We start from the raw sequence: 57,229 nt of genomic DNA, 5'->3' as shown, positions 1-57,229 counted from the left end.
GGCTTTGGAGCGGATGCTGAGCAGAATTTTGGTGAATACGTAGAGCAGCAGCTCTTTCATGAAATAAATGCCGGCCACCATGAATACCAGCAACAGGATTACCTCCAGGTTGCCGGAGACTTCCTCATACACAGTATGCGGGGAAACCATGCCGATCAGCACGGCCTCAATGGCGAGCAGACCGCCGGGCTGGAGCGGATAACACTTCAGCGCCATGGCGAGGGTAAAGATGAACTCCAGAATCAGCACCCATCCCGCGATGTAAGGGCTGATTAAAAAGATAACGGGGTTAATAAGCAGAAAGAGGCAAATGGCCTTCTTGTACCAGCTCGGGGCGTTTCCCAGAAAGTTACTGTAAAACGCCTGCGGCAAAGTGGTCACCATACACGGCTCCTGTTAACGAATGTGGTCGCTGAAACGACCAGTTAAAAAATTGTAAGGGTCGACCATTCTAATGAAAAACGGCAATAAATCCATGTAATTGAGTTTGTGCGGCCGCTTCAGCGAGAGCATTCAGTTATGACTCCAAATAGTAGCCAACTATTCTTGAGTTTGTTTTTGTCGGGCTCTCTCATTGGGACTAATACATGGCGAGTCTTTGTGATTCCGCAGACAGATAACAAATGAAACAGTTAGTTTCTTGTTTAACTTGAATTTTGTGTTATAAGTTAGTAATAACTCGGCGATTTTCCACTTTTTGGCAATAAACTCCCCAGTTGCTTACAAACTGAGGATTAAGGACATCGTATATGGTTGACGCGACGCTAGCCGCGAAAAAGTCTAGTTCCTTCGATCTGGTCGAAAGGGAAATCAATAATACGATTGAGCAAGCGGAGCTTAGTCTTGAGCGTTTTCAGGAAAACCGCGAGAGCGGCGAGGATTTACAGAATTGCATTGATTACCTGAATCAGCTGCGCGGTATTTTTGTTCTGATCGAATTACAGGGCGGAACCGTCCTGTGCCAGGAGTCCGTGGCGATCGCCAATGAAGTTCCAGTGGGGGCTGCGGAAGACAAGAACGGTTTGTTGTCTTCATTAAGTCAGGCGCTTTTTGTACTGCGCCGTTATACCGAATACTATCAGCGTCGTCGCGAAGATCATCCTGAGTTGCTGCTGGAGATTATCAATCTCCTGCGGTTGTCGCGTCGCGCCAAACCTTTGCCTGACAGCTACTTTTTTGATGTAGAGTTTCAACGCTCCCCACCCAAGCCTGTGCGCGACGCCAGCGTCACCACTGAGGTATTTGAACATCGCAGTCGTCGGCTTCGGCATATGTATCAAGTGGGCCTGGTCAATCTGCTGCGCAGTAAGGAAACCGACATCGGCTATCGTCTGATGAGTCGGGCCGCCGATGGCATGAGTAAAATTTGCGCCGGTTCCTCTATCGCCGAGCTGTGGTCGCTGACCGCGTATACGGTGGAGCTGATGCACTCTCAAAGCATGGAATTGACGCCAACCCGGCAGCGCTTGTTGATGAAGATTGAAAAGTACGCCAAGGAAATCGTTAAGCTTGGCAAGGTGGCCACAGCGAAAGCCATTTCTGAGACGGTGGCGAAAGACCTGCTGTATCTGGTCGCCATCAGCGGCGACAAGGGTGAGAAGACGCGAGAGCTGTTGGCTGGTTACAGCTTGTCGCCTGCGGATTTTGACCAAGCCAAAATCATTGCGCACCGCAGCCTGCTAATGGGGCCGGGCAGCGATGTGCTGGCGTCCTTGTCCAAGGCGTTGCATGAAGAGATTAGTCAGATAAAAGACAAGCTGGATATCATTGAACGTGGGATTGATGGCCAGGAAGACGGCTTGGCGCAGATCGCCGAGGGCCTGAATAAGCTGGCGGACACGCTCACCATGCTGGATCTGATCAATCTCAGCGCAGTGGCCAGAGGCGTGCACCAGACCATCGCTTCCTGGGCGATGGATAAGAAACACCCCAGTAACACCGACCTGATGCAAGTGGCGGACTCTGTGCTGAGCATAGAGCAGGCCATACTGCAATTGGAGGAAGACGGCCTGACAATTGAGACCGATAAGGTTGTCGGCGCTGATACCGAAGAAATGAGCAGCCCTTATCTGATGGAAGCGCATATCGTAGTTATCGGTGAGTCCCAGGCGGGACTCTCGCTCGCCAAGCGGGCGATTACGGCGTACCTCGAATCGGGTGGCGACAAATTGCATCTTGCTAATGTGTTGCCTACGCTGGATGGCGTGCTGGGGGCGCTGGTGATGATCGAGCAGTCCCGTGCAGCGAAAGCGTTACACGCTACGGCGCGTTGCATTGAGGAAAAGCTTATCAAGAATGAAAACAAACCCGGCGACCATGTTCTGGAAACGCTCGCCGACGCCTTGACCTCTCTTGAATATTACGTGGATAGCGTCGGCCGGTCCGGCGCCGGCAACCCCGAGCTGCTCAAGCTCGCTGAAGATAGCGTCCACTCCCTGGGCTACTAGCCGTCTCTTGTTGTTGGAGCCTGACTTTGAGTCAGGCTCTGTCTCCCTTGGCTCTTCGCCGCCCAGGCGCATCCATGCGTCTGGTTATTAACATGCGAATTTCATTGCTATGTGAATATTGTCAACTGGTTAACAGCTCTCGCCGCTTTGTCGGGTCAGGCATGTTAGTTGGCGCGTCCGGCTCCCTTTCGGCCTCCTTTATCACTGTTATTCTTGAGAAAATATGAAAACCTGCGGGGACTGTCCTAGAATTCAAAGGGCGAATAACGCAGGATGCTTTCCTTATTTTTGATCGACAGGAGCGAGTGATTTAACAGTGTCAGGTGAAGAAAAGCGGTTTCACGGCTACCGCCGAGTGCGGACAGGGGAGGGGTATGTTGTATCCCGGCATTAGTATTGCGTTGGTTGCGATTGCGATACTGACCGTTTTTATTTGCTTGCGGCTTCTGTTCAGAAAGTCTTGGTTCTTGGTCTGGCTGAAAGGCACGACGACTTTTGTCGCATTGTTGTTTGCAGTGTTCCTCTGTTTTCTTGCTTTGGATATGTATCGTTATAAGGCCTATCAGCAGGAAACCACCATCGCTACGCTTAGCATGCAAAAACTCGGAGAGCAATTATTCAGAGTGAAAGTCGTAGCCCCTCAGGATGATGAGTACAGCTTTGACGTGTCAGGAGACCTCTGGCAATTGGACGCCAGACTGGTGTCCTGGTCGGGCCCTTTCAGCGCGCTTGGCATGCAGCCTGGATATCGTCTGGAGCGTATCAGTGGGCGTTACTACTCGCTGGAGCAGGAAAACGACGGAGCGCGCACGGTGTTCGCCATTGCGCCGTCAGACATTGGGTTTGATTTCTGGGCCTGGCTGAACAGTCATGAAGGGGTGCCGTGGGTGGACGCCAAGTATGGCAGCGCTACTTATCTGCCCATGCGAGACGGCGCGATATTTACTGTGTCGATAGGGAATGACGGGCTGATTGCCCGGCCGGTTAATACGCCAGCTGTGGAAGCAGTGGAAATGTGGCAGTGACGGCGGCTAGTCAGGCTGGAGAAGAAAATCCCAGATATAAAAAAGGCGCCATCAAGGCGCCCTTAAAAAATCTCGATGCTTAGCCGATATTGAACAGTTGGCCCAGCTTCATCGCCAGCATCATGTCGCCTTCAGCGCGAAGATCGCCCGCCATGAATGCCTGCATACCGTCAGTTTCACCACTGACGATGCCTTTCAGTGTGTCGGAGTTCATGATCAGGGTAACGGAAGGATCGTCGTGGTCGCCTTGAATCAGCTCGCAGCCGCCGTTTTTAACTACCAGATGATAGTTGTCGGCGTCTTCAATGGAAAACTGAAAAACAAGATCAAGGTCGGAAGCGGCGTCGGCGTTAAAGTTGTCTTTCAGTTGTTGAAAAATTTGTGCTACAGGCATGGTGCTTTCCTTTATAAGAGTAATACACAATTATATTGTGGAGACTTTGGCGCATATGTTTTAGCTTAGAATTCAAAGAGTAGCAACTCTCTGAAGGCAAAACGTAAAGTCATTCGTAAACAGCAGATATACACCGCTAATGCCTGAATGTAGGGGCTTTGCAGTTGTCTGTCAATAAGAAATCGAACGCTTGTTTGAATTGGCGGCGCAATTCATTTTTCACTGTGGGTTGCAATTTACATAGACGCCCTTAATTTAACCGAGTTGTATCTATCAGCTGAGATTGATAGCCATTATTACGCTTTGAATAAATACCCATATTAGGAGTACGACTTTGGACTTTCTAACCGATTACGGCGCTTTTCTGGCCAAAACTGTGACCCTCGCGGCGGCGATACTGTTTGTCGTGGGGACTCTCATCGCATTAAGCCAGCGGGGCAAGAAACATGCGGACGGGGAGATCGAGGTCGTACATCTCAATGAGCGCTTGAAGAAGATGCGCGAGGCGCTTGAGCACGCTGTTTTCAGCAAAGAGTGGATGAAAAACGCCGCCAAAGAAAAGAAAAAGAGCGATAAAAAGAATAAGAAAGAAGCACATAAAGAGATGCTTCAAGAGCCGGATAAGAAAAGAGTTTATGTGCTGGACTTTGATGGCGACATCAAAGCGTCTGAAGTCTCCACGCTGCGTGAAGCGATTACCGCTGTGCTGAGTCTTGCCAAGCCGGAAGATGAGGTGGTGGTGCGTCTGGAGAGCCCAGGCGGGATGGTGCACGGCTATGGTCTGGCGGCGTCCCAGTTGGAGCGTATTCGTCAGCGCGGCGTCAATCTAACGGTCTGCGTGGATAAAGTCGCCGCCAGCGGCGGATATCTGATGGCCTGCCTGGCCAATAAGATCATTGCGGCTCCATTTTCCATCATTGGCTCAATCGGTGTGGTGGCGCAACTTCCTAATTTTAACCGGCTGTTGAAAAAGCATGATATCGATTACGAAGTGCTGACAGCTGGGGAGTATAAGCGTACGCTGACCGTATTTGGTGAAAACACTGAAAAAGGACGGGAAAAGTTCATGCAGGACCTTGAGGAAACGCATGTCCTGTTCAAAGAATTCGTCGCCACGCATCGGCCGCAAGTAGATATCGACGAGGTGGCGAAAGGCGAAGTATGGTACGGCGCTCGCGCCAAGGATATCAATCTGGTGGACGCTATTCAGACCAGTGACGATTATCTGGCTGAGCGTTGTAACGAATGCGAGGTTTACCAAGTGCGATATATCGAGAAAAAATCCTTCGCCGAAAAGGTGGGGTTATCGATGGCGGCGTCACTGGAAAGCCTTGGCCTCAGGCTCGCCAAGTCACTTAACTTTAAAAGCTAAGGACGCGAGTTGGGCGGGAATGCCAGGGTGAGAACCGGGTTGTAGCGGGCGTCGCCTGTTGGGCTCACTCGGCAATGGAAAGAGTTAACAGAGTGACGGAGTCTGCTCTATGAGCGATAGTAAATTTCGGGCGCTGCGCGTGCTGGAAAAAGGGGGATATTTTCACACTGAGATTCAAGAGCAATCTCTGGATGATTTGCCCGATAACGATGTATTGGTGAAGGTGAAGTACTCGTCCTTGAACTTCAAGGACGCGCTCTCCGCTCACGGCCACAAAGGCGTGACCCGTCAGTTTCCGCATACACCGGGTATCGACGCTGCGGGTGTCGTGGTGGAAAGCCGTTCGCCTGAGTTGAAGCCGGGGCAGGAAGTCATTGTGACCGGCTATGATCTGGGTATGAACACCCCGGGGGGCTTTGGTGAATACATTCGAGTCCCTGTGGAGTGGTGCGTGGTTAAGCCTCCCAATCATGATCTCCATTATTTCATGATGTTGGGAACCGCAGGGCTGACCGCTGGCCTTTCCGTCGACCGCCTGAGCCAGACTGTGGCGGCGGGGGATGGTGAGGTATTAGTGACTGGCTCCACTGGCGGCGTCGGTTGTTTGGCGGTGGCCCTGTTGGCCAGACTGGGGTATGACACGGTGGCGTTGACCAGCAAAGTTGATCACAGTGATTTGCTGGCCAGGCTCGGCGCTCGCAGAGTGCTGGATCGCTCCCATCTTGAGGAAATGCCGGAAAAGGCGTTGATGAAAGAAACCTGGGCGGGAGTCGTGGATACTGTCGGCGGCGCATTGTTTTCCAAAATTCTTAAAACGGTGAAACACAGCGGCGCTGCGACCACCTGTGGCATGGTGGCCGGGACTGAGCTCACCACCTCTATTTTTCCTTTTATTTTGCGTGGCGTGACGCTGTATGGCATCGACTCTGTCGAAATCGCCAGAGAGAAGAAGCGTCATATCTGGGAAAAGCTGGATAGTGATTGGGCGTTGCCGGACTTGAACTTTCTGGCGCAGGACGTGGTGCTGGAAGAGCTGCCTGGCGTCATCGAAAAGATCTACTGCGGCAAAATGCTGGGGCGCGCAGTGCTCCGACACATCGACCAGGAGTAGTCAGCCAATAGTCATTGCCTGCGGCGGGGTCAATCCCGCCGCAACTTGTCGGAAATAGCGATCGGGCTGGGGAAATTCAGCACGACAATGTAAGAAGACAGCATAAACATGATAATCGCCGTCGCCTGAATCAATACCGATGCAGACTCGCCAATCAAGGATTTGCTGGTCGCCAGAAAGGCGACCAACAATGAAAATTCACTGATTTGCCCCAACCTGAAGCCAATCTCCCAGGAAGTTTTTTTGTCTTCCTTCATCGTGCGCAACAAACCGTAGAACGTAGCTGGCTTCGCCGCCAGCAGGATTAACGACAATAGTATCGCGGGAATGGCGATATCCGGCAGCAGTCCGAGGTTGAGACTGGCGCCGAGAGTGAAGAAAAACAGCACCAGAAAGAAGTCCCGCAGGGGTTTGAGGCTTTCAGCAATGTACTGGGCGATGGGGCTGGTGGCGATAGTGACGCCAGCGATAAAAGCGCCGATTTCCAGCGACAGACCCATGGCTTTCGCCAGCTCCGCAATGCCCAGACACCAGCCGATGGCCAGCAGGAATACATACTCGTGAAAGCGGTCGAACTTGGAAAACAGCTTCAATAATACGTACTTGACCGCAAGAAACGTAACGCCAATCAGGATCGGCAGAGCCAGGAAGGTCTTGCCCAGATTCATGATGGAAATGCCATCGTCCCCCGCAGCCAGAATAAGTAGCGCTACAATGGCGATCAAATCCTGAACCAGCAACAGACCGACCACCATCTCGCCGACATGACGATGGTGTAGAACGGTGGTAGGCAATAGTTTGATGCCAATAATAGTGCTGGAGAAGGTGGCTGCAATGGCGACAATCATCGCCTCTGAAGCGGTAAACCCAAACGCGATGGCTATTACATAACCGATAGCGGCGAACACCAGAGAGCTGAGCAGGGCGACCAGAGTCGCTTTGCGTAACACATGCAGCAGCGCTTTCGGTTGCATATCCAGACCGAGCAGGAACAGCAGGAATATAATCCCGATCTCGGAAATGTCCGCGAGCAGCCCAGAGTTGTTGATCAGGCTTAGTCCGTAAGGTCCCACCAGGGCGCCAAGAACGATATAAGCGAGGATGAGAGGTTGTCGTGTAAACAAGGCGACGGAAGCCAAAACTGCAGCGCCGGAAAAGATCAGAAAGAATGAGTAGACGATATTAATTTCCATGGATGCTCCGCTATCGGCTTCTACCAAAGAGTATCGGCAGTCTCCGCCTCTGTCAAAGTACAACCCGTTGTTCTAAGTGGGAAAAGGCCATCCATACAGAAACAAAAAAGGGTGGACGACGCCACCCTTAAGAAATGCCTGCACTGATGTTAGTGTATTCTACGACGAAACAGCGGTTCCGGTTGATCCACTGAGGCCTGATAGGTCACGGAGAAGTCCGCCAGCCCCGCCAACGCTTTCTCTGCATCGCGGTCGGCTCTTACTGCGAAGGCGTCAAAGCCGCAACGTTTCATGAAGAAAAGCTGGTCCATGAGTACATCGCCGATGGCGCGCAGTTCGCCTGTGTAGTGAAGCTGCTCGCGCAGGATGCGTGCGATGGAGTAGCCGCGACCGTCAGCGAACTTGGGAAAGTTTACGGCTATAACGCTGAAGCGGCTTAAGTCTGCGCCTATGGAGTCAGGCTCTTCATCGCTATCCAGCCAAACGCCAGTTTGTTCCGGGGCTCTCGCCTGCAGCTGCTCTGTCTGCGCCAACCAGGTGCTCAGAGGAATGATTACTTTGCCTGTCGGCACAACCTGCTCCGCAGGGGCTTCAGCTTTGTCCAGAATGGTCCATTCGTCAGCGACAACTGCCGCGTTCTTAATTAGGTTTGGCATAAACGCGCTCCTTGAACGGGGTGATGCCAATGCGGCGGAATGTGTCTATAAACAGTTCGTCGTCACTGCGGCTGGAGACGTACACGTCGAGAATCTTTTCAATGACGTCCGCCATCTGCTCGCGAGCAAACGACGGCCCGAGGATTTGTCCTAAAGACGCATCCTGCCCAGAGGCTCCGCCCAGTGACACTTGATACCATTCCTCGCCTTTCTTATCCACGCCCAGTACGCCGATGGCGCCGACGTGGTGATGTCCACAGGCGTTCATGCAGCCGGAGATATTCAGGTCGATGTTGCCGAGGTCGTACAGGTAATCCAGGTTGTCGAAACGCTCCTGAATCGCCTCCGCCACTGGGATGGACTTGGCGTTTGCGAGCGAGCAGTAATCGCCGCCAGGACAGCAGATGATATCGGTCAGCGTGCCCAGGTTAGGGGTGGCGAAGCCAAGTGATTTGATGGCTTCCCACAGCTCGAACAGTTTGCCTTGTTCTACATCGGCCAGCACCACGTTTTGCTCATGGGTGATGCGCATTTCGCCGAAGCTGTATTGGTCCGCCAGCTCTGCCAGACGGTCCATCTGTTTGTCTGTAATGTTGCCGGGAGGAACGCCCAGCTTTTTCAGCGTCAGCGTGACAATGGCGTATCCAGGTTTTTTATGCTGGGCGACATTGCGGTGATGCCAGTTGTTGAAAAACTTGTTCTCCGCCAGGCGATCAGTCAACGCAACGGGTTGATCTTCCAGCGCCATATAAGCCGGCTCTGTAAAGAATGATTTAATGCGCTCGATCTCCGCCAGAGTCAGCTTGGAAGGGCTGTCTTTTATGCGCTCCCACTCCGCTTCGACTTTTTCAGCGAAAGCTTCTGGAGACATAGCTTTGACCAGAATCTTGATGCGCGCTTTGTACTTGTTGTCACGGCGGCCGTAACGGTTATATACCCGCAGGATAGCTTCCAGGTATGTCAGCAAATCCAGCTCGGGCAGGTACTCACGGATAACGGAGCCGATCATTGGAGTTCGGCCAAGCCCGCCGCCCGCCAACACTTTGTAGCCAATCTCGCCAGCGGCGTTTTTGATGATCTGAATACCGATGTCGTGAACCTGAATGGCTGCGCGATCGCTATCCGGGCAGGAGTTGACGGCGATTTTAAATTTACGCGGCAGGAAGGCGAATTCAGGGTGGAAGGTGGACCATTGACGAATGATCTCGCAATAGGGGCGAGGGTCCACGATTTCTTCCGGCGTTACGCCTGCGAATTGGTCGGTGGTAGTGTTGCGAATACAGTTGCCGCTGGTTTGCACTGCGTGCATCTCCACGTCCGCCAGCTCGGCGAGAATCTTTGGAGAGTCTTCAATAGACGGCCAGTTCAGCTGCAGGTTTTGCCGGGTAGTGAAGTGGGCGTAGCCTTTATCGTATTTGCGCGTGACTTCGCTCAGCTTGCGTAGCTGAGTGGAAGACAACATGCCATATGGAATACAAATGCGCAGCATTGGCGCCAGCCGCTGTACATATAACCCGTTTTGCAGGCGCAAGGGCAGGAACTCTTCGTTGCTGAGCTCGCCGGCGAAAAAACGGTCCGTTTGCCCTTGGAACTGCTTGACTCGTTCCTTGATGATCTGGCGATCGTAATCGTCGTATCTATACATTGACACTACCTGACAGTTTCAATTACCCATTGAATGGGCGCCAATTTAGCAGGATATACTTATAATTAAAATGATTGATTATCTATATGGTAATTCGTTTTCATTATATGAATGTGACAGGGCGCTTTTAACTGCCAGACGCTATTATATAAGCGGCGCGACCCGCCTGCCGACATGGGCGTCAGGATTATGAGCGTTGCTCTGGATAAGCGCTTGCACTTAATAAAAATGTGGTTTAAAACAAACCAGTACATACTCTATGTGCAATCCGGACATCAAAAAAGGAGCTGGACTGTGTCAGAAAACAATAATCATAACGTGACTTCAAACCCCGACAGCAAAGTGGACGCCATCGCTGCGGTGGTGCTGATACTCAGCATCGCTTCCATGATGGTGATCTGGGTGGCGGGGCACTGACTGCTGCGGAACTTCATCCCAGGTGGATTATCGAGCCGTTTTTCCTGTTTCCCTGATGTGTGATGAATTAATGAATCAAAGTGGGGACATTTGTTCTTATCCTCACTTTGTCTGGCGGGCCTGTTAATGCTTTAACTCAAAGCGCAGACAGTCTTGCCCTGCAAGATTGATGGGCTTATGTGACATTGCTCAGCACGAGCTTAACGATAAGCGCCAGCGTCAACACGAACAAAACTCCAAAAATAATCCCGCCTATGATGTAGGCCTTGGGATTCGCCTGTTTAAAGTCTCTTTCCCTGGTTTTGCTGCTCTGAACGCCGAAGGCCGCTCCCAACACGCTGACGACTAGCTGCCAAAGGGAGGGTTTTTGCTCCTTTTCCTTATGCTCGGATACGTTGTTCATAATGCTCTCCATACTCGCTCGTATTATTAATCAGGCAGACAGATAGAATCCTTCTATTTGTTTCCCCGTGGCTTGTCGCCATACAGGCGCGTCCATGTATTTAGTCCTTAGCATATTAATAACAAAACCCAGAGCACGAAAAGCTGGACTTTATATGCACTGACGCCTCATGGAAGGGGCGTCTTAATACATGTCGTGATCAGGCTGCGCTAGAGGGATCGTAGCCCAGGTTGGGCGACAACCAGCGCTCCGCCTCCTGTAAGGTCATGCCTTTTCTGGCGGCGTAATTCTCCACCTGATCCCGTTGAATTTTGCCTACGGCGAAATAACGGGCTTCCGGATGAGAGAAGTACCAGCCGCTGACAGACGCTGCGGGATACATGGCATAGTGCTCTGTGAGTTTGACGCCAGTATGCAGCTCCGCCTCAAGCACGCTGAACAGCTTGGCCTTTTCTGTATGATCCGGGCAGGCAGGGTAGCCTGGGGCGGGGCGAATGCCGGCGTACTTCTCTTTGATGAGCGCGTCGTTATCCAGCTGTTCGCCTGAGGCGTATCCCCAGAACTCTTTGCGCACGCGTTCATGCATGCGCTCAGCGAAGGCTTCGGCCAGACGGTCCGCGAGGGCTTTGACCATGATGCTGGAGTAGTCGTCGTGTTGGCTTTCGTATTGTTTCGCCAGTTCTTCCGCGCCGATGCCTGCGGTCACCACAAAGGCCCCGACGTAGTCGTCTTTACCTGATTCGACGGGGGCCACGAAATCAGCCAGTGAGTAGTTAGGGCGGTTTTGCTCTCTCTGGGTTTGCTGTCTTAAGTGGCTAAGCGTCGCCAGAGGCGCTGACTTGCTCTCGTCGGTATACAGGACAGTGTCTTCGTCGCTGACGCGATTGGATGGCCAAATGCCTATTACCGCCCGCGCCTTCAACAGGTTGTTGTCGATAATGTGGGACAGCATTTTTTGGGCGTCCTGGAATAGCTGTCGGGCGGCTTCGCCTACTTTTTCGTCTTCCAGAATGCGTGGGTATTTGCCCGCCAGATCCCAGGATATAAAGAAGGGGGTCCAGTCGATGTATTCGACCAGCTCCTGCAGCGGATAGTCGTCAAATACTTTTACGCCGGTGAACGTGGGAGCAGGCGGCGTGTAATCACTCCAGTCGCCCTGGAAGCGGTTATCTCGCGCTGCAACCAGCGGAATCGGCTTGGCGGAAGGCTCGCGGTTTTTCCTTCTTTCCCTGACGTCTTCATACTCCTTGCGGATATCACGCACGTAATCCGCTTTTTGCGTGTCGCTCATCAGGCGTGTAGCGACGCTGACGCTGCGAGACGCGTCAGTGACGTAAACGGTCACGTCGTTCTTGTATTCAGGCTCAATCTTGACGGCGGTGTGCGCTTTGGAGGTTGTGGCGCCGCCGATCAGTAGAGGGATCTGGAAATTGAGGCGTTGCATTTCGCGGGCGACATGCACCATTTCGTCCAGCGATGGCGTGATCAGGCCGCTGAGACCGATGATATCGACATTTTCCTCTTTGGCGACCTGTAATATTTTTTCGCAGGGAACCATTACACCCAGGTCGATAACCTCATAGTTGTTGCACTGCAGTACGACGCCGACGATATTCTTGCCGATGTCATGCACGTCGCCTTTGACCGTGGCCATCAAAATGCGGCCTTTGGCTTTTTCTTTGGCGTCCTTTTCCTGCTCAATGTAGGGAATCAAATGCGCGACCGCCTGCTTCATGACGCGAGCGCTTTTCACCACTTGCGGCAGGAACATTTTGCCGGAGCCGAACAGGTCGCCGACGACGTTCATACCGTCCATCAGCGGGCCCTCGATCACTTCGATGGGGCGGGCCGCCGCCAGGCGGGCTTCTTCCGTATCTTCGGTGATGTGGGCGTTAATGCCTTTCACCAGAGCATGTTCCAAGCGTTTGGTGACTGGCCATGAGCGCCATTCCTGATTCTCTTCCTGCTTCTTCTCGCCGGTGCTGCGGTAGCGCTCAGCGGCTTCCAGCAGGCGTTCGGTGGCGTCGGAGTGCTTGTTGAGTACGACATCTTCCACCAAATTCTTGAGTTCGGCGGGGATCTTATCATAAATAACCAATTGCGCCGGGTTGACGATGCCCATGTTCATGCCGGCGTTGATGGCGTGAAACAGGAAGACCGAGTGTATCGCCTCGCGCACGGTGTCATTACCGCGGAAGGAGAAGGAGACGTTACTGACGCCGCCGGAAATGTTGGCGTAGGGCAGGTTTTCACGAATCCAGCGTGTGGCCTGGATGAAATCCACGGCGTAGTTGTTGTGCTCTTCTATCCCGGTGGCGATGGCGAAAATATTGGGGTCGAAAATGATATCCTGCGGTGGGAAGCCCAAGCCAACCAGAACATCGTAACTGCGCTTGCAGATTTCCGTTTTGCGTTCGTAGGTATCAGCCTGGCCTGCTTCGTCAAACGCCATGACCACGACTGCTGCGCCGTAGCGCATACAGGATTTCGCCTTGGCGATAAAGTCCGCTTCGCCTTCCTTTAAGCTGATAGAGTTGACGACGGCTTTGCCTTGAATGCAGCGCAGGCCCGCTTCGATCACTTCCCATTTTGACGAGTCCACCATGATGGGGACTTTGGAAATATCCGGCTCGGAGGCGATCAGGTTAAGGAACACTTTCATCGCATCCGCAGATTCCAGCATGCCTTCGTCCATGTTGATGTCGATGACCTGGGCGCCGTTTTCCACTTGGTCGCGCGCTACATCAAGCGCTTCTTCGTAGCTTTCTTCCTTTATAAGGCGCAGAAAGCGGCGGGAGCCGGTGACGTTGGTGCGTTCGCCGACGTTGACGAAACGAATTTCATCGTTGAGCGTAAAAGGCTCCAGTCCCGAAAGGCGCAAACGTGGCGTGATGTTGGGCATGGTCCGTGGGGCGTGTTTGTCTACGGCTTTCTTGATCGCGGCGATATGATCCGGCGTGGTGCCGCAGCAGCCGCCGATGATGTTCACGAAACCATCCTGGGCGAAGCCTTCTACAATCTCCGCCATCTCTTCTGGAGTTTGATCGTATTCCCCAAATTCATTGGGTAGGCCTGCGTTGGGGTGGGCGCTGATATAGGTGGTGGCGCGATTCGACAGCTCTTCCACGTAAGGGCGCAGGGCGTCCGCCCCCAGTGCGCAGTTTAGGCCAATGCTGATGGGGCTGGAGTGCGCTACGGAATTCCAGAACGCTTCAGCAGTCTGTCCGGACAGCGTCCGCCCTGATGCGTCGGTGATCGTGCCGGAAATCATGATCGGCAGCTCGACGCTGTGGTCGATAAAGTACTGTTGTACGGCGTATATACAGGCTTTGGCGTTGAGCGTGTCAAAAATGGTTTCGATCAGGATGATGTCGCTGCCGCCGTCCACAAGTCCCTTGGTGGCCTCATAATAGTTGTCCACCAAAGTTTGGAAATCGACATTGCGGTAACCCGGATTGTTGACGTCGGGCGAAATGGAGGCGGTGCGGGATGTGGGCCCTAATACACCGGCGACAAAACGCGGTATATCGGGCGTTTCCGCTGTTTTTTCATCCGCCGCCGCGCGGGCCACTTTTGCACTGGCGACATTCAGCTCGTAAACGATGTCTTCCAGACCGTACTCAGCCTGAGATACCCAGGTGGCGTTGAAGCTGTTGGTTTCAATGATGTCAGCGCCCGCGTCTAAATACGCTTTATGGATCGCCTGGATAATGTGCGGCTGGGTCAGGCACAGCAGGTCGTTATTGCCTTTGATATCGCGGTGGAAGTCTTTGAAGCGCTCGCCGCGGTAATCGGCTTCCTCCAGTTTGTAGCGCTGAATCATGGTTCCCATGGCGCCGTCCAATATCAGTATCCGTTTTTTCAGGGAGTCATTAAGGGCTTCTACTCGTTGGGTCCGCGTCAGCATGTGAAAAACCTGGCTGTAGTCATTATGATTCTAAAGGGGAGAGAATATTAGCAGATTAAGCCCTAAGATGCCCTAGGTTGCTTGCTGTCAAGAAGCCTTTTACAGTGACGTCGGAGTCGATGTGGGAGTAGGGAAGCAGCCTGTTCTGTCTAAATCCTACTAATTTGCTAAGGCTTTAACCAACAGGGCTTTTGCTCTACAATTCACAGCATCAATCACCTTTGGGATTATTAGGAATGGTAACAGTCACCGATTCGGCTCGCGACTACCTCGCGCAATTACTGGAAAAGCAAAAAACCGAGGGCATGGGCGTGCGCATGTTCGTGACGCAGCCGGGCACCAAGTACGCGGAAACCTGTCTGGCGTACTGTAAGCCAGAAGAAATCATAAAGGATGATAAAAAGATCGAGTTTGACGCTTTTACGCTATACCTGGATCAAAACAGTTTACCCTATCTGGAAGAAGCCCTGGTTGACTTTAATACTGAGCGCATGGGCGGACAGCTAACCATCAAAGCCCCCAACGCCAAAATGCCCAAGGTGGATGAGAGTTCCCCGTTGCCTGATCGCATCAACTACATTTTGTACACCGAGATTAACCCGGGACTGGCTTCTCATGGCGGTGAAGTGTCGTTGGTTGAAGTGGCTGACGATGTTGCAGTGCTGAAGTTCGGCGGTGGATGTCAGGGGTGTTCAGCGGTGGATCTCACTCTAAAGCAAGGCGTGGAAAAAACGCTGCTTTCAAAAATCCCTGAACTTAAGGGTGTCCGCGACGCCACTGATCATAGCGTTACTGACAACGCGTATTACTCCTGATAGCCATTATGGGGGCTTGACACATAGTTGATCGGTGGCGAAAGGGCGAACTTAGTTCGCCCTTTCTATTTCGGCATTGTTAGAATCTGTGAGTATCCCGCTTGCGCCACCATTCGGCGGCTGTCTCCAGCGCGTCCTGCTGTGACCAGTTTTTACCCGTATATTTCAGCGCCAAAGCGAGGGTGCTTATCACCGCGGCTTCCGCATACTCATCTTCGTCAACGCCGCGCCACACATTGAGCATGTGTTCAATGGATAACTCCTCTGCTTTAAGGTGACGTTGCGCAAACAAGGGCGGCCAGACTTCCTCAAAGGTTTCGCCCTGACGACTGATATGCGCGATGCACTGGGCGTCAGGATTGCGCTCAACCTCTCCTCCTTCGCCTTTGATGACGACAGCGGTGGGGTATTGCAGGAGGTTGGCGCTGAGCTGGTGGATGGGGTTGTACGGTGGGTGAAAGATGCCTTGCATAACCAGCGGTGCGTGAAGGGGGTTGAGAAGGCGCGCCATGGAATGCACAGGGGAGCGCAAGCCTAGAATCGAGCGCATCTGAATGATGTCGTGCAAACGTGGCGAAAAGCTTTGTAGCGGCATATACACGAAGTGGCTGTCTTCTATGGCTTTTTCGGCTTCGCTCCAGTCGCCGGCGACGGGGAGTCCCAAAGTTTCAACTACTGAGCGTGTGTAAAGACGCCCTTGCGTGTGTCCTTCAGAGCCATGCATGAAAATACGATAGCCGTTCTGACTCAGCAGTAAGGCCGAGAACAGGAACCAGGGCTGATGGCGTTTTTTGCCAGCGTAGGAGCTCCAGTCAATGTCCACTTTGAATTTGGGGGCGTTGAATCTGGCTTGCGCAGCTTCTACAAATCCCGCTAACTCCTCCGGCGTTTCTTCTTTCACTCGCAGCAGCATGAGAAAAGCGCCTAGCTGCAGGTCCAGCGCTTCTCCGTCCAGGATCATTCCCATCGCGGCCTGGGCTTCCTCGCGGGTTAATGAGCGAGAGCCCTTCTTGCCTTTGCCTAGCGCTCTGATAAAAGGCGCGAAAGCGTGCTCATTGCTTTCCTTGGGAAACTTTTCATTTGTCATGGGAGTTCCTTGTTTACAGGCAGTTATTCGGCTTAGGAAGGCCTGCGATCTTGCACGCAATTTTAGCGGGGCCGCCGGGAAACAGCTTCATCAGATAGATGCTGTCGCCTTTATCCTGGCCCAATTTTGCCCCTGTGGTTTTCACCAGCACGCGATTGACTGGCGACAGGCCGAACTCATCATAAAACGCCCGCACCAGCTCTATGATTTCCCAATGTTCGGGAGTCAGAGAGATATTCTCGTACGCGGCGATTTCTTCCGCGATAGTGGGGCTCCAGTCACTCAAGTTGACCAGAAAGCCGTCTTTATCCAGGGGGAGGTCCTGTAACTTCATGGGATAACTTCCGCTTTTCCTGTTTGCGAAATGGCTTAGAACCAGGTAACGCTGCGCGGGTGGCGCTCGGTTAGTTCGACGAATTGCGCGTAGTCCGCCTTTGCAATGGCGGGGATAGGCGTAACGCCCCGTGCAGTCAGGTCTTCCTGTAGAGCATACACCTTGACGCCTGCATCAAGCAGTTCTTGCAAGAGTCCGTTCTCTTTGTGTTTCCTGGCCCATAATACGCCGTCTTCAATTAGAATCAGACTGTCATTGGTGGTTGCCAGACTGGCGCAAGTTTTGAGCAGTTCGCGATTGCGAAGACCTTTATTGAATATGTGTAGCACCATGGCGTGTAAGTATTGATGTCATTATTGGTTAAAGAAGACGGTTTAAAAGCTGAAAATGTGATCCGCTGTCGCCATTTTTTCTTTTATGGCGCTGGCCTCCAATACTTCAACGGGCATGCATAGTTCATCCACGCTGAGGGCGAACCTGTCTAAGGCTTCTGTGGAGACAAAGATCTTGTCTACGCCGTAAATAGGCAAAGCTTTGAATCCTTTTGCATGATTTTTCATGGCGATGGACGCCGGATCGATGTTTTTCGAAAGTTGGAAAACGCCTTCATCCAAAAAGATAACTTCCACATCCTGATCGAAAACCGCCGCCGCCAGTACTGCATCGAGGCCTTCTGCGCCGTAAGCGTCCCCGAATGGGGGGCGGGTAATTAGATATAGCAGTCGCTTTTTTCCTGTTTCGCTCACGTTAGCCTGCTCCAAATGTGATGACGCGGTCGGAATGCAGGGCGGCGTCCACGAGTTGGCCAAGTCCGGATAGCTCAAACTCGCTCTGCAGAGAGTCGCCGCTACGCTGATAGCGCGCAGCCTCCGATGGGGTAATTACGCCGCGTTTAACGCTGGCGCCGATGCAGGCGACCAGATCAAGGTTATGTTCACGCTTTAGCGTCGCCCATTCCTTAGGAAGGTAAGCGTCGTCTTGTGGCGCAATGCTGAGTGAAGACGCGTTCAGAACGCCGTCATGATAAAAAAAGATGCGATATATGCTATGGCCCCGCGCCAGAACGGCTTTGGCGAACTGGCAGGCGGAGTAGGGCGCCTGAGAAGAAAAAGGGGCGCCGTAAACGACGATGGTATATTTCATGACAAATAAAAAAGCCCGGTTAGACCGGGCTTATGTTAAACCTATTTAGGATCAATCGTCACCGCCGAACGCCAGGATCAGGTTCAGCAGGCTGATAAACAGGTTGTAGATGGACGCGTACAGAGATACCGCCGCCAGGATGTAGTTGGTTTCACCGCCATGAACAATCGCGCTTGTCTGATATAGAATCCCTGCGGATGCGAACAGGACGATAGCGCCTGAGATCGCCAGAGAGAACGCGCTGCTTTGGATGAAGAAGCTCATGATGATGCAGCCGACGATGACCCAGAAGCCTGCAACCAGGAAGCCTGCCAGGAAACTGAAGTCTTTCTTGCTGATCAGGGCGTAAGCGGACAGGCCGAAGAATACGAAAGCAGTCAGGCCCAGTGCGCTAGTGACCGCTTGTGCGGCGCCTGCGGCGACAAGGTGGCCGACAACAGGGCCGATCGTTAAACCCAGTAGTCCGGTGAAAGCAAACGCCAGCACCAGGCCCCAAACACTGTTGGCTACTTTATGAATAAAGAAGCTGATCGCCAGTGCGCCGAAGAAGGCGCCGTAATGCATGATAGGGTTGAACTGCATGCCGGAGGAAAGGAATGCAGTGAAAGCGGAAAAGGCCAGGGTCATGCCCAGTAGCCAATAAGTGTTCTTCAATACGCTGGCGGCGGTGGAGGAGTCCACTGCTGCGCCATAGCCTTGCCTGAAGTCGGCGACGGCTGATTGATTGTTATAGTTTCTGTTGTCCATGAACGTCTCCAGTTAATAAAAGCTATTTGGTTTCTATATTAGTGATGGGAAGGGAAATTTCAATCTCTGCTGAGATTAAAAAAGATAAAATATTCGTTACAGAAAACCTTGTGCGCCGGGGTCTTCAGCTAAACACGCAGCTTATAGATTGATACGTAAGAATATGTCGGTCGGTTTAACGCTAAGCTGAGGCGCTCAAACTGCTTGAGATTCGATGACAAGAATTTGCTAAAAACTATAAAAGAGGCGCTTATTATGTCCGCGACAGCGGAAAAAGAAGTGGCGGTGAGCCAGGGATTCGAACCCCGGGTAGGCTATTAACCTACGGCGGTTTTCAAGACCGCTGCTTTCAACCACTCAGCCAGCTCACCGTTAAGAGTGCCTGTGTGACACGAGTCGTGCATAATACTCAAAAATTTTGGGGTGTCAACAGGTTTGAAGCGGTTGGTGTGTAAACCGTTGCTCTTTGGGTCATTCTCAGCCAATTTGGCATAATTACAGGATGATGCTTAACCAGCTGGCGAAACGGCGCAGCCCGAATCAACTGCAATTCCAGGAAAGAAACACCATCAGCGTCTAGACTCTGGTCATAGATAACCAGTTAGATGACTGTTTATGCCCGAGTTTCAATATTCAGCATACAACGCGACCGGAAAGAGAGTGAAGGGTGTTGTTACGGCTCAGTCGAGAAAGGACGCCCATTCCTTACTCGCCAAGCAGGACATCTTTGTTGAAGATCTGTCGTCGCCTGTCCTCTCCGTCGGGCAAGGGCGTAGTGTCCGCCCTAAAGTGTTTCTACACTTTAATAAGGAATTGGGATCGCTTCTGAAGGCAGGGTTGCCTTTGGTTGAGTCATTGGCTCTGGTGTCAAAAAGGGCGGACGACAGAAACTTTGGAGCGGTCATCGGACAGATTGTTAGCGCTATCAAGGAAGGAAGCTCGTTCGCCGATGCATGCGGCAAGTATAAGGATGTTTTTGATGACATCTATATCAGTAATCTGAAGACAAGTGAAAAAAGCGGGAATCTGCACCGGGCGTTGAGCGAGTATCAGAAATATCTGATCCAAAGGATAGCGTTTCGCTCAAAGCTCAAGCGTGCTGTTGCGTACCCTGTATTTTTACTGTTCACGCTTGTTATTGTTTTGACCTTCCTCTTCGTTTTTATCATTCCCAGTTTTGCTGAGCTGTTTGCAGGGTTTAATGCGGAGCTTCCTCTGGCTACTCGCATCGTGATGACCGGCGCTGAAATTTTTCCATTCATTGCGGCGGCCATAGTTGTTATGTCTCTGGGAATGGGCTTATTTTCAAAGCTAACCCGGGATAAGTTGAATGTCCAACGACAACTCGACCGTTATAAAACCAAAGCGCCAATAGTCGGGAAAATAATACGTTATTCCAGATTTATTCAGCTTTCTCGAAACTTGGCGACAATGATCACATCCGGCATGCCCTTGGTGACGGCGATAGATAACCTTCAATCATCCTATAGAACCACTTCCATTGGCCTGCAGCTCGAATCCGTCAAGAGCTCGGTCATGAATGGCGTTTCCCTGCATCAGGCGCTATCTAATGAAAGCCTGTTTGATGAACAGGCTATTAAGTTGATTGAGGTGGGGGAAAGCTCTGGCGAGTTGGGGCGTATGTTGGTGGAAGTTTCAGAGTTTTATGAAAGTGAATTGGATGAGCGAATGACTCTGCTGACCAACCTTTTCGAGCCAGTACTCATGCTGATTATCGGTTTCCTTGTAGGTGGAATCATCGTTTCAATGTACTTGCCTATTTTCTATCTGGCGGAGGTAGTTCAGTGATGAAACTGCCCTCCGCTGAGTTGATTGGCAGGGTGCTTGTGGAGCTGGGCTATCTTGAGGCGCAAACGTTGGCGTCAGTGGAGGGCGAATCAATTAGTCACAGGCTCGGGGAGCATTTGGTGGAAAAGGGCTACATTACACACCATCAGCTTGCCAAGGCGCTGGCGGTTCAGTTAGGCATTGAGTACATAGACTTGAGGGAGGTCGAGGTCGACCAGGAGCTATTTAAGCATCTATCGCTGGAGTATTGCGACCAGCTGAATATTCTACCGTTCAAAGCAAATAGGCGGACGCTCTTTTTGGTGATGGAGGACCCTTCCAATATCGATCTTCAGCACAGAGTCGAGTATCTGACCAGTATGCGCGTCGCATTATGTATCGCAGAGCCTGATGCTATTCGTTTCGCTTTGGCCAAATGCCATGAGAGGCATGACGCCCTGAAAGATCTGGCGGATGGTATGAAGCTTGAGATAATTCTTGATCAGGGGGATGAAAATAAAACGCTGTCGTTGGATAGTTTTGGTGAACTTTCCAGTAGTCCTATCGTTCGTCTGATAAACACGCTGATTCTATCCGCATTAAAAAAACGTTCCTCAGACGTTCATATTGAGGTTTACGAATACGGCATTGAGGTCAAGTATCGAATTGACGGTGTGTTATATCCCGCTACGGAGATTCTCGATCGTTCCTACCATGCCTCGCTAGTATCGAGGCTCAAGGTTATGGCTGAACTGGATATCGCCGAAAAAAAGATACCTCAGGATGGTCGTTTCAAATTAAGGGTCAAAGGTCGCAATATCGACTTCAGACTCTCGATTATTCCCTCCGCCTTTGGCGAGAACGCAGTGATTCGCATTTTGGACAGCGTCGCCACGCCGAAATCGAGTGAAGAACTTAAGCTTGAAGGCTTAGGTATTAACGAGGCTCAGCTTAAGAGTTTCAGGCGCGCGATTCATGAGCCCTATGGAATGGTGTTGATTGCAGGGCCGACAGGAAGTGGTAAGACCACGACAATTTATGCCGCACTGACCGAGTTGAATAACGGTCATGAAAAGATAATTACCATTGAAGACCCCGTTGAATATCAGCTGGATGGGGTTATGCAAATCGCGGTGAATGAGAAGAAAGGGTTGTCCTTTTCTTCAGGGTTGCGCTCTATCCTCAGGCATGACCCGGACAAAATCCTGGTTGGGGAAATTCGTGATGTAGAGACGGCGGGAATCGCCGTGCAATCAGCGTTAACCGGCCATCTTGTGTTTTCCACGGTTCACGCCAATAACGCAATTGATGTTATCTCCAGATTCCAGAATATGGGGGTTGATATCTATAACTTTGTCTCCTCTCTCAATTGTGTCATGGCGCAGAGGTTAGTCAGAGTATTGTGCGCTTCCTGCAAAGAGCGGGCGGTATACACCGAGGAATATTTGAAAGAAATGGGCGTTGCGTTCCTCACAGAGGAAACATCCACCTTGTATCGGGCGAAAGGGTGCGAGCGCTGTGATGGAACAGGATATCGGGGTAGAACCAGCATTTGCGAAGTGCTGGTGATGAATGACGAAGTAAGGCACATGATTATTGGTAAAGGGTCCGTATTTGAAGCCATGAAGCATGCAGATTTATGTGGAGGAATCAGCCTGCGTTTGTCAGCAGTGGAGAAAGCAGCGGCGGGCGTCACCTCATTAGAGGAAGTCAATCGTGTTACATTTATTGAGTGAGCTGTCGGATCGCGCGTTCGCCAGGCGAAACGGCGAGACCGCTCTTCTGCTGGGGGCTGACAAATGCGCCGTCAAGGTCGTCAAAGGCGGGGATACGTGTATGCTGGACTTTGATCGGACGGCGACTCCTCTCGAAGAGGAAGTTACGCTTGCTAATGGAACGCTTGGTCATATTTGTATTCCTGACTATGCCTGTTATTACCGATTGCTTACCTACGAAGACTTACCAGGCAATGCTGAAAAAGCTAAGAAATATTTTGAATGGCGATTGGATAAAGAGTTGTTCGCTACGTCAGGCGAATACGAATATTCTTTTGGTCCGATAAATAGAAAACAGGGTTCCTGCAGTGTCCTGGCGGTTAAAAAAGTCTATTTGGAGCAGGTCAGGGCGCTTATCGATCGCCTGGGCATTATCCCTTCCAAACTGATGCCATTATCTTTTTATCTTCATCGACACTTTGTCCGCCGCCAAATCATCAATGAAAACCGATCCTGTCTTGCACTATGCCTTTTGCCTGGAAATTGGAGCCTATTTCTGACGCACCCTAATGGAGTGCTGAGGCAATTGCGTTCTGCGATGTGGAATGAGTCCGAGTTTGAGGACAATGAGCTAGGCGACCTTTATGCCGACTGTTTGCGGATAAAACGCTCCTATACTAAAGATATATTGGTGGAGGATGTCTTTGTTTTAGGGGATAGCGTGTCGGTATCAAAGTTTATCAATATTTGTGAAAGCTTGGACCCGCAACTGGCGCTGCATCGAGTCTCCTCTTTAGACTCTCTTTCTGGCTCAGAACTTTACAGGCGACTGCTGGATATTCTGACTGAACAGTGAAAAACGAATACCCGACTTTTTTTTCTGACGCGCGAGGCGTTTCCAAAGCCATGTCTTTGGTCTTGGGCGTCCTGTGCGTCATATGTACGGGAATACTTCTCTATGAGTTGTACGCCTATTTTGCGGTGACCACAGCTCAGGTCAGTAAACAAGCGAAACTGGATCGATATCGCGAACTAAATCAAGCGCTTTCCAACTCAGGGCAAAGAGAGTCGGACTATATCCAATTCAAAAACAACCTGGCGGCTTTGGACTCGATCACCGAGCAGGACAGATCCGTTGCGCCGGTCTTCGACTTTTTAGAGAAGACACTGGACGAATCGAGTTTTGTTCAGCGAGTGGTATATGAGCAAAGTAAAAAACAGGCATTGGTGTACGTGCGCTCAACCACGCCATTAATCCTTGAAAAAAGGCTAAACGAGCAGAAAGCGCAAAGCGCCAGCTCTGGAGTGGATATTCTTTCCAAGCAGTCCCTGAAGGGAGGGGAGTTGGCGGTGATATATGAGCTGAGGTTCTCCATTTGACAGCAGAGAGTGCGTTTCAGCTGCAGAGGAATGACCCTTTGCTGCAGTTGTGCGCGCTGGGCTGCGTATCCGCGGCGCTGGCGTTGGCGCTGTTTCACTTATTCGTATATAGCGCAGCGTTGACGGATGAGCAGTCTGTTGACGTTCGCTTGCGGCAGGCGGAATCAGACTACACTTATCAAAAGTCAGTGGAGGAGCAATATGCACTGGCGGACAAGTATGCGGACCGCCTTAGTGAGCTAATACAGAAAACCAACACCCAATTTAACAGTGTCGCCTTCGCTCGCAAGCTTGATGAAATCGTCAAACGGTCAGGGATATACATACTCTCTGAGTCATATGGAGCAGTTAAAAGTAAAAAGGAATACAGCATCGTCGAAGTTAAACTGCGGATACGCTCCTCCTACAAGACTATGCGGGGGTTTCTACGTCTAATGGAATCCGGGGACTTTTATACTGTTCTGACCAAGGCTGAAATTGAAAAAGATGGAGGAGAGGTTTTAGCCAGTCTTGAGTTTGAAATCAGATACCTGACCAGTGTGGCGAATGAAAAAGGCGCTTAATGTAAAACACGGCGCGTTATTCGCCGTTATTGTTCTGCTTTTGGTATTGAACGCTTTCCGCTATCTCGCTGATTCGGACTCAACGGCTGTTACAGAGCCCAGAGTCCGCAATGTAGAACCGCTTTCCTTGCCCGCCGTCCTATCCCGTGAAGGCGACTATACTTTTCAACGTGATATTTTCGCGCCGGTTGAGATTGCTATCGCTACACCAGAGCCGCCGCCCCCTGTCAATGAGCCGACAGTAGCTCCTGTTGCGCCCCCGGACCCGATGTTTGAAGCGAGAGCGGATGTAGGAATTGTTGTGAAGGGCGTTAGTCAGCGCAGAGGAGGCAAACCTTCGGCGATGATTGAAGTAGCCGGAAAAGTCTATGTCGTATCTGAGGGGGATGTCGTCAACGAGACGTTTCGCATTGAGAGTATTAAAGACTCTCGAGTCTTTGTCTCTCGATATCAATGAACTGCTGTTACGAATACAGCCAATGCTATTGAGTTTGGCGATGGATGCATTAGTTCGCTTTTGGTCCGCCTTGCGCAAGAAACAGGTGTGCGTTATGGCTCTGCTGGCAGTGTTGCAAGCTTGCGGCGCGCTTCCTTCCGCCGACTCCGACGCGGATGTAGACGGCAGGCAGGGCGATGGCGAGCAGTTGGCAAGGTCCACCTATCAAGTTGAACAGCGACATGGAGAGTACCTTCGAGAGCAGGCGGTTATCAGCAAGGCGGAAGAGCTGGCCAGCCTGAAACTCTATGACAACGCCACTCAGGTCATCAACCAGGGGCTGCAGAAGCAGCCCACAAGCGTTCGACTTAGAGACATGCGGGACAACGTCGTTAGACTGCAGACATCGCAGAAAAAGTATAACGAGGCAATTGAGCTGCTGGAGAAAAAGCGCATCAGCAAAGCGATTCAGTTATTGAAGGAAGCGTTGATGCATGACTCCGCCAATAAAGATGCAGCGGAGCTGCTTAAAAAAGTATCAAAGAGAGTCATACCGGAAAGAAAGTCAGACCCCATCCAGTTGCAGTTCGAGAAGCTGGATCTGCGTTCAGCGATTGGTTTTGTCGCCAACTCATATGGCGTTAACGTGATTTTTGACGACGGAGTGAAAGATGTTCCCGTCACTATGGCGATAGACAGTCTTGATTTTTATGACGCCATGCAAGTATTGCTGCAATTATCTAAGTGTCACTTTAAGGTTATTGATGCTCATACCATCCTCATCTACCCCGACAGTAAAGACAAAAGGGCGCAATATGAGAATCTGATTTTGAAGGCGGCTCCCCTGGAATATATCCAGGCCAAGGATATGGCGGCGATCCTAAAGACAGTTCTAGACATCAAGGATGTAACGGTTAACGAAAATAATAATCTGCTGATGATTCGGGAAACGCCGCAGTTGATGGGGCTGGCGGAGCAGTTGATCCTGGTGAATGATGTTCCTGCGCCGCAAGTTCTGCTTGATGTTGAAATCCTTGAGATTAATAAATCCAAATCAGAGCAGTTGGGAATGGATTATGGCAATTACCGCATAGAGCTTCAAAATCAACCTGTGCCTGTCAGCGGCTCCATATTGGGCGGGTTGGCGGAAACCTCGAAACTGGCTATTCCTTCCGTGGCATTGAAGGCGTTTAAGCAGAATGTGGACGCAAAAATTCTCGCCAATCCAAAGATCAGAGTTCTCAACAATCAAGATGCGAAAATCCATATTGGCGACCGGGTGCCGTTACGTTCCGCGTCTATCCTGGATGCCACCGGTCAGACGAGAACGACATTTGAATATCAGGAAATCGGCATCAAGTTGTCCGTTAAGCCGAAGATACACCCCAATAACGACACTACACTCACGCTCTCGCTGGAGGTCAGCGCTTTAGGCGAGAATCTTGGGACGGCGGAAGAGCCTGCATACCGTATAGGCGCGCGTAATGCGGAAACCGTCATGCTGCTTAAAGACGGTGAAAGTATTTTGCTGGGTGGTCTTATACGTGAAGAGGAAAGGCGTTCTTTTTCTTCGCTTCCAGGAGTGAACCGGTCGTCTTTACTGAGCAAGTTATTCGGTTTGGATGATCAGTCCGACAGCCGGACTGACGTATTGCTTACGATTACCCCACGAGTGGCGAGGGGGAATCGCCTTAACGAGGTGATGCGAGATCTTGAGCTCGAAACAGGAACGCGGGAACGACTGAGCTCCCCTATCAACGATCAGATATATCGCTTGAAAGTCGGATCGCCCAGCTTTACTTCCCTGGAACGTTATAAATCGGAGTCCCAACTGTCAGTGCAGGAATCCGGCGTGACTCCGACGACCTCCACTCCCCCCAATAACAGCGAGCCTGCGTTAGATATACAAAACTCATCCTCAAACGTTTCCCCTGCTACTACGGAGAAATCGCTGACCGACGATCTCGCTCCATCCATGACTGCGCCTGGAGTTGAGCCTGTCATCGATATAACAGAGGAAACGCCGACATTTTCTGTGACTCCAGAAAGCCAAAGCGTCGTTGTTGATGAAGCTGTGATTATTAAGTTACAGCTTGATCAGCTGCGTGATCTCTCACGTGTGGAAGGCGGCTTGTTGTTCAATCCTAACTTGCTGGTTCTGGAAGCGGTGACCTCAATTGCTCCTTATTCGTTGAAGGCGGATTATGAGGTGACCAATGGGGGCAATACCATTCAGTTTGGAATTGACGTCAACCCCGAGCTGCAAGCGGTTGCGAATGTGGATGTGGTGGAGCTTCGCTTTAAGGCGTTGCGTAAAGGAACCAGCTTTATGGTGATAAAAACACCCCTGCTTATCGATAAATCTGGGGTCAAGAAAGGCGCGGTGTCCCGCAATGCCCGCGTAACGGTGAATTGATGCGGGGTTTCTCTCTTATCGAAATGCTGGTCTCCCTCGCCATATTAGGGATATTGGCTTCTATAACCATCCCTTATGCCCAAGTGGCCAGTCAGCGAGCGAAAGAGGTTGAGTTGAGGGCGCACTTACGAGAAATCCGGCAGGCGATTGATCTGTTTCATGAAGACTGGAAGAACGAACAAATCCAGAGAACTGACGGCTCTTCCAGCCGTTACGGGTATCCCGTCAGCCTGGAAGTATTGGTGGATGGCGCGCCTGCGGCGAATGGCGATGGCGTAAAGCGCTATTTACGGCGTATTCCTGCAGACCCTTTCGACAGGGAGAGCGATTCCGCCAAGTCCTGGCGTTTGCGCTCATATCAGGATGATGTGGACTCAAGTATCTGGGGAGGGGAGGACGTGTATGACGTGCGGGTTGCGCATGATCTGCAGGCGCTTAACGGCGAATATTATCGTGACTGGTGAAACCCTCGATGAATGAGAAGCCGAGGCGTATCGGACGTGGTTTCACCATGCTGGAGTTGCTGGTTGTATTGGTAATTGTCGCCTTAATAGCCAGCCTTGCCGCTCCTGTTGTCTATACTTCAATACGCAGGGCGAATGAAGCAGCGTTAAAAGAGACTCTGCAGGTCACCAGAAGAGCGATCGATGACTTTTACGCTGACAAGCAACGCTATCCAGATAGCCTGGAAGAGCTGGTTGAAGAACGTTACCTCCGTTCTTTGCCAGTGGACCCAGTCGCTGGCGGCGCAGCGGGATGGGAAACGCAAATGGCCGATGACGGCGGCATCCTGGATGTTCACAGCAGCGCTGCCGAAACCGCATTGGATGGCTCTGATTACAGCGGGTGGTGAATGGACGTGACAATGATGAAACGTCAGTGGGGCTTTACGATGATGGAGCTTCTGATTGTGCTGGTCATAATCGGTCTCCTTGCGGCGCTTGTCGGTCCAACCCTTTACAAACAAATCAGCCCCGCAAAATCCTCTGTGGCCAGCGCACAAATTGAGAATTTTATGAACGCCCTGGACGCCTACTTTATCGACACCGGGAAATTTCCCTCTAATCAAGAGGGGTTGGAGGCGCTCCGGGTGAAACCTTCCAGCGTCAACAATTGGAATGGGCCTTATCTGAAAAAAGAAATCCCCAATGATCCTTGGGGGAATCCCTATGTCTATAAGTCGCCAGGACGCAATGGGGGCTATGAGATCTTGTCTCTGGGTGGCGATGGCGCTCCTGGAGGGGCTGATGACTCAGCGGACGTCACCAGCTGGAAGAGCGCCAAATAACATTGCAGCTTTGGCGGCGGGGAATCAGGAAGCGAATGCGCAGAGCTTCGGGATACACATACACTGTTTTGTTAGTGTCCGTCGCGCTGATAATGACTTCCGCCGCGGTTGCTGCGAGAGTCACTTCGCAGTTGATGCAGAGGGACTTGGAGCTGGAACTGATGTTCCGGGGAGAGCAATACAGAAAAGCAATTCAGTCGTTTTACGAAACAGGATTGCCGCGAAGATTGCCGAGGAGCCTTGAGGAGTTGGTGAATGACCCGCGCTTTTTGGAGATTCATCACATCCGAAAGTTATGGAAAGACCCGCTTACCGGCTCCGATTGGAATGTGATTGTGGACGGCTCCGGCGCTTTGACCGGCGTGGTCAGCAAGAGTGAGAAAAAGCCAATCAAAGAGAAGGGATTTCCTGAACGACTGCGGCACTTTGAACAAGCGGACGCGTACAACCAGTGGACTTTTGTATTTGATCCGTCGCAGGAGAAGAAAACAGGACAATAATCGGCGTAAATGGATATGGGTTGTGAAGTTTGCAGAGACTCTGAGGCCGGCGAAATAAGCTCTATGGGCATCCGCCGCTCCCGCCATGCATGACGCTGGTGCGGAATCAGTTGGCTCGCTCTGATGTTTGGGCTAAGCAAGCCTCGGGTTGGATTGGAAAGCGACAGTCATATTTCGTTGTGTAAGATCTGCGTACTACGCCATAGGCCGGTGCGCCCACAGGAGGTTATGCCGCATGGCTTGCCGAGAAATGCGTGACATAACTGTGGTACCCAATTCGCCCCTCCCTGGGATTGATGACAGGGTCTGAAGCATGCGCAATTTTACTTTCCGGCTTGGCATGGCCATCAGTTTTTCTTTGTCGCTTCTTATCTCCGCCCAGGTATGGCCGGAGGAGGAGGTTCCGCCTGACAGGGATGAGATAAGTAGAAAGTATCTGGATGCGTATATTTCCGGTGAAGATGTTTCTAGTTTCAAAGAGCCAATTCTGCAACAAAGCCGATTTCCCCGCCTACAAAGATCCTCCGCGCCAGCCGCCCTTGAAGATAGCCTCACGGCTTTTATTCCCAAATTAAGAAATGCGCTGGATCAGGAGCAAGGCGCCATTCAGTTGCTTGAAAGCGAATATCTGCAACTGAAAGCAGAGGTTTTACTGTTCAGCGCATATCTGGATGGCGTTGAGCAGCGACTTGATTCCGCTGGAAGTGGGGACGCCAGAACGCAACTCAGGCAAACGCGGTTGAATTTCGATGCCGCGACTAGCGCATTGATATTGGCGATGGACGGGTTTTATTCCAACTACACCGAAGTGCAAGACCCGGAAACGTCCACCTTCAGACAGCTAACGCTTATTGCTGACAATCTCTGGGCCGTCAGGAATATCGGCGTCGCGCTGGAAAATATAGAGAGTCAAAGCGCCGCCCAAAGCCATCCCATCCTGAGAGCAATGGGACTGCCCTATGGTGGTCTTGAAATGGCGGCGGTGAACCCGGTGATGGAGCCAGTGGTCGTTCCCAGTTATGCGAACTCGGAGGTGTTAGGAACGACCCCGGCGGATTTGGCGGGAGGTGAGCAAACGCCTTTATCTGACGATATTCTTAAGCAGGCGGAACAACTTGCTTATGACCCGGTTCGGATTTTCAACTTCGTACGTGATGAAATACAGGTGGAATGGTACGCCGGCGCGATGAAAGGGGCGGCGGAAACCCTCCGGCAGAAGAGCGGCAATGACGTGGATCAAGCCAGCCTGCTGGTGGCTTTGCTGCGAGCCAGCAGCATACCGTCACGCTATGTTCATGGCGTTATTGAACTGCCGATCAGTTATCTACAAAAAACGCTGAATGTGCAGCAGCCGACCGAAATCGTTCGCGCTATCAGAAGCGCCGGCGTGCCTGTGAAGTCCGTAGTCAGGGGAGGTAGGATTGACGCTGTTCAGCTCCAGGCGACCTGGGTTTCGGCTTTTGCGCCTTATACTAATTATCGGGGAACTACGGTGGACCGCACCGGTAAGGTATGGCTACCTTTGGCTCCGTTTTACAAGTCCTATGAGAACACGCCATCTCCCGCGGCGCTGAACGAGTTTCAGGATCAGATTTCAGGATGGATTGAGAGTTATTACACCACGTTGACAGAACAGTCGCCCCTGGAGCGGATCAAAGGAGAGGTTGAACAGCTCGCGGTCGCTAAAGGGCAGAACTACGCCGCGCAACTGGGGCGGTCGCAAGTCGTCAGCGAAGCGTTGCGTTATCTGCCTAACAGCCTACCGTTTAATGTAGCGTCGGTAACGGGAGAAGAGTCATCATTGAGCGCCTCCCGCCTGCAGCGGATCACATTCCGAATATATGACAGCACGGAAAGCGCTTCTACTGTCATTCTGACGAAGACCATGTCTGTCGCCGCGCTGGCGGGAAAGCGAGTGACGCTGTCTTACATACCGGCTTCCATTGACGATCAGAATATGGTTAACAGCTTTGGCGGCCTGGATTCCGTTCCGCCTTATCTCATTAAGCTCAGGCCTCAATTGAAGGTGCAGGGTTTGCCTGTCGCAGTCGCGACCTCCGCAATGGAAACGGCGCGCAATCATCGTATCGAAGTCATTGTCGAATCGCCCAATCACTCGGAAATACTATACAAAAACCTGATTTCCGGCGGCTATGAAGCGATTGCCGTCGGGGCGCAGAGAATAATGAAGACTGCTGACTCAGTGGGCTTGGGAGACACCGAGCAGCTTGCGGCGAAAATACTCAGTCAAGCTGCGAAGCGCTATTTGAAGGCCTGGGATGATTCTGAGAATGAATTAGCCAGATTGGGAGGGCTGACGCTGATTAAGCCGTTACCTTCAGTCGCATTCGTCGGCAACCTGATCAGCGTGGACAGGGTTCTGAATCAGCCTCAGATGATCACCTGGAAAGGCGTCAGTCTGGACGCGGCGCTGAAGGCGGTTGAGGTTATTCCGCAACATTCGGGTAGTCTTCCTGTTTCGACTTTTTATTCTTTGAGTGCGTTACAAGGCTCTTTTCTGGAGCATCAAACCTTTGAGAAGGACTTTTTTGTAGACAGTATTTCCGCGGATAAAGGGCTGGCGATAGCGGCTGCTCAGGGCGTCACGGTGCATAACTTGACCCCGGCGGATACAGCGGTTCTCAATAGTTTGCCGCATCCCGGCAATGTGCTTGACGATGTGAGGCAATGGCTGTTGAAAGGATTCAATGTTCGGATACCGGCGGAGCCGGTTTCATATCGCGACTGGACAGGGTCAGCCTGGGTAGTCTCTGACCCCGCAAGCGGCGCGCAAGGCTACTTCATCTCCGGTGGTCTGGCGGGAGGGTCCACAGCCTCGCCGGATATGCCGTCGAGTATAAAGGGGGCGCTTGAGAATGAGTACTCCGGGTCGCCGTTGTTCAACCCCAATCTTATCCGTCGATTAACCAAGATATCCAGCACGGACAATCAAGTGGGGGTTGCAGGCTCTAAAAGTGAGAAAGCGCTGGCGGTCAGGGCTACGACTGCGAAAGGGACGCCTATTGTGGGGGCTCCGGTCACTTTCACTCGCAGCTCGGGTGGAATGAGCTTTGCCGGAAAATCCAGCGTTACCGTTCTCACGAACGCTCAGGGCATCGCTCATGCGGAGTATTCGCACGGAGTGAGCACAAACATAGACAAGATTTTTTATAGGGTAGACCCTAAGGAAAAATATGCGCAGCAGATGTCGTTGAGTCTGATTGAAGCCTCGGTAGCGACTGATAGTGGAACAGTTGGTTTAGATATTTCCTTCACTGTATTGACGCAACCGGGTGAGCTGGCGAAGCTGCGGATAAAAAACCCTCCACCTGCGGAGTATACGCCCCCACCAGTTTACTGGGCGGACACTTTACTGGTGGAAGCTTTAGATGAATACGATAACCCAATCGCTAATGTTCCAGTGACATTTGAGGCGACGTTGCCATCTCCGGCTTTGCAGCCTGGTTCTGTGAATGCAACCGTTGTGCAATCTGATTTTTCCAGCGTCTGTCCACCTCTGAGCACTGTCTGGAACTGTGGCGGCGGCAGTCATGTGGATACCACCAGTGCGTTATATGGCGCAAGTGCAGCATTTTTTACTGGCTCTGAATCAAATATTACCTATTCGTGGCGTATCTCTTCTGGAGCGATTTCAATACCCTTCTATTTGACATCATACAATATGGATGATAGCCAACTCGCTATATCCAGTGGTAATTATTTAGATGCAAGTGGTAAGTCTGGTAGAGCCGGTAAAATTGGCGAGGTATACCCAAAAAGGATTAACTTTTCCGTAGCGAGATTCTTTGTTACATCTGAGAAAGTTGTCGATGATGTGGAATACCGACAGTATAAGGTTTTACCCCTTGATTTTATTGGCGACCCAGGATTTATAGTGAGACATGATGTGGCGGCGGGGGCTTCTGGGAATGTTCTTGACTTTAAAAGAGAAGGTGAAGGTTTATATAGCTATCTGGTCAAGCCAGGAATCAAACCTGCTCTATATACGGTTATGCTTGATGGGGCGGTGTATGATGAGACTGCACAGGACAAGAAACAGAAAGTATTTGTCTCTGTAGGTAATATATATGCTATTGATCCAACAATTTCATCTGTTGATACAGGATATAAAAATAAAGACGGTCCTGTACTTTTGTTGGATTATAAAGGGGGGGCAAAAAAACAAATATTGGTTAATCATCAGGCGTTTCCTGACTATTATCAGAATCCTGACAGATACGTATTAGCCTATGAAGATGGTAAGCCGCTATATTATGGTATTGAGAGAAGTCTATATACGAGTATTTTTGCAGATAGTTTGACGTTTGATATAACTAAGTCTCACCATCTCCAGATGGTGGTTAATGCAGGTGGTAACGTTCAAGTAAAGTCCGACCCATACCCTCTGTCGCTATATTTTCAGAACACTTTGATCTACCCCGAGCCTATCGGAGACCCTGTTCCTAATCTGGTGGGCGTTGATGTAACAGAGGGCAAGCCGATAAATGCAAGTCGGGAAATTGATCTAATGAATCAATGGGCTTGCGATAGTAACAGCACGATTTCTTTTGCCTTGAGCGAAGAGGCCAGGGTCACTGTTAGAGTGACCGATCCCTCTACAGGTGGGGAGACTAAACTAACGGATAACGCTCTGTATCCCAAAGGTGAGCATAGTATCCATATTCCTTTGGTTGAGTTAGGCGAAGGCATTTTTGTTTATCATATTGAAACTGAGTCAGTTGCTAGCGGAGCCGAAGCGCTGAGAGAAGGGCAGCTGACCATAGTTTATAAATATGAGTCTAACTTGCCCGTTGGTCACGCTATCGACAGTGATGTGGATTTATTTGACGGACACTTGACGCTTAGTCGGACTGACTTCTCAGTTCAGGGCCGTGGCCCTGCTTTGCAACTGCAGCGATTCTATTCCAGTAATAACATGCAGGAAGGGGTTCTCGGTACGGGTTGGAGCCATGGATTAGAGTCGTTTGTGAGAGAAGCTGGGTGTGGTTCTGTCGCTATTTCTGGCGGCCAGGGTGGTGGCCGGTACTTTGTTAACGCGGATGGAAGCTATCGTCCGCAAAAAGGACTGCATGGCGATCTCAAATATCACGCAAGCACTTCGGAATGGACGTTTACCGCCAAAGACGGCACATCTTATCACTATCAAAAGCATACATTCGATAAAGCCACTACTTGGCATCTGGCTTATATATTGGATAACAACGGCAATATTCTGTCCTATGGATACGACCCTGCGGCAAGTGAAGCCAAAGTGATATTGGTTCAGGATGATGGTGGCCGGAAGCTGGAGCTTTCATATGGAAAGATAGCGTCGCCGTTTTATGTTGGTCTGGATACTGAAAGGCTAATGCAAGTGAAGGCGCCGTATGAAATTACAGTCGACTTTGCTTACGATGAGCTGGGGCGTTTGGCTTCAGTTACGCAAACTAATTCTGATGACGAGAAAATAGCTGAGACATACGTCTATAACCAGAAAACTCTGGGGTTTGGAGATGGTTATAATCGTTTCAGCAACCTGAATAAGGTAATTGATCCGAATGGCAATGAGGTGAATTATGGCTTCGAGTCCAAGTCGATATTAATTGATACAGCATTGGGACAGGCGACTGTAAATGGTCTTTTCGTCACCAACATAACCCGTCCTCAAGAAGCCGGGACTCAAACCACCACTATTACCTACAGCGCGAGGACTGACCGCTCCAAGTCTTTGGTCACCAAGGTCGACAAAGGCGACGGCCGCGTCACCGAATACACCCTCAACCAATACGGCTCGCCAGTTCAAACTAAAAGTCCCGCTGGGACCGTCATTATGGAATGGACTCCCGATGACGTGCTGATGACGTCCAGAACCGACGAGCGTGGCGTGGTCACCAGATACGAGCATGATGAACACGGTAATGTCACCAAGGAGACCGTCGGATCTCTGCCGCCCACCATTACGACCTATAAGACGTTTCCGGATGGCCTGATCAAAAACCGGGTTGAGACCCTGACCGGGCGCAATGGCGAGACTACTCGCTATGAGTATGACGATAAAGGAAACCTCACCAAGGTTATTTATCCACCCGTGGACGGGGTGTCGTTCACGGAGTCTTTCACCTACGCCGAGAATGGCGACCGTTTGTCTTCCACGGATAGAAATGGCGAGACCACGCTTTATAAAAACTACGATGTCTATGGGTACGTGGGGCAGGTGCAAACGCCAGAGTATTGCTGCGATAGCTTCAAATGGAACCAGTTGGGCGCGAAAACCCAAACAGTAAATGGCGTCGGCGCGGAAACACGGTTCTCTTACGATGGCTTTGGACGCTTGATTGAGGTGCAGAATGCGCTGACCGATAAGCGCACGATGACCTATGACAATAACGGCAACAAACTCTCTGAAACCGATGAAGAGGGCAGGAAAACCCAATGGAGCTATAACGAACGCAATCAGCCGACGTTGATCGAGAAACGCCTGGGCGGCGGGATTATTACCAAAGAGATGAAATACGACGTCTGGGGGAACCTGATTGAAGAGTCTGACTGGCTGCCGGATGGACAAAAGCACCGTACCCGCTACGAATATGATGCGTCGGATCGCGTGGTGGATATCTACTCTCCCGATGGCATGGGCCAGGAGCGCCATGTCCATAAAGAATATGACGGCGTTGGCAATGTCCTGCGGGAAGAAAGGGATTTAGGGCGTTTTCAGCGTTTTGAATACGATGACGCCAACCGGGTCACGAAAGTCTACGACGCGCTGAACGAGCTGGCGCGAGAAGTGGTGTATGACGATGCGGGCAAAACCCAGACGGAATACGACAAGCTGCGCCGGGTGACGGTGACCCGCTTTGACGCTCTAGGGCGCGTCAGTCAGGTCAAAGCGCCCATGGACGCCGTTATGACGAATCGCTATGACGGCAATGGCAACCTGATTGAGTCCACCAACCCTCTGGGAACCAAAGTCGTTGCTGATTACGACGGCTTGAATCGCAAAGTCAAAGAGCAGGCGTATGGCCTGTATCTGAACAAAGACGTCACCAAGCTCACCGAGAAAAATTACGCTTACGACAACGCGAGCAATCTGACGTCCATGATCAATTCCCGCAATGTGGTGACGCTCAATGTCTATGACAAGTTGAATCGTCTGATAGAAATGGAGTTCCCGAAAGGCAGCGGCCAGAAATACCTGTATCAGTATGACAAAGTAGGTAATCGTACCAGGGAAACTTTGCCAAACGGCAATATCCTGACCTCGGTGTATGACGACCTCAACCGGATCAAGTCCAAGTCTGACCTGATCGGCGCGCTGGGTAGCAAAGAGTATGACCATAACGGCAATGTGGTGTACGAAACCGACGCCAATGGCCAGGTGAGAACCTACGAATACGACGGTTTGAACCAGCTGATTCGACAGTATGAACCGGAAAATCGCCAGCTTGAATTTACCTATGATTTGGTCGGCAACCGTCTGTCAGAAGAAGTCCGCTCTCAGGATGGCTCGGGCCTGAGCAATAAAACCACCTACGCCTACGATGTATTGAATCGAGTGGAAAGCGAGACGGATCAGTTGGGGCATTCGCGCAGCTTTGAGTACGATCCTGTGGGGAATCTCAAAGCGGAAACGGATAAGCGCGATCAAGTCACGCGCCATATTTATAACGATCTGAATCAACGCACCAGTACGACCGATGCTTTAGATCAGATTACGACCTTCGAATACGACAAGCTCGGCAATCTGCTGCGCCAGACGTCGCCGCTGAATACGGTGACGGAGAACGACTATGACGGCTTGAATCGATTGCTCTACACCCGCCGAGGACCCGCCGGCGCGCTGATCCGTATTCTGTCCAAGACCTATGACGGCGAAAGCAACGTGCTGACGGAAAAAGACGCCCTCAATAACAGTGTGGTGTATGTCTATGACGACGCCAACAGGGTGGTGACGCTCAGTCGCGAGGAATCTTCATTGACCCGTTACGCCTATGATTTGATGGGGCAGCGTACGGCGGAATGTGATCCAGAAAGTCGTCCTACCAACTGGCGTTATGATTTGCGCGGGCGGCAGACCATGCAGATCAATGCGCTGGGTGAAGCGGTCACCACCAACTATGACGGCAAAGGCAACCGGATCGCCGTCACCCGGGCCAAGGGCAATGAGGTGCAGGCGGTTAGCTGTACATTCAATGCGTCCACGCCTTTGGCCTATCCCGGCGACTCTGATCTCTATACCACGCATTTTCAATATGATGGACTGGACCGCCTGGTGACGGTCATTGACGGGGATAAGCAGACGACCCGCTATGCATACAATCATCTGGGCGTTCGGGTCAGCCAGAGCAATGCGCTGGAGCAGGTCACGCGTATGGAGTATGACGCGCTGAACCGACCCACTGCGGTCATTTACCCGGATTCGGCGCAATTAACCTATAACCAGTACGATCCTAACGGCAATCTGCAACGACTGACGGACCCCAATGGCCATCAGGTCGACTACGCCTACGATCCCCTGAACCGGGAAATACGCAGGACTTTCACTTCCGTTGCGGCGTTGCCGGGGGAGGTGAAGTCCGTTGAAACGGCATACGACGCTCACAATAATGTCACGCGCGTCACCGAGTCCTACGTCGCCGGCGACACCCGTTTAACCACTTTCAGCTATGACGCTTTCGATCGTTTGCTGAAGCAGGTGGACGCATACGGCAAGGCTACCCAGTACCAATACGATAATAACGGCAACCGCACGGCGTTGACCGATCCCGATAATACGGTCACCCGATACACCTTCGATAAGTTGAATCGCGTCAGCACCGTCACCAGTCTGCAGGGGGTGACGGCATACCGCTACGATCACAGCAGTCGGTTGTTGGAAGTGCGTTATCCCAATAACGCGCAGATGAAGTATCAATACGACAAAGCCGGCCGCACTCGCACCCTGACGCATACGCAGAATGGGGCGCAGGTGTCGAAATACGCTTATGTCTACGATCGCCACGGCAATCGCGTCAGTCAGGAAGAAGAGAATGGCCGTGGACTGGAACTCACTCGCTACGATTATGACAATCTGGACCGTTTGACTCAGGTGGGGTATCCGGACGTCCCCGCCGGCAGCGCCACCACGGTGATCTACAGCTACGATGCGGTGTATAACCGGGTCGGCGAGACGGTGGTGGACGCCGCCGCCGCGACGGTGAAAGATCTGACCTATCGCTACAACAGCCGTAACCAGTTATATCAGGTGCAGGATAATCTCGATCCGGCGCAGAACGTGGCCTACAGGTTTGACCCCAACGGCAATCAGGTGCAGAAGAGTAAAGCGGGCGAGGTCAGCGACTTCGTCTTCGATGTCCGCGACCACCTGAGACAGGTCACCGTGGGCGGCTCCACGGTGGGGCAGTTCCTGTACGACTACCGCGGCATGCGCATAGAGAAGCAGGGCGAGCGCGGGGTGGAGCGCTACAGCTACGACGACAATTCCATACTCACCCAGTTCGATGAAAGCGGCGCCACGCTGGCAAAATATGAATACGGCGGCCGCCGCCTGATCAGTTTGAATCAATTCCGCGAAGGCGTGCAGTTCTACCACTTCGACGCCTTGGGCAGTCCGGTGACCCTGACCAAACCGGACGGCTCAGTCCAGGTCCGCTACAGCTACGACGCCTGGGGCCACAGACGCTACCAGAGTGGAGAAAGCTGGAACCGCTTCGGCTTCACCGGCCACGAAGAAGACCGCGAAACCGGCCTGATCTACGCCAAAGCCAGATACTACGACCCAGACACCGGCCGCTTCCTGAGCCAGGACGCCTGGGAAGGCGACATCTCCATCGCCCCGTCATTGCATAAGTATTTGTATGCGTATGCGAATCCTTTGGTTTATTTGGATCCGAATGGGAATGAAGCTTGGCCGTTATTTAATTTCTCAGTTAACTCGGAAACGGATCTAGTTGAGCCGATTAGAAGTATTGATACAGGTAATGTAGTTGCTGACTATAGCCTCGCTTTCTTGGCCTCTGTACCCAATGCAGGTTACATGCTTGTCAATGCCATATCTAATGGGTCCAGTTTGCCATTACAAAGTTATGCCGCAGCCAGAGGGTTAACGCTATCAGATGCCGATTCTGAAATTACAGCAAATATTTCATCGACTGGGGCAATGGCTCCTTTACTTTTAACAGGCTATACCCCATTTCGAGCTCCGATGACTTTAAACAGATTGTTTAGAGCAACAAAGGTTGTAGAGGAGGCCGCTGAGCTACAAAGGACAGGGAATCGTTATGGTAGCATTGACGATTTATTGACGCCTGAAGAGTATGCATTACTAGAGAGTAAAGCTAGCAAAGAAAGCGCGATAGTAGCAGAAAGTTATGAAAAGGCTGGGGCAGGAAATAAGTATGGCATAGAAGCTAATGTTAATGACTCATTGCCATCTTTAGTCGACACGAGAATTAATAAAAGAATAAAGGATGATCTTAAGAAAATAAACGCAAAAAATGCAAAACGAACAGCAGTTCCACAAAACTCCCTGGGAAATGATGAAATAGATGCCGTTGCGGAGTTGGCTGGTAGAAAAGATTATGCGGGGCTAGAGGGGGGGTTTTTGAATGAGGCAGATATTCGTAGTGGCTTTATGAATGTTAGTAATAAAACTAATTTGCCACAATCCCCTGAAGCTCTATTGCCAAGAACAGATGGAAAGTATACAGCTGTTGAAGTTAAGAATAGGAATGTTTTTAATGAGCGTATTTTTGAGGAGGATTTTGAAGGCAAGTTCCATTCGGTCTTTAACTCCAAAAATGGAAATTCTGTAGACAGAATAGTGTTGGTCGTCTCTAATGGAGAGAAAACCCCTCTTACTGTTTTTGAAGGTGGGTATGGGGTTAATAGTCAAGGCTACTTGACTCTGGGCGGGAATATTCAAACTATCCAAGGTCGGCGTATTTCTGTTCTATTTCGTCCTCTTCCTGTTATATCACGTCTCCCTCCTGAGTAATTTATACAAGGGTTTTTATGGATTTACCTTTTTTTGATATTTTTTTAAGCGATAAAGACTTTTCTCCCAACTTGGATGGTTTGTATGAAATTGACTGTGCGCTAACTAATATAAGTACTATTAAAGGATGGAGTGAAATTAGTGCCAGACCTAGAAAAGACGATAGGGTGTCAAGATATGAATTCTTGAAAGGAAAGGTTGTTTCTGTTGGAGGGGTAAGAGAGTTTGTTGAAAAGGATATGAGTGAGGCTGGAAACAACTGGAGGATTAAGAAGATACAAAAATATAGAGATGACTTGGTGATTAGGTGTAATCTGATAGGTGAAAGATATGTGTCCATTGATGGTGTTGATTGTTTGTGTGATGGTGACGTTAAGCTTCACATGATGAGGGCCTGTGAATCATATTATATAAATGGTTTGAGTACTTCCTATAGCTTGAGTTACTGGCCAGTATCTAATTGTGAATTAAGTAATGATCTTAATGTTTTGATTGTTCAAGATGAAGTTGATTGTTTGGCATCTATAAGTGATGCAATCGTAGGGCGAGGTGCTTGTGGTCAGATGGTTTATCTATACATAAAGAATTCGGTTAGATTTTCTGTTGGTGGTTCAGAGCTGGATGGTGGAGAGATAATTAAGAAAGTAAAAGGTGTGGGGGGGGGGGTCCAATTTAACCACCTGGATAATGGATTTTCTATTTATCATGATAACTTTATACATGGCTCCATTGAGGAGGTTCTTGGAATAGAACGATACTATTGAGGTAGTTGAAACCCTTGCAGGGATAATGGGGGAAGGTCTTACATTTTATACTCATTCCAGTTTAAGCTGAGTCTAATCTTGTAGTGGTATAATAAGTATCTAAATAAAATTAATCTTATACTCCTGTCCAAATTTTGACAGGACATCGGTGACCGATTCCTTCAGTCTCTCGAACGTCTCATGCGAACCTAGCGGCAGCCAGTTGTACTTCACCTTTCGCCACAAGATCTCTATCAGGTTTAGCTCCGGTGAATATTTCGGCAAATAGATTGGCCATATGCCTTTGTCCATCCAGTCCCACCTGTGCCGACGAAACTCTGCAGATCGGTGCACGGAGGCGTTGTCCAGGAGCACCACAGCATTCTTTAGTGGATCTTTACTCTCCGCCAGTTTATTAAAAAGCGCCACCACTTGTGCGGAATCCACCCGCTCCTCGGTTGTATGGAATATCAGCTTTTGGCGGCGGCTCATAAACCCCAGAACGTTCAGCCTCTTGCTGTGCGGGTAAGATTTCAGCCGCGTTGACTGCCCCACTCGGCTCCAGCCATAAGGCAAGTTGGAGCGCTGACTGAAGCCTGATTCATCAAAGTAGTAAAGTTCGATTTCGCCCGCATCCTCCCTGGATTGAAGCTCTTTCACAAAACCCTGAAATTGGCGGAAGGCCTCTTCATCCCGAAGAGCGTGCAGCGAAAAGCGAAATCGCTTGAAGCTATATCCTGATTTTTTTTAAGTTCCGTTTAACGGTCTCCAGACAGGCGCTTTTTCCAGTTTCTTTCTCCAGACGCGCATGGACGTCTCGTAGCTGATGGGGCTGCTTATCAATCCAGTCACAAAGCCGCTGCTGTTCCTGCTCTGTGTAAATGGGCGGCCTTCCCGGGGAGGCGTCGCTAATGAGGCCGCATATTCCCATGCTTTCCCACTGCTCAATCCAAATCGAAATAGTGTTGCGGTGGAAGTCGATAATCTCGGCAATGTTATCGATTTTATACCCTTTATTACTGAGCAATATGGCGTGACAGCGAATACGGAAGCGGGAATTCGGGCTGTAACGGAATCCATCAGTTAGTGTTTTGATTTCGGCAGGCTTAAGATGATTGACGTACTTCACGGTGCAAAATATGATCAGTTCGGGTGGTCGTAAGGAGCCTATTTTATTAGGAAATTTATATTTTTCTACTTAGTCTCGGACACATTAATAAGAGACAATGCTCGTCAACGATTAAAGTGCCAGCATGAGTCAGAAAAAATAGTACAAAAATGTACAAAAGAGTTTAAAGAAGAGGCCGTTTTCTTGGTGCGCGACCAAGGTTATTCCGTCCCAGAAGCGGCTAAACCCCTCGGCATTAACGCCAATATGCTCTACAAAGTTTGAAGCTCAGCTTGAAAATCAGGTTCTGGCTGAAGACGATCGCGCAGAGTTAAAACGGCTTCGCTAAGAAAACAAAGAGCTGCGCATGGAAAAGGAAACTATAAGAAAGGCTTCAGTAGATAACGCAACATCCAGGTAAATCGCGCTATAAGGTTCATTGCGACCCTGTAAGTAATTCTGTGTATCTGCCTGGTTGTTAGAGATACCCAGTCAAGCGATCTTCGAACTCGATCATAAATCGGTTCAGCGCTGACTTCCAATTCCTGTACAATGACACAAGCTTATTGCGAGGGCTGTGTCCAGAGTGTAATCAGGGGCACCTATTTGAAAATATTGAAGGTGCGTACCGGAATGCAGAGCCTAGTTCCCCGTTAATATTCCCGATATTCCCTCCTGACGAGCAGGGAGAATAATTTGAAAAACTACAATGTTATGAATTTAGGCGAGGCATACTACGACCACTACGAGAAATATCTCGGTAAGCCGGTTGATAATTTAGTGTTTGAAGACCCGAGTTTAGGTTGGAAGATTCAAGTCTTGGTTTATTCAAATGTTTTTGAGGGCTGTGTTACGTTCGCGACCGTAGGGTTAAGTCACTTTTCCAAGGAATTAAAAGAATGCGGCGAACTTGTTTGCGTTGTAGATAGTGTCGAGGAAGAAGTTCCGAAAATTATCTTTAACACGATTAAAACTATTGTTTTGAACAAAATGGAGCTTGGGTGGGGGATTGGTATAGCGGGGAATGACAAGGTTTCTGCGCGATTTGTTAATGCTACGTCTAAAAACTGTGTTTATATCACCGATCCTCTACCATTCCCAGAGGGGTTTTCTGTTTTACAGAAAGAGTATGGGATTGTAGAGTCTCCTCCTAGGGTTTACTTGATGCTGTTTATATCTCAAGAAGAGTACCAGTATTTTTGTGATAAAGGAGCAAAAGAGTTTGAGAGTTACTTGGAAAGGGAAAGTGTTGACCCTTTCAATGTAATGAGGAAGTGATATAGCAAACAGGGTCTTGGATGACTGAATTAGGAGAATGACAATGCGAGAGATAGATTTTTCGGCGGATATTACTCCTGGGGAGTCTGGAGCTGGTTTTGCCATTGGAACTTCTTTTACTGATTGTCGTGATTTTTTCGAAAATTCAATGCAGTTGGATAGTTCGGAAGTCAAAAATTTACGTCAGCTGCTAACTGAGTCGAATGGTGTTTTGGTTGTGAGTGATGAAAGTTCAGGAGAAAAAATCGTTTACTTCGGTGACGATGTTGTTCGGTTGAAGTTTAATGCCGAAGGGAAATTGTACTGCATATATTTATTTGATGGTTATAACGGGAAAATTGAGAATAGTATAGGGATTGGGTCGAAATTGATTGATGTGACGAAATTGTTTCCTATTTATTATGACGAGCATGATGAGATGCATTATCCTGCCGATGAAAAAGGAGCTTCGGTGAGTGGGGTAGCGTTTTATGGTGCAGAGGAACCAATTGAAGACGACCCAGAACAAGTGATTACTGGTATTTCGGTACATGATTGGAGTTTGGTCTCCTAGTCAGTTATTTTAAACATTAAACCCGGAAAAATAACAGGCGATCCACGCACCATTTCTGAGAAGTGCAGAATTGCTCTGGATCCAAATCACGACAAGCAGTTGAGTACCCAGGCAGAGATCAGAGTCAAAAGCTACTTTGTGTCAGTTTCAAGGCTTTGTTAATAACTTTACTCCAAAACAACCTGAGGGTGGATTACCATACGTATTTTGTAGGAGAGCTTGGCGCATGGGTACATAATCAGAAAAAAGTGGGGTGTGTGCCGTGCCCTTCGGATAGTGGTGGTTCAAGTGTTCCAGACAGCGCTCAATTGAGTCGAGCAGAAATACTTCGACAAAAATATGGGCATTTATCAGTTGAAGAAAGAAGGGCTCTAATTAGTCAGAAATCAGAAGCTAATGCTGAAAGGTGGGTTAGAGAATACGAGACTACCTTAGCTGTCGACAATCCAGGATTGAATCCTCACTTTGTTGACAAGCATGCCCCGGACATTCCTATTGATCCAAATCTAAAACAACGTTCAATAGACGGGGCGCATCCGAGGAATCCATCTACACCTGGAAATTATCCTCAACCGAGCTCTCAGTTCAAAGACTGGAATACTCAGATGCATGTATTGAATGAGGCCGTTACTAGATCTTCTAGAGGGTTGTCAGAATACAATTACTTTATAAACAATAATCCAAATAAATCTGCTGTTATTGGTTCTTCAGATTCAATTGTTGGTTGGGGGTTTACAAGGAATAATTCGGATTTGTCTAATCCACATTTTAATTCGGAAATGTATAATTGAATAGTTCCTTTGGGTGATAATACGTTGCTACCTTATGCAGCGTGTCCTAACAGGTAGATAGGAGAGATTGGATGAGCTTAAAAATTCCCGGTACAAACAACGACTTCTATGTGACTCCTCAATATTTCTTAGCTGAATTTGATGTTTATGATCGTGAAGAGGATTTGGGTGAAGAGCTCAATAAATATAATCCAAATGAGCGAGATGATTTACGAAAATTGTTTCGAAAATATCTTTTTGGCGGGAAAATTGTGGAGCGTTATGAAACTGAACATAAAGCTGAAGTTGCGAAATCGCTGTTAGAGATACTGAATAATGTAGATTTTAATTTCGATAATATTTTGGCAGAAGCTCATAATTCGGAAGACGGATTTTATTTGCCTAGTAATTGGAAAATTAAAAATCTTAGATTGTTTTTTCTTGAAGCATATCGCACTGTATATGAGAAGTGGGGAGAAGAGCTACGGGGAAATGGGGTATCATTAGTTACGCCGGATTCCTTTGATTGATGTAAGTTTATAAAGGGCCATGAGATTTTGCGAAAAAGAAATTTGGTCTTTAATATGTTGGCTGCTGATGTATTAAAGAGAGTTAAGAATTTCAATTGGGCTAACGGATTTGTCGAATCTGATATTGAAAAGTTTAGTAACTATCTTGCCAATGCTGCTTCTTTTAGACGAAAGCACAAATTGGTATCTCAAAATCTGATATTTAATATGACACAAGTGGCTAAAGTTAAGCTTGATATACCAGATGACTATTACAGGGTAATAGAATCTCTTCTGGGTCCTCAAAATTCAATGGTCAAGGAAGTGTGTTACTGGTATGTGAAGTGGGAGTTTGATAAAGAAAGAGAGTTTTTAATAAGAGGGGAAATGCGAGGTGGATAACTCTAAGGAACCTCTGAATAACCCATTGAGATTCCTGCGGGTGATATCCATCATTGGAATTTCAATAAGTCGGCGTTCTCGGATCAAGTCTTTGATCCTCGAAATTTGTTCTCCACTAATAGCAAAACCCAGCACAACAGTATGCACTTGAATTTAGGGCCTGGTAATGGAATTGACTACAATGGGCCAATTATTCCCACAAGTGAACTGAAGTTTGATTCTAGCTTTTACCCATTGCCACCTGACTTCTTCGATTAATGAAGACTTCAGGAGAAGATGAAATTAAAGGGTTGATATCTATAGGCCAATATGAATGCGCTTGGTATAAATTAAATAGTACTGTAATTAGCAAGCCTGATGTGGTGGATATACTAAATGCGTTATCTTCCCATGTAACTCAAAAGGATGCGTTCAAAGATTTAATTGCTTGTTGGTCGGCTAGTAATCTTTGATTAAATTAGCCGAAGAGATGTAAAAAGCCCAGCTAAATGGCTGGGCTTTTTATGCATGGTGTTTACTCGGTGGTCAGTACCAAGCAACCCTCCATGACTCTCACCGTCACCGGCGTCTCAATTTCAAACCCGGCCTGCTGTAACCAATGGCCCTTGAGTTGCAGCCAGGGGATGGGCCGAGCGCCTGAGTAGGGCGACTGCTCTTTGAGCCGATAGTCATAGTACGTCTTGGTGACTTTAATTTGCCGGGTTGCATTAGCCGGGCGTGAAGCTGGCTTATGATTGCCTTTAGTCATAATAACCTCGTCTACAGGTTGTTGTGATTAGCTGGCCTGTTGGGTTGCCGCCCATCAGGTCAGCGCCTTTAACGCTAGTGCATCTGGGGTAAAAATCAGTAGAATCGTAGTTCTTAAGCGGAAAGTTCTTTAAAAGCGAGGCGGCATCAGGGGTAGCGTTCATCGGGTACGATGGTCGTGTCGGGGTCACTTGTTGTTCCAAACAGTGAAGCAGCTGCAATTGCTCGGATGTCTGAAAGGGCGGTTTATTCCCGAAGACTTCGGCGTTAGCTCCATAGCTAGTGATCCAAAACTCCATTCCTTATGGACTGAATCTTTGCAAAATGCATCTTCATGGGGCGGCAGACAAAGTCGGCATTGAGATTCCTGCGGGTGACATCCATCATTGGAATTTCAATAAGTTGGCGTTCTCGGATCAAGTCTTTGATCCTCGAAATTTGTTCCCCACTAATAGCAAAATTCAGCACAACAGTATGCACTTGAATTTAGGGCCTGGTAATGGAATTGACTACAATGGGCCAATTATTCCTACAAGTGAACTGAAGTTTGATTCTAGCTTATACCCATTGAGCCTGGCTTCTGCGATTAATCAGGAGTGCACATGGGTTATATAGAGTTTTTATCTAAATATGGTTATTCACAAGGATTGGTGAATATTGCTAAGGGGTTGGTTGAGGTGCCGGACTATACTGTTCAGGCACCATCAGACCAAAGCTTTGGATTTCCTCCGGTATTGATACCGCTATGGAGTAATGCGAGCTGGCCTGGTTATATTGGTATCGCTAAACATTGGTTTGGCAGTCGGCAAGATACCTTTGTCCAATTTTATGCAGACGAATTTTCTTTTGTTGAAATAGCGCGGAATTTGGTGCAGTTAAAAACTTGGATGGTTTTTGACTTTTTATGTAATGTCCCTGCCCCTGATGAAGTTGGTCGTTTTGCTGAGTCAACTGGTTTTTGCGCTAGTGATGAAGTGGAAAATATTTTTGCTGACTGTGAAGATGTATCAGATTTAGCAAAACTAAGTGTTTTTAAAAATAACTTACCTCCTGTTATCGATAAAGGGAAAAGGTTCGGTGACCCAGAATGGCTAATGAAGACTTCAGGAGAAGATGAAATTAAAGGGTTGATATCTGTAGGCCAATATGAATGCGCTTGGTATAAATTAAATAGTACTGTAATTAGCAAGCCTGATGTGGTGGATATACTAAATGCGTTATCTTCTCATGTAACTGAAAAGGATGCGTTCAAAGATTTAATTGCTTGTTAGTCGGCTAGTAATCTTTGATTAAATTAGCCGAAGAGATGTGAAAAGCCCAGCTAAATGGCTGGGACTTTTATGCATGGTGTTTACTCGATGGTCAGTACCAAGCAACCCTCCATGACTCTCACCGTCACCGGCGTCTCAATTTCAAACCCGGCCTGCTGTAACAATGGCCCTATCTCAAATTCGCTACTTTGCTCGTTATGCCATGGTTTTCGGGGATTCTCTTCTGCAGAGCATTTCCTGCCACTTTAATAAAACTTCAAGCAAGAAACGAAGTGCGATTCCCCTGCTATAATGGCTTAATGATTTTGATAAAAACCTGGGTGGATATTAGCATGATGCCAACTTTTTTTTCATATATAGAGATTCTAAATATATATGGGGAATTCGACCTTTTTGCTGAAGTTTTTCCATATCAAGATTCGGGGATAAGAAATATATTTCCAGAGAAAACATTGAATAGAGGGCTTCCGAAAAATGTAAGTGATCCTGTGAGGAAAAAAATGAACTGTATTGTTAGTGACTATGCAGACTATTTGGAGGATGAAGGCTTCGAATCGGCCTATCCTGACGAAACGGATATATTGGTGAATACAGGTGCGTCGAATGTAGTATTGCGCGATGATAACGGTAATCCTTTGGTTATTACTAACCCTAACTTTTTTCCTAGCTGGTGTACATTGGAGGAGCTGCAAGAGGTTGAGGAAGCCTTAGCGGAAGAATGTGGTTTAACATATTCGCTTATGATAGATTTTATGAGGAATATAGAAAGTAGATTTGGTAATGGATCCTCAAGATTGATATTTTGGGTAGACTGAAAATTAGCCTGGAAGTTTAAGACTCTGCATCAATAGGGGGGTAAAAGCGCTTGTCAACCAAGTCACAGATCGGTGTGAGCGGCTAGGCGCGCCTCAAAGAGAGTCAACAACTGCGAGAGCGCTTGGACGACCCTGTAGGTTCCAACTCTGCACTGGATGCGTCCACCGTTCTATGGCGTTCAACATACCCGCACACAACAGCCTCAGCAAACTGTTCTCATTGGCGAAGCTGCCTTACTCACCCAGTTCGATGAAAGCGGCGCCACGCTGGCCAAATATGAATACGGCGGCAGCCGTCTGATCAGTTTGAATCAATTCCGCGAAGGCGTGCAGTTCTACCACTTCGACGCCTTAGGCAGTCCGGTGACCCTGACCAAACCGGACGGCTCAGTCCAGGTCCGCTACAGCTACGACGCCTGGGGCCACCGACGCTACCAGAGCGGAGAAAGCTGGAACCGCTTCGGCTTCACCGGCCACGAAGAAGACCGTGAAACCGGCCTGATCTACGCCAAAGCCAGATACTACGACCCAGACACCGGCCGCTTCCTGAGCCAGGACGCCTGGGAAGGCGACATCTCCATTGCATAAGTATTTGTATGCGTATGCGAATCCGACCTTTTATTGGGACCCCGATGGTAATGCGCCATCGCTGCTTATGAGTCTAATGGCGGAAAAAGCGGCGGATGCGGTTATTGAAAACCCTGAGCGAACCATGAATATTGTATCGGGCGCGGCTGAAAGGCTAGTAAATATAGCTCGGGATACTGTGAATGGTATTGAGCCGCTAATGAAAGAGTATGTTGCTCATCAGACCAGAAATTTCCAGACCCCTTCAACACTGGCAATCCGTGAGCCAACTCCTAAAATGTTGGAGGATCAATACAAATCCCAGCAAATAGCGATGAGTACGGTGAACTCCATTGTCGATTCTTTGGGGAGCCTAGGTAGACTTTTTGGTGCTATAGAAGTTGGAAATGATCGAGACATAGGTAAGGAAGCTGTTGATACTCTATTCCTCGCCGCTGAAGCTATCCCAGCAATGAGGCTTAAGTCGGCTAGAATTGTCGAAGAAGCAGCGAGCAAGGCTGGTACTGTAAATAAAGGAGTCCTGACCTATCAGGGCTTGGTTAGGGCATTAAAGTCTGTACCGAAAGTAAGTCTTCGTACATCTCAGAAGGTAAAAAGTCCGAGAGCCCCTTCCAATCAGCCTTCTATGCAGGCTATGGCTGATGCAGAAGCAGGGATGCCATACGATCATCCTGTCAAAAAGCCAGTAGAATATGTTTGGAGGGCCGATTATCGATCTCCAGAGAAAATATATAAGGAAGGCTTTAAGAGAAAGGACCCTAATGGAAAAGTGGTGATAAAAAAATATGCTGAAACCGGTAAGTCAAGCCAATTAGTTAGTACATTGATGGACCCGCTATCAGTAGAGGAGTTTATTAGAAAAGACGAAATGGGTGAAATTTGGGTCTACAAAATTCGTAAACCTGAGGAAGGTATCGATATGAACAAAGCTTATCCAGAAAACCCGTATTACTACGAAAATGAATGGTCAGTGACGAGAGATATTGATTGCAGTGAGATTGTGTGTGCGCAACGCCACGGCGGACACGGTTTTCCTATTGACGATATTATTAAAAACCCCAACTATCAGCCATAGAATAGGAATAATAGGAGAGAGCTAGATGAAAGAAAGTTTTTTTTTAAGTCTTATTAAAAGTAAATTGGGGGGAGATGTTGAGAATTTGACGTTCGAAAAGGACGGCTGGTATGATAAAGGTAATGGTAAAAATAATCTAAGCCCGAGGGATCGCTTGCTTTTTATCTTTAAGAGGCGTTATTCGAATCCCAAGCTTGATGCACAATGTAAAATTAAGGTAGGAGAATTTATTAAAGAGCTAGAAGCATTACCTTATGATGCAGACTTATTTTGCTGGTCATGCATAAAAAGTGGAGATATGCTATCTGGATGGGCATCTAAGGACAAGGTTATATTTTGTACTGTTATTGAAAAAAACACCCAAGAAATCCCTCCAAGTAATTAATCTGCATTAGGATAATAGGGTGGGCCTTAAATATTATTGCATTCGGTCCAATCCGGTTTGGGTTGAGGTCGCCCTATTAGTTCCAAACAGTATAAGTCTTCCAAAAATAAGGAAAACAGATTTGTCTGGTGGTCCGCATGCACCAGGAACGGCAGATAATGTTTTAAATTCAAGAGCGGCGAGATCAGGTAATCCACAAGGGCGCCGGGAATCTGAAAATGCGATTTATAATGCTGTATCTAACATATGACATTTCAAGAGGTGGTGTTCAGGTTGTTGAAATAAGAGCTGGCGATGGCACTGTATTTCATAATCCGGGGGGGCGCTTCCCTGCTGATAAATGGGGAAAAAACACTAAAATAGATGGACTTGAAATATCTATTGAACCAGTCAAAAATTCAGCCGATAGAGCTATAATTATTCCAAAAGAAGATGGTTTTAATCTATTCCATATAGATAGTGCTCACCCTCAATATTCAACTCACTTTTTTGGTGGTAGTCGATGAAAGATATATATAATCCAGATAATTAAGATGTGATGGAGTGGGTAAATTATTCAGATGAAAAATGGCCTGCTAGTGACTGGGATTATTATGTGGTTGGTTGTGATAATGATCGCTTAATGTATGAGCTCGCAAATGATTTAAAGTGTAAAAAAAAGAGGATTTTTTATCCATGCGCTCTATTATTTAGTTGGAGAGTGCTTTAATTCCTCTTGTTCAGCTATGACGCTTTCGATCGTTTGCTGAAGCAGGTGGATGCATACGGCAAGGCTACCCAGTACCAATACGATAATAACGGCAACCGCACGGCGTTGACCGATCCTGACAATACGGTCACCCGTTACACCTTCGATAAGTTGAATCGCGTCAGCACCGTCACCAGTCTGCAGGGGGGTGACGGCATACCGTTACGATCACAGCAGCCGGTTGCAGGAAGTGCGTTATCCCAATAACGCGCAGATGAAGTATCAATACGACAAAGCCGGCCGCACTCGCACCCTGACGCATACGCAGAACGGGGCGCAGGTGTCGAATACGCCTATGTCTACGATCGCCACGGCAATCGCGTCAGTCAGGAAGAAGAGAATGGCCGTGGACTGGAACTCACACGCTACGATTATGACAATCTGGACCGTTTGACTCAGGTGGGGTATCCGGACGTCCCCGCCGGCAGCGCCACCACGGTGATCTACAGCTACGATGCGGTGTATAACCGGGTCGGCGAGACGGTGGTGGACGCCGCCGCCGCGACGGTGAAAGATCTGACCTATCGCTACAACAGCCGTAACCAGTTATATCAGGTGCAGGATAATCTCGATCCGGCGCAGAACGTGGCCTACAGGTTTGACCCCAACGGCAATCAGGTGCAGAAGAGTAAAGCGGGCGAGGTCAGCGACTTCGTCTTCGATGTCCGCGATCACCTGAGACAGGTCACCGTGGGCGGCTCCACAGTAGGGCAGTTCCTGTACGACTACCGCGGCATGCGCATAGAGAAGCAGGGCGAGCGCGGGGTGGAGCGCTACAGCTACGACGACAATTCCATACTCACCCAGTTCGATGAAAGCGGCGCCACGCTGGCCAAATATGAATACGGCGGCAGCCGTCTGATCAGTTTGAATCAATTCCGCGAAGGCGTGCAGTTCTACCACTTCGACGCCTTAGGCAGTCCGGTGACCCTGACCAAACCGGACGGCTCAGTCCAGGTCCGCTACAGCTACGACGCCTGGGGCCACAGACGCTACCAGAGCGGAGAAAGCTGGAACCGCTTCGGCTTCACCGGCCACGAAGAAGACCGTGAAACCGGCCTGATCTACGCCAAAGCCAGATACTACGACCCAGACACCGGCCGTTTCCTGAGCCAGGACGCCTGGGAAGGCGACATCTCCATCGCCCCGTCATTGCATAAGTATTTGTATGCGTATGCGAATCCTACTTTTTATTGGGACCCCGATGGGTATAAGACCAAAATACACTCATGGACAGATGACCAAGGAGTTGTCCATTTTGGCGATAGTGCAGCGATGACTTCGGCAGGTGTTAGTGGAGGGAATGGTAAGTAGCAAAATAAAAATTTTCTAATAAAATAGGCTACTTACGACCACCCGAACTGATCATATTTTGCACCGTGAAGTACGTCAATCATCTTAAGCCCGCTGAAATAAAGACTCTTACCGATGGATTTCGCTACAGCCCGAGCTCCCGTTTCCGTATTCGCTGTCACGCCATATTGCTCAGCAATAAGGGGTATAAAATCGATAAAATTGCCGACATTATCGACTTCCACCGCAACACCATTTCGATCTGGATTGAGCAGTGGGAAAGCATGGGAATATGTGGCCTCATTAGCGACGCCTCCCCGGGAAGGCCGCCCATTTACACGGAGCAGGAACAAGAAAGGGTTTGTAAGTGGATTGACGAGCAGCCCCAACAACTACGAGACGTCCAGATACGTCTGGAGAAAGAAACTGGAAAAAGCGCTAGTCTGGAGACCGTTAAACGGAACTTAAAAAAAATCAAAGTATAGCTTCAAGCGATTCCGCTTTTCGCTGCGCGCGCTTCGGGATGAAGACGCCTTCCGACAATTTCTGGGCTTTGTGAAAGATCTTCAATCCTGGGAGGATGCGGGCGAAATCGAGCTTTACTACTTTGATGAATCAGGCTTCAGTCAGCGTTCCAACTTACCTTATGGCTGGAGCCCTGTGGGGAAGCCGACGCAAATGAAATCCTATCCACACAATAAGAGACTGAACGTTCTGGGGTTTATGAGTCGCCGCCAGAAGCTGATATTCCATGCCACAGAGGAGCGGGTGGATTCCGCCAAAGTCGTAGCGCTTTTTAATAAGCTGGCGGGGAGTAAAGATCCGCTTAAGCCTGCCGTGGTGCTTCTGGACAACGCCTCCATGCATCGCTCTGCGGAGTTTCGCCGACATAGGTTGGATTGGGCGGATAAAGGCATCTGGCCGATCTATTTGCCGAAATATTCACCAGAGCTAAACCTGATAGAGATCTTGTGGCGAAAGGTGAAGTACAACTGGCTGCCGCTAGGTTCGCATGAGACGTTCGAGAGACTGAAAGAGTCAGTCACCGATGTCCTGTCAAAGTTTGGGCAGGAGTATAAGATTAATTTTATTTAGATACTTAAGGAAAAACAAGAATATTATTTAGGGGGGGGCAGCAACATAAATTTAAGTGGCAACGAGATATTGCTAACTGTGTGCTGGCAGGTGGGCAAAACTGCGCAGCAAAAATCGCTACTCAGAAATCGAAAGAAGGCTTACTGGGAGAGGGGCTCACACAAGAAGATGAAAGTAGTAATGCTACGAGCGACATATATGACATATATAAGGATTATGAACGAGACTTCAGTTCAAGAGTTGAGAATGCCCACAGCATTGCGAATACCGCCATGGCTGGCGGAGCCGTGGTGGCGGGAGCCATCCTTCCTCCAACTCCCGGAGAGGCATTAGATACTGGTAAAGAACTATTAGGGCTGAGCCAAGAGGCATTTACTAAAGCAGAGAATATTTGGAATAGCGATCTATCAGATAAAGAAAAAGCGACTGCGATTATAGCAGCTTTTGGTACCGTAGCTGGCACAGCATATATTAATAAGAAGACTAGACGAGGTCGGAATCATAAAACTTCTCATAGCGGCTGTTGCGTTGGATCTTGCTTTGCCGCAGGAACTCTGGTTGTAACGAAAGATGGCTTGAAGCCAATTGAGGAAATTGGAAAAGGCGAGCTGGTAGCCGCTCGCGATGAAGCAACAGGAGACATCACCTGGAAACCAGTGACCGAACTGTTCAGGTATGACGATGATCGAACAACTTATCTGTTAACGCTACTGGATGAACAGGGCGTCCAAGAGTCATACATAGTCACAGACAATCACCCCTTCTGGGTTGATGGAACTGGATGGCTAGACTCGATAGACCTGAAACAGGGAATGCTTATCCCAAGCTATCGCGGAGGCAAACTTGAAGTAGTCAGTTTGGTCAATCGGAATGAATCTCCGGTAACCTATAACTTTGAGGTGGCGGATTACCATACGTATTTTGTTGGAGAACTTGGTGCATGGGTGCATAATCAGAAAAAAGTGGAGTGTGTGCCGTGCCCAAGTGCTAGTTCATCAAATGTTCCGAACAAAACAAATACTGTTTGGGATGATATAAAACGTTTAGATGCTTACGGAGACTACCCCGGAACTATTTTGCCTAGAGCTTATATAACTAATTTCGAAGGAAAAGATCTGTTCATTACTGCTAATGCAACAAAGCATATTCGAGAAGAACTATTCGGCAAGCTCCCTTCAAGATATGTTGATGTTGATGTTGATGTTGATGTTGGTGGTGATGTTCCTGTTTGGCAAAATCAAATTAAAGGTGAAAACTTTAAGTTCTTGCCAGATCCTGTTCGAACTCAAGAAGCTCTTTCAAGCATGCACTCAGGTATTGGAAATATTATTAAAAATAATAATGTACAGTTTAATAAAATGTATGTGAGTGATAATGGTTGGGAAATTATTTTTTCTCCTCCCAGAAATGCTGGAGAACTACCTGCGATAAAACATGCTAGAAAATTAGAGCAATGATAGGTATTAAAATGAAAGTTTTAGATTTAATACATGAAACATTAAGTGTAAATAGCAATTTTGACTATTACGTACCGCTAGAGATTAACTTTGGAGCAGGGAATTTTAATAGAAAGTATTGGCGTTTTGTAACGCAAGACTCTTTGCTTGAAATAGGAATTGATAAAAGTAGTGGTGCTCTAGTTTCTTTAAAAGTAGTTCAGGTTAAAAACTTTAAAGAGCAAAGTGATAATCTTCCGCTAATACCAGACAATATTGCTAATGGTTTACTTGTCTTTGATTTGGAAGGTTTCAGTAACTCAGATTTGGCTGATACTAAAGAAGGGTTTGAGCTTATCATTGGCAAAAGTGATGTGATGATTGCTCTTTCTCCTTTGCAGGCTACAAAGGTAGTAAAAAATAACAATATTCAGTTTGGAATATCTGATTCTTCGTTAGTGTGGATAGTTGTTGATGGAGTTAATTCTGAAGACATTAAAACCATAACTGAAAGTGTTCATAGCCAACAAAATAAAGGTTTTTTATAAATAAATAGCCCGGTTCGCCGGGCTTATTTCTATCTACTCAGTAATCTATTACTCAAGAGCCTTATCATAATCAGGACCAATGAGAAGCAAGCCCGGATGCATGGCGATTATCAGTGGCCGCCCTACAGTAAAACCGCCTATCTCCAACCATCGACCTGCGATACTGATGTGCGGTGTGGGTGGTCCGGGGTATTGGCAAAGACCGGGGCAGTGAAAGGGGTGAACGTTTGTTTTATAAGTCTACCCGCAGCGCAGGGGAGAGTTTGGCATGAGGCAGACATTGGACTTAACAGTACGATGAGCAGGGCAAAACAACCAGGAACGCGACTCCTTTATTCAAATGATGGGCTGTTGTATGTAACACAAGATCACTATGAAACGGTGCATATGATTGGTCGTTGGAAAGATTAAGGAAATTATCAAATATGAAGGTTATTATTGATGGTAATGATATTAAATCGGAAGCTGATTTCCACAAACATATTGCACTAGCACTAAACTTTCCATCTTACTATGGGAAGAATTTAGATGCTCTATGGGATGTATTGAGTACGGATATAGAGCGGCCTGTTTTGTTTGTTTGGAAAAATTCCGCTTTGTCTAAAGAGGCTATGGGTGAAGAATTTACTAGAGTCAATGATCTTTTAAACAGAGTCGCGGCTCAAGATATTGAATGGGGACTGGATGAACGATTTGAAGTGAACATCGAGTGATGATGTTTTCAGATTAGGGCTAGTAAAGTCCTAATTTGTTGTTCCAAACAAAACTTATTCCTTTTAGCTTTATCAAAAGCGGCTCCAACCTGGATGTCCAGGGATTGCTGACGCTGTCGTCGCAGAGAAGGGGCTTTCTGCCGATGGAGCCAAACGTAGTAGCCGCTTCTTGAGACCTGAAGCGTTCTCGCCATGCAAGTGATGCGGAAAAGGCCTGTGTGAGAGTGCATAAAGGCGTACCTCACTTCACGCTTTTGGCGAAGCACGCCGCCGCTTTTTTTAACACGGCATGCTCTTCCGCCTGTTCAGCCAACTGACGCTTCAGGCGGGCGTTTTCCTGGGCCAGTTGCTGTTCTGTTTCGCCACGATCCTGCGCTAGCCGCGCTTTACTGCGCCAGTTGTAAAGTTGTGACTCGTGCAGACCCAATTGCTTTGCGGCGGCGCTCACACCGATGCGTTGAGCTAACGCCAGGGCTTCCGCCTTGTACTCGTCGGAATAACGTTGGCGAGATTTGGAGTTTGATGTTTTCTGTTTGGTCATAGTTTACCTCTGTAGCGTAGTGTACTCGCTTAACAGGGTGTCTATCATTGGTGGGTAGGATCAGAATTTGTTAAGCCACCTTTGTGATGTGTTTGATTCGTATTCTGGAGCATATGGGGATTCAAGAGAATTAATACAGATGCTAGTTGATTTTTCTGTAAATGAAATCGACCACCACCTAAAGGAGGAGTACATTAATACAATTCAGTCGGCAGCAGGAAATAGGGATGTTTCAAGCGTAAACTTTAGTGGCTTGATAGCTTTTACTCTTCATTGGACCGTCGAATGAAGCTTGATGTGATTGATATCTTAGGTTTTAGTCATAATCCTAAGTATGTTGACTTCTTGAAGTTTCAGACAAGTTCCGATGATGGTGTTGTGGCTTCGGCCGCAGTTATGGCTCTGGATGAGTTGGAAGCTTTCTTAAATAAGAATAATTGATGATAAAAAGGGGGAATTATGTCCAGGACCTTACTAGGGGAATCGCGCTTCGTTTATTGCTTGAAATTTTATTAAAGCAGTAGGAAATTGCTAAAAATGCGACTTTAGGGAAATATTCTGTAGCAGAGAATTCCCGGAAATCATGGCATAGTGAGTAAAGTAGCGAATTTGAGATATTGAGTGCCATTTTCACCTCTCATGGCGGGAGAATGTGGTCAATTATTCACCATGCAGTGCGATTTGCCTGTCATTAGGAGGAGGGATGAATAATATAAGGCTATCTGTCATAAAATTAGAGAATGAAACAATAGAAGGAATACTTTTTAGGGACGGTGTGACCGTAAGTGTGTATGTAGATAATATATACTTTAGAGATCACCCTGTTTTTTCTGATT

The 57,229-nt window shown here is 48.9% G+C and carries 60 protein-coding genes, 1 tRNA gene and 1 pseudogene (2 of these 62 running past the window's edge); 41 read left to right on the top strand and 21 right to left on the bottom strand.

All coding sequences use genetic code 11. The features are described 5' to 3' along the window. Window positions 1–384: the start of a sodium/proton antiporter NhaB gene (nhaB, locus tag AC2IBB_RS21515; RefSeq protein WP_486328791.1), read on the bottom strand. 1,116 nt of this gene lie to the left of the window's left edge; 384 of the gene's 1,500 nt are visible here — the first part of the coding sequence; its start codon is at window positions 382–384; its stop codon lies beyond the left edge, outside the window. Window positions 385–749: 365 nt separating this feature from the next. Between nhaB and AC2IBB_RS21510 the strand changes: the two genes are divergently transcribed. Together AC2IBB_RS21510 and AC2IBB_RS21505 are read left to right on the top strand one after the other, a co-directional pair. Further along, a complete protein-coding gene (locus tag AC2IBB_RS21510) occupies window positions 750–2,447 on the top strand; it encodes a FimL-related protein (RefSeq protein ID WP_486328790.1) in 1,698 nt (565 codons plus the stop codon). Between the two features lie 374 nt (window positions 2,448–2,821). Then, a complete protein-coding gene (locus tag AC2IBB_RS21505) occupies window positions 2,822–3,472 on the top strand; it encodes a multidrug transporter (RefSeq protein WP_486328789.1) in 651 nt (216 codons plus the stop codon). Between the two features lie 79 nt (window positions 3,473–3,551). Here the strand turns inward: AC2IBB_RS21505 and AC2IBB_RS21500 are convergent, their stop codons facing one another. Next, complete coding sequence (locus tag AC2IBB_RS21500) at window positions 3,552–3,866, bottom strand: SCP2 sterol-binding domain-containing protein (RefSeq protein ID WP_011396403.1); 315 nt, start codon at window positions 3,864–3,866, stop codon at window positions 3,552–3,554. Window positions 3,867–4,200: 334 nt separating this feature from the next. On the opposite strand from AC2IBB_RS21500, the gene sohB reads away from it, so the two are divergent. Both sohB and AC2IBB_RS21490 read left to right on the top strand, forming a co-directional pair. Next, window positions 4,201–5,238, top strand: a complete 1,038-nt coding sequence (gene sohB / locus AC2IBB_RS21495; RefSeq protein WP_486328788.1) for a protease SohB — start codon at window positions 4,201–4,203, stop codon at window positions 5,236–5,238. 109 nt (window positions 5,239–5,347) lie between these two features. Beyond that, window positions 5,348–6,349 carry a YhdH/YhfP family quinone oxidoreductase gene (locus AC2IBB_RS21490; protein WP_486328787.1) on the top strand — a complete coding sequence of 334 codons (1,002 nt, stop codon included), beginning with the start codon at window positions 5,348–5,350 and terminating at the stop codon, window positions 6,347–6,349. Between the two features lie 29 nt (window positions 6,350–6,378). Here AC2IBB_RS21490 and AC2IBB_RS21485 read toward each other — a convergent pair whose 3' ends face one another. From AC2IBB_RS21485 to AC2IBB_RS21475, 3 genes are all read right to left on the bottom strand, one after another. Beyond that, complete coding sequence (locus AC2IBB_RS21485) at window positions 6,379–7,542, bottom strand: cation:proton antiporter domain-containing protein (RefSeq protein WP_486328786.1); 1,164 nt, start codon at window positions 7,540–7,542, stop codon at window positions 6,379–6,381. 149 nt (window positions 7,543–7,691) lie between these two features. Continuing rightward, complete coding sequence (locus AC2IBB_RS21480) at window positions 7,692–8,198, bottom strand: DUF934 domain-containing protein (RefSeq protein WP_486328785.1); 507 nt, start codon at window positions 8,196–8,198, stop codon at window positions 7,692–7,694. Beyond that, on the bottom strand, window positions 8,182–9,843 hold the full coding sequence (locus AC2IBB_RS21475) for a nitrite/sulfite reductase (RefSeq protein WP_486328784.1): 1,662 nt from the start codon (window positions 9,841–9,843) through the stop codon (window positions 8,182–8,184). Before AC2IBB_RS21475 ends, AC2IBB_RS21480 begins: the two co-directional genes overlap by 17 nt. 294 nt (window positions 9,844–10,137) lie before the next feature. On the opposite strand from AC2IBB_RS21475, the gene AC2IBB_RS21470 reads away from it, so the two are divergent. Beyond that, window positions 10,138–10,260 (top strand): hypothetical protein, encoded by a 123-nt coding sequence (locus AC2IBB_RS21470; protein WP_486328783.1) that lies wholly within the window; start codon window positions 10,138–10,140, stop codon window positions 10,258–10,260. Between the two features lie 175 nt (window positions 10,261–10,435). Here AC2IBB_RS21470 and AC2IBB_RS21465 read toward each other — a convergent pair whose 3' ends face one another. Then, the gene (locus AC2IBB_RS21465; protein WP_486328782.1) at window positions 10,436–10,663 is read right to left on the bottom strand and encodes a DUF2970 domain-containing protein; all 228 of its coding nucleotides are present in this window, start codon (window positions 10,661–10,663) and stop codon (window positions 10,436–10,438) included. Between the two features lie 199 nt (window positions 10,664–10,862). After that, window positions 10,863–14,570: a methionine synthase gene (gene metH, locus AC2IBB_RS21460; RefSeq protein WP_486328781.1), complete on the bottom strand. Its 3,708-nt coding sequence runs from the start codon at window positions 14,568–14,570 to the stop codon at window positions 10,863–10,865. 236 nt (window positions 14,571–14,806) lie between these two features. Between metH and nfuA the strand changes: the two genes are divergently transcribed. Then, a complete protein-coding gene (gene nfuA, locus AC2IBB_RS21455; protein WP_486328780.1) occupies window positions 14,807–15,385 on the top strand; it encodes a Fe-S biogenesis protein NfuA in 579 nt (192 codons plus the stop codon). 79 nt (window positions 15,386–15,464) lie between these two features. Here the strand turns inward: nfuA and AC2IBB_RS21450 are convergent, their stop codons facing one another. The 7 genes from AC2IBB_RS21450 to AC2IBB_RS21420 all read right to left on the bottom strand — a co-directional run bounded on the left by AC2IBB_RS21450 (window position 15,465) and on the right by AC2IBB_RS21420 (window position 19,067). Then, entirely contained in the window at window positions 15,465–16,472 is a 1,008-nt protein-coding gene (locus tag AC2IBB_RS21450) for a glycosyl transferase family protein (RefSeq protein ID WP_486328779.1), read from the bottom strand. A gap of 13 nt (window positions 16,473–16,485) precedes the next feature. Next, window positions 16,486–16,806: a TusE/DsrC/DsvC family sulfur relay protein gene (locus AC2IBB_RS21445; protein ID WP_486328778.1), complete on the bottom strand. Its 321-nt coding sequence runs from the start codon at window positions 16,804–16,806 to the stop codon at window positions 16,486–16,488. Window positions 16,807–16,841: 35 nt separating this feature from the next. Then, the gene (gene tusB / locus AC2IBB_RS21440; RefSeq protein ID WP_486328777.1) at window positions 16,842–17,138 is read right to left on the bottom strand and encodes a sulfurtransferase complex subunit TusB; all 297 of its coding nucleotides are present in this window, start codon (window positions 17,136–17,138) and stop codon (window positions 16,842–16,844) included. A 42-nt stretch (window positions 17,139–17,180) separates the two neighbouring features. Further along, window positions 17,181–17,552 carry a sulfurtransferase complex subunit TusC gene (gene tusC / locus AC2IBB_RS21435; RefSeq protein WP_486328776.1) on the bottom strand — a complete coding sequence of 124 codons (372 nt, stop codon included), beginning with the start codon at window positions 17,550–17,552 and terminating at the stop codon, window positions 17,181–17,183. A 1-nt stretch (window position 17,553) separates the two neighbouring features. Further along, entirely contained in the window at window positions 17,554–17,949 is a 396-nt protein-coding gene (tusD, locus tag AC2IBB_RS21430; RefSeq protein WP_486328775.1) for a sulfurtransferase complex subunit TusD, read from the bottom strand. Between the two features lie 51 nt (window positions 17,950–18,000). After that, the gene (locus tag AC2IBB_RS21425) at window positions 18,001–18,696 is read right to left on the bottom strand and encodes a Bax inhibitor-1/YccA family protein (RefSeq protein WP_486328774.1); all 696 of its coding nucleotides are present in this window, start codon (window positions 18,694–18,696) and stop codon (window positions 18,001–18,003) included. Between the two features lie 280 nt (window positions 18,697–18,976). Next, window positions 18,977–19,067 (bottom strand) — tRNA-Ser (locus tag AC2IBB_RS21420). Window positions 19,068–19,311: 244 nt separating this feature from the next. On the opposite strand from AC2IBB_RS21420, the gene AC2IBB_RS21415 reads away from it, so the two are divergent. From AC2IBB_RS21415 to AC2IBB_RS21355, 13 genes are all read left to right on the top strand, one after another. Beyond that, on the top strand, window positions 19,312–20,505 hold the full coding sequence (locus tag AC2IBB_RS21415) for a type II secretion system F family protein (protein WP_486328773.1): 1,194 nt from the start codon (window positions 19,312–19,314) through the stop codon (window positions 20,503–20,505). Further along, complete coding sequence (locus AC2IBB_RS21410; protein WP_486333988.1) at window positions 20,505–22,220, top strand: GspE/PulE family protein; 1,716 nt, start codon at window positions 20,505–20,507, stop codon at window positions 22,218–22,220. The genes AC2IBB_RS21415 and AC2IBB_RS21410 overlap by 1 nt, the downstream gene beginning before the upstream one ends. Before the next feature lie 100 nt (window positions 22,221–22,320). Beyond that, the gene (locus AC2IBB_RS21405) at window positions 22,321–23,055 is read left to right on the top strand and encodes a hypothetical protein (RefSeq protein ID WP_486328772.1); all 735 of its coding nucleotides are present in this window, start codon (window positions 22,321–22,323) and stop codon (window positions 23,053–23,055) included. Between the two features lie 50 nt (window positions 23,056–23,105). Further along, a complete protein-coding gene (locus AC2IBB_RS21400; RefSeq protein WP_486328771.1) occupies window positions 23,106–23,579 on the top strand; it encodes a hypothetical protein in 474 nt (157 codons plus the stop codon). 38 nt (window positions 23,580–23,617) lie between these two features. Then, a complete protein-coding gene (locus AC2IBB_RS21395) occupies window positions 23,618–24,142 on the top strand; it encodes a hypothetical protein (RefSeq protein ID WP_486328770.1) in 525 nt (174 codons plus the stop codon). Beyond that, a complete protein-coding gene (locus AC2IBB_RS21390; protein ID WP_486328769.1) occupies window positions 24,126–24,599 on the top strand; it encodes a hypothetical protein in 474 nt (157 codons plus the stop codon). Before AC2IBB_RS21395 ends, AC2IBB_RS21390 begins: the two co-directional genes overlap by 17 nt. Window positions 24,600–24,693: 94 nt before the next feature. Next, window positions 24,694–26,994, top strand: a complete 2,301-nt coding sequence (locus AC2IBB_RS21385; protein ID WP_486328768.1) for a secretin N-terminal domain-containing protein — start codon at window positions 24,694–24,696, stop codon at window positions 26,992–26,994. Beyond that, window positions 26,994–27,458, top strand: coding sequence for a type II secretion system protein (locus AC2IBB_RS21380; RefSeq protein WP_486328767.1), 465 nt, complete (start codon window positions 26,994–26,996; stop codon window positions 27,456–27,458). Before AC2IBB_RS21385 ends, AC2IBB_RS21380 begins: the two co-directional genes overlap by 1 nt. A gap of 8 nt (window positions 27,459–27,466) precedes the next feature. Continuing rightward, entirely contained in the window at window positions 27,467–27,847 is a 381-nt protein-coding gene (locus AC2IBB_RS21375) for a type II secretion system protein (protein ID WP_486328766.1), read from the top strand. Window positions 27,848–27,859: 12 nt separating this feature from the next. Further along, window positions 27,860–28,282 (top strand): type II secretion system major pseudopilin GspG, encoded by a 423-nt coding sequence (gene gspG / locus AC2IBB_RS21370; protein ID WP_486328765.1) that lies wholly within the window; start codon window positions 27,860–27,862, stop codon window positions 28,280–28,282. 35 nt (window positions 28,283–28,317) lie between these two features. Further along, window positions 28,318–28,782 carry a type II secretion system protein gene (locus AC2IBB_RS21365; protein WP_486328764.1) on the top strand — a complete coding sequence of 155 codons (465 nt, stop codon included), beginning with the start codon at window positions 28,318–28,320 and terminating at the stop codon, window positions 28,780–28,782. A gap of 313 nt (window positions 28,783–29,095) precedes the next feature. Continuing rightward, on the top strand, window positions 29,096–39,775 hold the full coding sequence (locus AC2IBB_RS21360; RefSeq protein ID WP_486328763.1) for an RHS repeat-associated core domain-containing protein: 10,680 nt from the start codon (window positions 29,096–29,098) through the stop codon (window positions 39,773–39,775). Window positions 39,776–39,792: 17 nt separating this feature from the next. Continuing rightward, window positions 39,793–40,539 (top strand): hypothetical protein, encoded by a 747-nt coding sequence (locus AC2IBB_RS21355; protein WP_486328762.1) that lies wholly within the window; start codon window positions 39,793–39,795, stop codon window positions 40,537–40,539. A 99-nt stretch (window positions 40,540–40,638) separates the two neighbouring features. Here the strand turns inward: AC2IBB_RS21355 and AC2IBB_RS21350 are convergent, their stop codons facing one another. Continuing rightward, entirely contained in the window at window positions 40,639–41,226 is a 588-nt protein-coding gene (locus tag AC2IBB_RS21350; protein ID WP_486333987.1) for an IS630 family transposase, read from the bottom strand. Between the two features lie 22 nt (window positions 41,227–41,248). Continuing rightward, entirely contained in the window at window positions 41,249–41,647 is a 399-nt protein-coding gene (locus AC2IBB_RS21345; RefSeq protein WP_486328761.1) for a helix-turn-helix domain-containing protein, read from the bottom strand. Window positions 41,648–41,833: 186 nt separating this feature from the next. Between AC2IBB_RS21345 and AC2IBB_RS21340 the strand changes: the two genes are divergently transcribed. The 6 genes from AC2IBB_RS21340 to AC2IBB_RS21315 all read left to right on the top strand — a co-directional run bounded on the left by AC2IBB_RS21340 (window position 41,834) and on the right by AC2IBB_RS21315 (window position 45,138). Further along, window positions 41,834–41,911, top strand: a complete 78-nt coding sequence (locus tag AC2IBB_RS21340) for a hypothetical protein (protein WP_486333986.1) — start codon at window positions 41,834–41,836, stop codon at window positions 41,909–41,911. A gap of 411 nt (window positions 41,912–42,322) precedes the next feature. Then, window positions 42,323–42,904 carry a suppressor of fused domain protein gene (locus AC2IBB_RS21335; protein WP_486328760.1) on the top strand — a complete coding sequence of 194 codons (582 nt, stop codon included), beginning with the start codon at window positions 42,323–42,325 and terminating at the stop codon, window positions 42,902–42,904. 43 nt (window positions 42,905–42,947) lie between these two features. Beyond that, the gene (locus AC2IBB_RS21330) at window positions 42,948–43,457 is read left to right on the top strand and encodes a hypothetical protein (RefSeq protein WP_486328759.1); all 510 of its coding nucleotides are present in this window, start codon (window positions 42,948–42,950) and stop codon (window positions 43,455–43,457) included. 188 nt (window positions 43,458–43,645) lie between these two features. Continuing rightward, entirely contained in the window at window positions 43,646–44,248 is a 603-nt protein-coding gene (locus tag AC2IBB_RS21325; protein ID WP_486328758.1) for a hypothetical protein, read from the top strand. A 71-nt stretch (window positions 44,249–44,319) separates the two neighbouring features. Continuing rightward, complete coding sequence (locus AC2IBB_RS21320; protein ID WP_486328757.1) at window positions 44,320–44,757, top strand: hypothetical protein; 438 nt, start codon at window positions 44,320–44,322, stop codon at window positions 44,755–44,757. Between the two features lie 54 nt (window positions 44,758–44,811). Continuing rightward, complete coding sequence (locus AC2IBB_RS21315) at window positions 44,812–45,138, top strand: hypothetical protein (RefSeq protein ID WP_486328756.1); 327 nt, start codon at window positions 44,812–44,814, stop codon at window positions 45,136–45,138. A gap of 514 nt (window positions 45,139–45,652) precedes the next feature. Here AC2IBB_RS21315 and AC2IBB_RS21310 read toward each other — a convergent pair. Then, window positions 45,653–45,886 carry a SymE family type I addiction module toxin gene (locus tag AC2IBB_RS21310; RefSeq protein WP_486328755.1) on the bottom strand — a complete coding sequence of 78 codons (234 nt, stop codon included), beginning with the start codon at window positions 45,884–45,886 and terminating at the stop codon, window positions 45,653–45,655. A gap of 601 nt (window positions 45,887–46,487) precedes the next feature. Here AC2IBB_RS21310 and AC2IBB_RS21305 point away from each other — a divergent pair. Continuing rightward, window positions 46,488–47,156 (top strand): hypothetical protein, encoded by a 669-nt coding sequence (locus AC2IBB_RS21305; protein WP_486328754.1) that lies wholly within the window; start codon window positions 46,488–46,490, stop codon window positions 47,154–47,156. Window positions 47,157–47,236: 80 nt separating this feature from the next. On the opposite strand, the gene AC2IBB_RS21300 is transcribed toward AC2IBB_RS21305, so the two are convergent. Further along, a complete protein-coding gene (locus AC2IBB_RS21300; RefSeq protein ID WP_486333985.1) occupies window positions 47,237–47,284 on the bottom strand; it encodes a hypothetical protein in 48 nt (15 codons plus the stop codon). 204 nt (window positions 47,285–47,488) lie between these two features. Between AC2IBB_RS21300 and AC2IBB_RS21295 the strand changes: the two genes are divergently transcribed. Continuing rightward, on the top strand, window positions 47,489–47,971 hold the full coding sequence (locus AC2IBB_RS21295) for a hypothetical protein (protein ID WP_486328753.1): 483 nt from the start codon (window positions 47,489–47,491) through the stop codon (window positions 47,969–47,971). A 62-nt stretch (window positions 47,972–48,033) separates the two neighbouring features. On the opposite strand, the pseudogene AC2IBB_RS21290 reads toward AC2IBB_RS21295, so the two are convergent. Continuing rightward, window positions 48,034–48,205: pseudogene (locus tag AC2IBB_RS21290) on the bottom strand (IS256 family transposase); the annotation flags it as partial. Between AC2IBB_RS21290 and AC2IBB_RS21285 the strand changes: the two are divergent. The 11 genes from AC2IBB_RS21285 to AC2IBB_RS21235 all read left to right on the top strand — a co-directional run bounded on the left by AC2IBB_RS21285 (window position 48,128) and on the right by AC2IBB_RS21235 (window position 55,139). Further along, window positions 48,128–48,559: an RHS repeat-associated core domain-containing protein gene (locus AC2IBB_RS21285; RefSeq protein ID WP_486328752.1), complete on the top strand. Its 432-nt coding sequence runs from the start codon at window positions 48,128–48,130 to the stop codon at window positions 48,557–48,559. The pseudogene AC2IBB_RS21290 and the gene AC2IBB_RS21285 overlap by 78 nt on opposite strands. Next, window positions 48,552–49,634, top strand: a complete 1,083-nt coding sequence (locus tag AC2IBB_RS21280) for a scabin-related ADP-ribosyltransferase (RefSeq protein ID WP_486328751.1) — start codon at window positions 48,552–48,554, stop codon at window positions 49,632–49,634. The genes AC2IBB_RS21285 and AC2IBB_RS21280 overlap by 8 nt, the downstream gene beginning before the upstream one ends. A gap of 25 nt (window positions 49,635–49,659) precedes the next feature. Continuing rightward, window positions 49,660–50,019, top strand: a complete 360-nt coding sequence (locus tag AC2IBB_RS21275; RefSeq protein WP_486328750.1) for a hypothetical protein — start codon at window positions 49,660–49,662, stop codon at window positions 50,017–50,019. A gap of 230 nt (window positions 50,020–50,249) precedes the next feature. Then, window positions 50,250–50,525, top strand: coding sequence for a hypothetical protein (locus tag AC2IBB_RS21270; protein WP_486328749.1), 276 nt, complete (start codon window positions 50,250–50,252; stop codon window positions 50,523–50,525). Window positions 50,526–50,734: 209 nt separating this feature from the next. Then, entirely contained in the window at window positions 50,735–50,974 is a 240-nt protein-coding gene (locus tag AC2IBB_RS21265) for an RHS repeat domain-containing protein (protein WP_486328748.1), read from the top strand. Beyond that, a complete protein-coding gene (locus AC2IBB_RS21260) occupies window positions 50,916–51,161 on the top strand; it encodes a hypothetical protein (RefSeq protein WP_486328747.1) in 246 nt (81 codons plus the stop codon). Before AC2IBB_RS21265 ends, AC2IBB_RS21260 begins: the two co-directional genes overlap by 59 nt. Next, on the top strand, window positions 51,119–52,081 hold the full coding sequence (locus tag AC2IBB_RS21255) for an RHS repeat domain-containing protein (RefSeq protein ID WP_486333984.1): 963 nt from the start codon (window positions 51,119–51,121) through the stop codon (window positions 52,079–52,081). Before AC2IBB_RS21260 ends, AC2IBB_RS21255 begins: the two co-directional genes overlap by 43 nt. A gap of 65 nt (window positions 52,082–52,146) precedes the next feature. Beyond that, window positions 52,147–52,545, top strand: a complete 399-nt coding sequence (locus AC2IBB_RS21250; protein ID WP_486328239.1) for a helix-turn-helix domain-containing protein — start codon at window positions 52,147–52,149, stop codon at window positions 52,543–52,545. A gap of 22 nt (window positions 52,546–52,567) precedes the next feature. Further along, window positions 52,568–53,155, top strand: a complete 588-nt coding sequence (locus tag AC2IBB_RS21245; protein WP_486333932.1) for an IS630 family transposase — start codon at window positions 52,568–52,570, stop codon at window positions 53,153–53,155. Window positions 53,156–53,235: 80 nt separating this feature from the next. Then, complete coding sequence (locus AC2IBB_RS21240; RefSeq protein WP_486328746.1) at window positions 53,236–54,612, top strand: polymorphic toxin-type HINT domain-containing protein; 1,377 nt, start codon at window positions 53,236–53,238, stop codon at window positions 54,610–54,612. Window positions 54,613–54,623: 11 nt separating this feature from the next. Next, on the top strand, window positions 54,624–55,139 hold the full coding sequence (locus tag AC2IBB_RS21235; protein WP_486328745.1) for a hypothetical protein: 516 nt from the start codon (window positions 54,624–54,626) through the stop codon (window positions 55,137–55,139). Between the two features lie 48 nt (window positions 55,140–55,187). Here the strand turns inward: AC2IBB_RS21235 and AC2IBB_RS21230 are convergent, their stop codons facing one another. Further along, a complete protein-coding gene (locus AC2IBB_RS21230; RefSeq protein WP_486328744.1) occupies window positions 55,188–55,286 on the bottom strand; it encodes a hypothetical protein in 99 nt (32 codons plus the stop codon). 278 nt (window positions 55,287–55,564) lie between these two features. On the opposite strand from AC2IBB_RS21230, the gene AC2IBB_RS21225 reads away from it, so the two are divergent. After that, complete coding sequence (locus AC2IBB_RS21225; RefSeq protein WP_486328743.1) at window positions 55,565–55,852, top strand: barstar family protein; 288 nt, start codon at window positions 55,565–55,567, stop codon at window positions 55,850–55,852. A gap of 241 nt (window positions 55,853–56,093) precedes the next feature. On the opposite strand, the gene AC2IBB_RS21220 is transcribed toward AC2IBB_RS21225, so the two are convergent. Further along, window positions 56,094–56,393, bottom strand: a complete 300-nt coding sequence (locus AC2IBB_RS21220) for a transposase (protein ID WP_486328742.1) — start codon at window positions 56,391–56,393, stop codon at window positions 56,094–56,096. Between the two features lie 285 nt (window positions 56,394–56,678). Between AC2IBB_RS21220 and AC2IBB_RS21215 the strand changes: the two genes are divergently transcribed. Both AC2IBB_RS21215 and AC2IBB_RS21210 read left to right on the top strand, forming a co-directional pair. Continuing rightward, a complete protein-coding gene (locus AC2IBB_RS21215) occupies window positions 56,679–56,834 on the top strand; it encodes a hypothetical protein (RefSeq protein ID WP_486328741.1) in 156 nt (51 codons plus the stop codon). 262 nt (window positions 56,835–57,096) lie between these two features. Then, a protein-coding gene (locus AC2IBB_RS21210; RefSeq protein ID WP_486328740.1) for a hypothetical protein crosses the window boundary here: on the top strand, window positions 57,097–57,229 show its 5' portion. It continues 284 nt past the right edge of the window; 133 of the gene's 417 nt are visible here — the first part of the coding sequence; the start codon lies at window positions 57,097–57,099; its stop codon lies beyond the right edge, outside the window.

The sequence above is a fragment of the Hahella sp. NS-SX17 genome (assembly GCF_057367735.1).
This window is presented reverse-complemented; position numbering and strand designations above follow the sequence as displayed.

Bases quoted from the DNA above. Each gene is read 5' to 3' on its own strand.
- AC2IBB_RS21510 (WP_486328790.1), top strand. From the start codon at position 750: ATGGTTGACGCGACGCTAGCCGCGAAAAAGTCTAGTTCCTTCGATCTG.
- AC2IBB_RS21505 (WP_486328789.1), top strand. From the start codon at position 2,822: ATGTTGTATCCCGGCATTAGTATTGCGTTGGTTGCGATTGCGATACTG.
- AC2IBB_RS21500 (WP_011396403.1), bottom strand. From the start codon at position 3,866: ATGCCTGTAGCACAAATTTTTCAACAACTGAAAGACAACTTTAACGCC.
- AC2IBB_RS21490 (WP_486328787.1), top strand. From the start codon at position 5,348: ATGAGCGATAGTAAATTTCGGGCGCTGCGCGTGCTGGAAAAAGGGGGA.
- AC2IBB_RS21485 (WP_486328786.1), bottom strand. From the start codon at position 7,542: ATGGAAATTAATATCGTCTACTCATTCTTTCTGATCTTTTCCGGCGCT.
- AC2IBB_RS21480 (WP_486328785.1), bottom strand. From the start codon at position 8,198: ATGCCAAACCTAATTAAGAACGCGGCAGTTGTCGCTGACGAATGGACC.
- AC2IBB_RS21475 (WP_486328784.1), bottom strand. From the start codon at position 9,843: ATGTATAGATACGACGATTACGATCGCCAGATCATCAAGGAACGAGTC.
- AC2IBB_RS21465 (WP_486328782.1), bottom strand. From the start codon at position 10,663: ATGAACAACGTATCCGAGCATAAGGAAAAGGAGCAAAAACCCTCCCTT.
- metH (WP_486328781.1), bottom strand. From the start codon at position 14,570: ATGCTGACGCGGACCCAACGAGTAGAAGCCCTTAATGACTCCCTGAAA.
- nfuA (WP_486328780.1), top strand. From the start codon at position 14,807: ATGGTAACAGTCACCGATTCGGCTCGCGACTACCTCGCGCAATTACTG.
- AC2IBB_RS21450 (WP_486328779.1), bottom strand. From the start codon at position 16,472: ATGACAAATGAAAAGTTTCCCAAGGAAAGCAATGAGCACGCTTTCGCG.
- AC2IBB_RS21445 (WP_486328778.1), bottom strand. From the start codon at position 16,806: ATGAAGTTACAGGACCTCCCCCTGGATAAAGACGGCTTTCTGGTCAAC.
- tusB (WP_486328777.1), bottom strand. From the start codon at position 17,138: ATGGTGCTACACATATTCAATAAAGGTCTTCGCAATCGCGAACTGCTC.
- tusD (WP_486328775.1), bottom strand. From the start codon at position 17,949: ATGAAATATACCATCGTCGTTTACGGCGCCCCTTTTTCTTCTCAGGCG.
- AC2IBB_RS21425 (WP_486328774.1), bottom strand. From the start codon at position 18,696: ATGGACAACAGAAACTATAACAATCAATCAGCCGTCGCCGACTTCAGG.
- AC2IBB_RS21415 (WP_486328773.1), top strand. From the start codon at position 19,312: ATGCCCGAGTTTCAATATTCAGCATACAACGCGACCGGAAAGAGAGTG.
- AC2IBB_RS21410 (WP_486333988.1), top strand. From the start codon at position 20,505: ATGAAACTGCCCTCCGCTGAGTTGATTGGCAGGGTGCTTGTGGAGCTG.
- AC2IBB_RS21405 (WP_486328772.1), top strand. From the start codon at position 22,321: ATGCTGGACTTTGATCGGACGGCGACTCCTCTCGAAGAGGAAGTTACG.
- AC2IBB_RS21400 (WP_486328771.1), top strand. From the start codon at position 23,106: ATGTCTTTGGTCTTGGGCGTCCTGTGCGTCATATGTACGGGAATACTT.
- AC2IBB_RS21390 (WP_486328769.1), top strand. From the start codon at position 24,126: ATGAAAAAGGCGCTTAATGTAAAACACGGCGCGTTATTCGCCGTTATT.
- AC2IBB_RS21385 (WP_486328768.1), top strand. From the start codon at position 24,694: ATGGCTCTGCTGGCAGTGTTGCAAGCTTGCGGCGCGCTTCCTTCCGCC.
- AC2IBB_RS21380 (WP_486328767.1), top strand. From the start codon at position 26,994: ATGCGGGGTTTCTCTCTTATCGAAATGCTGGTCTCCCTCGCCATATTA.
- AC2IBB_RS21375 (WP_486328766.1), top strand. From the start codon at position 27,467: ATGAATGAGAAGCCGAGGCGTATCGGACGTGGTTTCACCATGCTGGAG.
- gspG (WP_486328765.1), top strand. From the start codon at position 27,860: ATGATGAAACGTCAGTGGGGCTTTACGATGATGGAGCTTCTGATTGTG.
- AC2IBB_RS21365 (WP_486328764.1), top strand. From the start codon at position 28,318: ATGCGCAGAGCTTCGGGATACACATACACTGTTTTGTTAGTGTCCGTC.
- AC2IBB_RS21360 (WP_486328763.1), top strand. From the start codon at position 29,096: ATGCGCAATTTTACTTTCCGGCTTGGCATGGCCATCAGTTTTTCTTTG.
- AC2IBB_RS21355 (WP_486328762.1), top strand. From the start codon at position 39,793: ATGGATTTACCTTTTTTTGATATTTTTTTAAGCGATAAAGACTTTTCT.
- AC2IBB_RS21330 (WP_486328759.1), top strand. From the start codon at position 42,948: ATGCGAGAGATAGATTTTTCGGCGGATATTACTCCTGGGGAGTCTGGA.
- AC2IBB_RS21320 (WP_486328757.1), top strand. From the start codon at position 44,320: ATGAGCTTAAAAATTCCCGGTACAAACAACGACTTCTATGTGACTCCT.
- AC2IBB_RS21315 (WP_486328756.1), top strand. From the start codon at position 44,812: ATGTTGGCTGCTGATGTATTAAAGAGAGTTAAGAATTTCAATTGGGCT.
- AC2IBB_RS21310 (WP_486328755.1), bottom strand. From the start codon at position 45,886: ATGACTAAAGGCAATCATAAGCCAGCTTCACGCCCGGCTAATGCAACC.
- AC2IBB_RS21305 (WP_486328754.1), top strand. From the start codon at position 46,488: ATGGGTTATATAGAGTTTTTATCTAAATATGGTTATTCACAAGGATTG.
- AC2IBB_RS21295 (WP_486328753.1), top strand. From the start codon at position 47,489: ATGATGCCAACTTTTTTTTCATATATAGAGATTCTAAATATATATGGG.
- AC2IBB_RS21285 (WP_486328752.1), top strand. From the start codon at position 48,128: ATGCGTCCACCGTTCTATGGCGTTCAACATACCCGCACACAACAGCCT.
- AC2IBB_RS21275 (WP_486328750.1), top strand. From the start codon at position 49,660: ATGAAAGAAAGTTTTTTTTTAAGTCTTATTAAAAGTAAATTGGGGGGA.
- AC2IBB_RS21270 (WP_486328749.1), top strand. From the start codon at position 50,250: ATGCTGTATCTAACATATGACATTTCAAGAGGTGGTGTTCAGGTTGTT.
- AC2IBB_RS21235 (WP_486328745.1), top strand. From the start codon at position 54,624: ATGAAAGTTTTAGATTTAATACATGAAACATTAAGTGTAAATAGCAAT.
- AC2IBB_RS21225 (WP_486328743.1), top strand. From the start codon at position 55,565: ATGAAGGTTATTATTGATGGTAATGATATTAAATCGGAAGCTGATTTC.
- AC2IBB_RS21220 (WP_486328742.1), bottom strand. From the start codon at position 56,393: ATGACCAAACAGAAAACATCAAACTCCAAATCTCGCCAACGTTATTCC.
- AC2IBB_RS21215 (WP_486328741.1), top strand. From the start codon at position 56,679: ATGAAGCTTGATGTGATTGATATCTTAGGTTTTAGTCATAATCCTAAG.